The sequence below is a fragment of the Candidatus Sulfotelmatobacter sp. genome, assembly GCA_036500765.1.
Classification (GTDB): domain Bacteria; phylum Acidobacteriota; class Terriglobia; order Terriglobales; family Acidobacteriaceae; genus Sulfotelmatobacter.
Map to the genome: position 1 here is coordinate 229,263 of DASYBM010000017.1, position 57,671 is coordinate 286,933.

49 protein-coding genes and 1 riboswitch (2 of these 50 cut by a window edge) are annotated in these 57,671 nt (G+C 58.0%); of the genes, 21 read left to right on the forward strand and 28 right to left on the reverse strand.

All coding sequences use genetic code 11. The features are described 5' to 3' along the window. From def to rsmB, 3 genes are all read left to right on the forward strand, one after another. Positions 1–163, forward strand: the end of a protein-coding gene (gene def, locus VGM18_21405; GenBank protein HEY3975570.1) for a peptide deformylase. It extends 347 nt beyond the left edge of the window; only the last 163 of its 510 coding nucleotides appear in the window; its start codon lies beyond the left edge, outside the window; the stop codon is at positions 161–163. 179 nt (positions 164–342) lie between these two features. Then, positions 343–1,278 (forward strand): methionyl-tRNA formyltransferase, encoded by a 936-nt coding sequence (fmt, locus tag VGM18_21410; GenBank protein HEY3975571.1) that lies wholly within the window; start codon positions 343–345, stop codon positions 1,276–1,278. A gap of 188 nt (positions 1,279–1,466) precedes the next feature. Continuing rightward, positions 1,467–2,807: a 16S rRNA (cytosine(967)-C(5))-methyltransferase RsmB gene (rsmB, locus tag VGM18_21415; protein HEY3975572.1), complete on the forward strand. Its 1,341-nt coding sequence runs from the start codon at positions 1,467–1,469 to the stop codon at positions 2,805–2,807. On the opposite strand, the gene VGM18_21420 is transcribed toward rsmB, so the two are convergent. Together VGM18_21420 and VGM18_21425 are read right to left on the reverse strand one after the other, a co-directional pair. Beyond that, entirely contained in the window at positions 2,808–3,578 is a 771-nt protein-coding gene (locus VGM18_21420; GenBank protein ID HEY3975573.1) for a PASTA domain-containing protein, read from the reverse strand. A 157-nt stretch (positions 3,579–3,735) separates the two neighbouring features. After that, entirely contained in the window at positions 3,736–5,859 is a 2,124-nt protein-coding gene (locus VGM18_21425) for a S9 family peptidase (protein ID HEY3975574.1), read from the reverse strand. Between the two features lie 334 nt (positions 5,860–6,193). Between VGM18_21425 and VGM18_21430 the strand changes: the two genes are divergently transcribed. Beyond that, positions 6,194–7,654 (forward strand): hypothetical protein, encoded by a 1,461-nt coding sequence (locus tag VGM18_21430; GenBank protein ID HEY3975575.1) that lies wholly within the window; start codon positions 6,194–6,196, stop codon positions 7,652–7,654. A gap of 588 nt (positions 7,655–8,242) precedes the next feature. Here the strand turns inward: VGM18_21430 and VGM18_21435 are convergent. From VGM18_21435 to rsmG, 4 genes are all read right to left on the reverse strand, one after another. Then, entirely contained in the window at positions 8,243–9,532 is a 1,290-nt protein-coding gene (locus VGM18_21435; protein ID HEY3975576.1) for a ParB/RepB/Spo0J family partition protein, read from the reverse strand. 55 nt (positions 9,533–9,587) lie between these two features. After that, positions 9,588–12,632 carry a P-loop NTPase fold protein gene (locus VGM18_21440; GenBank protein HEY3975577.1) on the reverse strand — a complete coding sequence of 1,015 codons (3,045 nt, stop codon included), beginning with the start codon at positions 12,630–12,632 and terminating at the stop codon, positions 9,588–9,590. 694 nt (positions 12,633–13,326) lie between these two features. Further along, on the reverse strand, positions 13,327–14,193 hold the full coding sequence (locus tag VGM18_21445; protein ID HEY3975578.1) for a ParA family protein: 867 nt from the start codon (positions 14,191–14,193) through the stop codon (positions 13,327–13,329). Between the two features lie 724 nt (positions 14,194–14,917). After that, a complete protein-coding gene (rsmG, locus tag VGM18_21450; protein ID HEY3975579.1) occupies positions 14,918–15,622 on the reverse strand; it encodes a 16S rRNA (guanine(527)-N(7))-methyltransferase RsmG in 705 nt (234 codons plus the stop codon). 171 nt (positions 15,623–15,793) lie between these two features. Here rsmG and VGM18_21455 point away from each other — a divergent pair, with 171 nt between their 5' ends. Beyond that, positions 15,794–15,994 (forward strand): hypothetical protein, encoded by a 201-nt coding sequence (locus tag VGM18_21455; protein ID HEY3975580.1) that lies wholly within the window; start codon positions 15,794–15,796, stop codon positions 15,992–15,994. Between the two features lie 91 nt (positions 15,995–16,085). Here the strand turns inward: VGM18_21455 and VGM18_21460 are convergent, their stop codons facing one another. Further along, a complete protein-coding gene (locus VGM18_21460; GenBank protein HEY3975581.1) occupies positions 16,086–16,646 on the reverse strand; it encodes a carbonic anhydrase in 561 nt (186 codons plus the stop codon). A gap of 96 nt (positions 16,647–16,742) precedes the next feature. After that, entirely contained in the window at positions 16,743–17,699 is a 957-nt protein-coding gene (locus VGM18_21465; protein HEY3975582.1) for a GlxA family transcriptional regulator, read from the reverse strand. 344 nt (positions 17,700–18,043) lie between these two features. Here VGM18_21465 and VGM18_21470 point away from each other — a divergent pair, with 344 nt between their 5' ends. The 6 genes from VGM18_21470 to VGM18_21495 all read left to right on the forward strand — a co-directional run bounded on the left by VGM18_21470 (position 18,044) and on the right by VGM18_21495 (position 24,265). Then, the gene (locus VGM18_21470; GenBank protein HEY3975583.1) at positions 18,044–20,038 is read left to right on the forward strand and encodes a peptidase M61; all 1,995 of its coding nucleotides are present in this window, start codon (positions 18,044–18,046) and stop codon (positions 20,036–20,038) included. A 239-nt stretch (positions 20,039–20,277) separates the two neighbouring features. Further along, complete coding sequence (locus VGM18_21475; protein HEY3975584.1) at positions 20,278–20,970, forward strand: tyrosine-protein phosphatase; 693 nt, start codon at positions 20,278–20,280, stop codon at positions 20,968–20,970. A gap of 167 nt (positions 20,971–21,137) precedes the next feature. Further along, a complete protein-coding gene (locus VGM18_21480) occupies positions 21,138–21,683 on the forward strand; it encodes a transposase (GenBank protein ID HEY3975585.1) in 546 nt (181 codons plus the stop codon). A 398-nt stretch (positions 21,684–22,081) separates the two neighbouring features. Next, the gene (locus tag VGM18_21485; protein ID HEY3975586.1) at positions 22,082–22,549 is read left to right on the forward strand and encodes a group I intron-associated PD-(D/E)XK endonuclease; all 468 of its coding nucleotides are present in this window, start codon (positions 22,082–22,084) and stop codon (positions 22,547–22,549) included. Positions 22,550–22,834: 285 nt separating this feature from the next. Beyond that, complete coding sequence (locus VGM18_21490) at positions 22,835–23,779, forward strand: hypothetical protein (GenBank protein HEY3975587.1); 945 nt, start codon at positions 22,835–22,837, stop codon at positions 23,777–23,779. A gap of 9 nt (positions 23,780–23,788) precedes the next feature. Continuing rightward, positions 23,789–24,265 (forward strand): type II toxin-antitoxin system VapC family toxin, encoded by a 477-nt coding sequence (locus VGM18_21495; GenBank protein HEY3975588.1) that lies wholly within the window; start codon positions 23,789–23,791, stop codon positions 24,263–24,265. 11 nt (positions 24,266–24,276) lie between these two features. Here the strand turns inward: VGM18_21495 and gyrA are convergent, their stop codons facing one another. Continuing rightward, positions 24,277–26,973 carry a DNA gyrase subunit A gene (gyrA, locus tag VGM18_21500; GenBank protein ID HEY3975589.1) on the reverse strand — a complete coding sequence of 899 codons (2,697 nt, stop codon included), beginning with the start codon at positions 26,971–26,973 and terminating at the stop codon, positions 24,277–24,279. Between the two features lie 198 nt (positions 26,974–27,171). On the opposite strand from gyrA, the gene VGM18_21505 reads away from it, so the two are divergent. Continuing rightward, positions 27,172–28,125 carry a hypothetical protein gene (locus VGM18_21505; protein HEY3975590.1) on the forward strand — a complete coding sequence of 318 codons (954 nt, stop codon included), beginning with the start codon at positions 27,172–27,174 and terminating at the stop codon, positions 28,123–28,125. A gap of 103 nt (positions 28,126–28,228) precedes the next feature. Here the strand turns inward: VGM18_21505 and VGM18_21510 are convergent, their stop codons facing one another. From VGM18_21510 to VGM18_21525, 4 genes are all read right to left on the reverse strand, one after another. Then, positions 28,229–28,939 (reverse strand): hypothetical protein, encoded by a 711-nt coding sequence (locus VGM18_21510; protein ID HEY3975591.1) that lies wholly within the window; start codon positions 28,937–28,939, stop codon positions 28,229–28,231. 216 nt (positions 28,940–29,155) lie between these two features. Beyond that, complete coding sequence (locus VGM18_21515) at positions 29,156–29,569, reverse strand: hypothetical protein (protein ID HEY3975592.1); 414 nt, start codon at positions 29,567–29,569, stop codon at positions 29,156–29,158. Positions 29,570–29,861: 292 nt separating this feature from the next. Further along, entirely contained in the window at positions 29,862–30,221 is a 360-nt protein-coding gene (locus VGM18_21520; protein ID HEY3975593.1) for an STAS domain-containing protein, read from the reverse strand. Between the two features lie 186 nt (positions 30,222–30,407). After that, positions 30,408–30,806: a hypothetical protein gene (locus tag VGM18_21525; GenBank protein ID HEY3975594.1), complete on the reverse strand. Its 399-nt coding sequence runs from the start codon at positions 30,804–30,806 to the stop codon at positions 30,408–30,410. A 344-nt stretch (positions 30,807–31,150) separates the two neighbouring features. On the opposite strand from VGM18_21525, the gene hpnH reads away from it, so the two are divergent. Continuing rightward, complete coding sequence (gene hpnH, locus VGM18_21530; GenBank protein ID HEY3975595.1) at positions 31,151–32,272, forward strand: adenosyl-hopene transferase HpnH; 1,122 nt, start codon at positions 31,151–31,153, stop codon at positions 32,270–32,272. Between the two features lie 105 nt (positions 32,273–32,377). Then, positions 32,378–32,890: a hypothetical protein gene (locus tag VGM18_21535; GenBank protein HEY3975596.1), complete on the forward strand. Its 513-nt coding sequence runs from the start codon at positions 32,378–32,380 to the stop codon at positions 32,888–32,890. Positions 32,891–33,015: 125 nt separating this feature from the next. Here the strand turns inward: VGM18_21535 and VGM18_21540 are convergent, their stop codons facing one another. From VGM18_21540 to VGM18_21565, 6 genes are all read right to left on the reverse strand, one after another. Further along, positions 33,016–33,702, reverse strand: coding sequence for a hypothetical protein (locus VGM18_21540; GenBank protein ID HEY3975597.1), 687 nt, complete (start codon positions 33,700–33,702; stop codon positions 33,016–33,018). 174 nt (positions 33,703–33,876) lie between these two features. After that, complete coding sequence (gene mscL, locus VGM18_21545; GenBank protein HEY3975598.1) at positions 33,877–34,296, reverse strand: large conductance mechanosensitive channel protein MscL; 420 nt, start codon at positions 34,294–34,296, stop codon at positions 33,877–33,879. A 172-nt stretch (positions 34,297–34,468) separates the two neighbouring features. Continuing rightward, entirely contained in the window at positions 34,469–35,629 is a 1,161-nt protein-coding gene (dnaN, locus tag VGM18_21550; GenBank protein HEY3975599.1) for a DNA polymerase III subunit beta, read from the reverse strand. A 429-nt stretch (positions 35,630–36,058) separates the two neighbouring features. Further along, positions 36,059–37,432, reverse strand: a complete 1,374-nt coding sequence (gene dnaA / locus VGM18_21555) for a chromosomal replication initiator protein DnaA (GenBank protein ID HEY3975600.1) — start codon at positions 37,430–37,432, stop codon at positions 36,059–36,061. Between the two features lie 535 nt (positions 37,433–37,967). Continuing rightward, positions 37,968–39,563 (reverse strand): pyrrolo-quinoline quinone, encoded by a 1,596-nt coding sequence (locus tag VGM18_21560; protein HEY3975601.1) that lies wholly within the window; start codon positions 39,561–39,563, stop codon positions 37,968–37,970. Positions 39,564–39,853: 290 nt separating this feature from the next. After that, complete coding sequence (locus VGM18_21565) at positions 39,854–41,428, reverse strand: pyrrolo-quinoline quinone (protein ID HEY3975602.1); 1,575 nt, start codon at positions 41,426–41,428, stop codon at positions 39,854–39,856. A gap of 110 nt (positions 41,429–41,538) precedes the next feature. Between VGM18_21565 and VGM18_21570 the strand changes: the two genes are divergently transcribed. After that, positions 41,539–41,751 (forward strand): DUF2905 domain-containing protein, encoded by a 213-nt coding sequence (locus VGM18_21570; GenBank protein ID HEY3975603.1) that lies wholly within the window; start codon positions 41,539–41,541, stop codon positions 41,749–41,751. Positions 41,752–42,003: 252 nt separating this feature from the next. Continuing rightward, positions 42,004–42,202, forward strand: a riboswitch (cobalamin riboswitch). A gap of 24 nt (positions 42,203–42,226) precedes the next feature. Next, entirely contained in the window at positions 42,227–44,491 is a 2,265-nt protein-coding gene (locus VGM18_21575; protein ID HEY3975604.1) for a TonB-dependent receptor, read from the forward strand. 140 nt (positions 44,492–44,631) lie between these two features. Here the strand turns inward: VGM18_21575 and VGM18_21580 are convergent, their stop codons facing one another. Further along, on the reverse strand, positions 44,632–45,177 hold the full coding sequence (locus tag VGM18_21580) for a hypothetical protein (protein ID HEY3975605.1): 546 nt from the start codon (positions 45,175–45,177) through the stop codon (positions 44,632–44,634). A gap of 149 nt (positions 45,178–45,326) precedes the next feature. Continuing rightward, positions 45,327–46,019: a class II aldolase/adducin family protein gene (locus VGM18_21585; GenBank protein ID HEY3975606.1), complete on the reverse strand. Its 693-nt coding sequence runs from the start codon at positions 46,017–46,019 to the stop codon at positions 45,327–45,329. Between the two features lie 266 nt (positions 46,020–46,285). On the opposite strand from VGM18_21585, the gene queA reads away from it, so the two are divergent. After that, a complete protein-coding gene (queA, locus tag VGM18_21590) occupies positions 46,286–47,455 on the forward strand; it encodes a tRNA preQ1(34) S-adenosylmethionine ribosyltransferase-isomerase QueA (protein ID HEY3975607.1) in 1,170 nt (389 codons plus the stop codon). A 175-nt stretch (positions 47,456–47,630) separates the two neighbouring features. Beyond that, positions 47,631–48,656: a carboxypeptidase-like regulatory domain-containing protein gene (locus VGM18_21595; GenBank protein ID HEY3975608.1), complete on the forward strand. Its 1,026-nt coding sequence runs from the start codon at positions 47,631–47,633 to the stop codon at positions 48,654–48,656. A 30-nt stretch (positions 48,657–48,686) separates the two neighbouring features. On the opposite strand, the gene VGM18_21600 is transcribed toward VGM18_21595, so the two are convergent. The 4 genes from VGM18_21600 to VGM18_21615 all read right to left on the reverse strand — a co-directional run bounded on the left by VGM18_21600 (position 48,687) and on the right by VGM18_21615 (position 51,514). After that, positions 48,687–49,067, reverse strand: a complete 381-nt coding sequence (locus tag VGM18_21600; GenBank protein HEY3975609.1) for a transcriptional regulator — start codon at positions 49,065–49,067, stop codon at positions 48,687–48,689. Next, complete coding sequence (locus VGM18_21605) at positions 49,060–49,785, reverse strand: hypothetical protein (GenBank protein ID HEY3975610.1); 726 nt, start codon at positions 49,783–49,785, stop codon at positions 49,060–49,062. The genes VGM18_21600 and VGM18_21605 overlap by 8 nt, the downstream gene beginning before the upstream one ends. A 179-nt stretch (positions 49,786–49,964) precedes the next feature. Then, a complete protein-coding gene (locus tag VGM18_21610; protein ID HEY3975611.1) occupies positions 49,965–50,714 on the reverse strand; it encodes an NAD(P)-binding protein in 750 nt (249 codons plus the stop codon). A gap of 263 nt (positions 50,715–50,977) precedes the next feature. Continuing rightward, the gene (locus VGM18_21615; GenBank protein HEY3975612.1) at positions 50,978–51,514 is read right to left on the reverse strand and encodes a polymer-forming cytoskeletal protein; all 537 of its coding nucleotides are present in this window, start codon (positions 51,512–51,514) and stop codon (positions 50,978–50,980) included. A 363-nt stretch (positions 51,515–51,877) separates the two neighbouring features. Here VGM18_21615 and VGM18_21620 point away from each other — a divergent pair, with 363 nt between their 5' ends. Both VGM18_21620 and VGM18_21625 read left to right on the forward strand, forming a co-directional pair. Further along, positions 51,878–52,426, forward strand: coding sequence for a DinB family protein (locus VGM18_21620; protein HEY3975613.1), 549 nt, complete (start codon positions 51,878–51,880; stop codon positions 52,424–52,426). A 202-nt stretch (positions 52,427–52,628) separates the two neighbouring features. Continuing rightward, positions 52,629–55,220: a VacB/RNase II family 3'-5' exoribonuclease gene (locus tag VGM18_21625; GenBank protein HEY3975614.1), complete on the forward strand. Its 2,592-nt coding sequence runs from the start codon at positions 52,629–52,631 to the stop codon at positions 55,218–55,220. Between the two features lie 36 nt (positions 55,221–55,256). On the opposite strand, the gene VGM18_21630 is transcribed toward VGM18_21625, so the two are convergent. Together VGM18_21630 and glmM are read right to left on the reverse strand one after the other, a co-directional pair. Further along, positions 55,257–55,847: a hypothetical protein gene (locus tag VGM18_21630; GenBank protein ID HEY3975615.1), complete on the reverse strand. Its 591-nt coding sequence runs from the start codon at positions 55,845–55,847 to the stop codon at positions 55,257–55,259. A 9-nt stretch (positions 55,848–55,856) separates the two neighbouring features. Then, positions 55,857–57,230 carry a phosphoglucosamine mutase gene (gene glmM, locus VGM18_21635; GenBank protein ID HEY3975616.1) on the reverse strand — a complete coding sequence of 458 codons (1,374 nt, stop codon included), beginning with the start codon at positions 57,228–57,230 and terminating at the stop codon, positions 55,857–55,859. Between the two features lie 34 nt (positions 57,231–57,264). Here glmM and VGM18_21640 point away from each other — a divergent pair, with 34 nt between their 5' ends. After that, positions 57,265–57,420, forward strand: coding sequence for a hypothetical protein (locus VGM18_21640; GenBank protein HEY3975617.1), 156 nt, complete (start codon positions 57,265–57,267; stop codon positions 57,418–57,420). Here the strand turns inward: VGM18_21640 and VGM18_21645 are convergent. Continuing rightward, positions 57,417–57,671, reverse strand: the final stretch of a protein-coding gene (locus tag VGM18_21645; protein HEY3975618.1) for a CdaR family protein. 420 nt of this gene lie beyond the right edge of the window; the window shows 255 of its 675 coding nt (coding positions 421–675); its start codon lies off the right edge, out of view — the gene reads right to left on this strand; the stop codon is at positions 57,417–57,419. The genes VGM18_21640 and VGM18_21645 overlap by 4 nt on opposite strands.

Below are 57,671 nucleotides of genomic sequence, written 5' to 3' on the forward strand. Positions count from 1 at the left end.
GGGCAAGCTCTACGAAAAAACCGGCGAAGACCTGCTGGCCCGCGCCTTCCTCCACGAAACCGATCACCTCAACGGCAAGCTCTACATCAGCCACATCAGCGCCCTGAAACGCGATCTGATGAAACGCAAAATCCGCAAACTCATGAAAGCTGGAGAATGGTAAAGAATTGTGTAATTTGATAATTGGGTAATTTAGTAAATTAAAATCCAGGCCATGCTGGTTTGCGTCAGCCGCAGTCTTGGCTTGATTTTCTTAGCGTCCTTCGCGGCTTTTCCTTAGCGACCTTTGCATTTCAAGCTTTTGACCTTGGCTTTTAAATTACAAAATTACCCAATTACAAAATGCCTCTAGATCTTGTTTTCTGCGGCACTCCGAGCTTCGCAGTACCCACGCTCGAGAAGGTGGTCGAAGCCGCCCACCGTGTCCAACTCGTCGTGACCCAGCCCGATCGCCCCAAAGGCCGCGGCCTCGACGTCGTCGCTTCACCCGTCAAGCAGTCCGCCCTGAAATTAAATCTCCCCATCGCTCAGCCCGACCGCATCAAAACCAACGACGCATTCCGCGCCCAACTCACCGCCCTCCATCCCGACGCCATCATCGTCGTCGGCTACGGCTGCATCGTTCCTCAGTGGATGCTCGATCTCCCACCCTTCGGCAACATCAACGTCCACGCCTCGCTGCTCCCAAAGTACCGCGGCGCCGCGCCAATTCAGTGGGCCATCGCCAACGGCGAAACCGTCACCGGAGTCACCACCATGCGCATCGACGCCGGCCTCGACACCGGCGACATCCTCCTCCAGCAAGAACTTCCCATCTCACCCGAAGACACCACCGAAACCATCGCTCCCCAACTCGCAGTGATCGGCGCCGACCTGCTCGTCGAAACTCTACGGCAATTGCAAGCCCAACGGATTCACCCCCGGCCGCAAGACAATTCGCAAGCAACGCTCGCCCCGATTCTGAAAAAAGAAGATGGCCATGTCGACTTCTCCCGCTCCGCCGCAGAAATTTTCAACCGCATCCGCGGCTTCCAACCCTGGCCGGGCGCATACACAAAATTCCGCGGCAAGAACCTGCAAATCATAAAAGCACGCCCAGCCACCGAATCCTTGCCACCTGCGGAAATCCACGCAGAAGACGACCGACTCCTGGCCGGATGCGGCTACAACACATCGTTGGAACTATTGGAGCTTCAGCTAGAAGGGAAGAAACGTACCTACACCCCAGATTTCATCCGCGGCTATCGACCGAAGCCCGCCGAAAAGTTAGGCGTTTAGGGCAGTATAGTTGGTGGAACAAAAGAGCGATGTCATCCTGAGCGAAGCCGTTTTTCAGGCGGAGCGAAGGATCTCAGTCTTATCTGCTCTCGCGCGGAAGCCAACAGACTATCGCTGAACATTCCTCAGTGCCCTCTGTGGTGAAGGGTTAGCTTTCCCCAACCCACGAAAGCCTACAATCGAAACGAATGCCGATCTCCCCCGCCCGCGCCGCCGCCTTTGACATCCTCCTCCGCGTCGAACGCGATTACTCCTACGCCTCCGAACTCCTGCACTCCTCTGCCCATGCCAATCTCTCCACACCCGATCACGCCCTCGCCACTGAACTTGTCATGGGCGTTCTCCGCTGGCGTTCCTGCCTCGACGCCGAAATCGCTACAGCTTCCTCGCAGCCTCTCTCGAAACTCGACCTCGAGATTCTCATTTCCCTGCGCCTCGCCGTCTATCAATTCCTCTGGCTCGATCGCATACCGAAGCGCGCGGCTCTCCACGAAAGCGTCGAGTTGGTAAAGCGCGCTCGCAAACGCTCCGCCGCTCCATTCGTGAACGCGGTTCTACGCAAGCTCTCCCAATCGACACGTAGCGAAATTCTCGCGGGCGAGCCTTCCTCGCCAGAAATCTTGGCCCAAACTCTTGCCCATCCGCAGTGGCTCGTAGAACGCTGGGCCCGCGAATACGGACTTCCCGCCACGCAGCAAATCTGCCAATTCGATCAGTCCATTCCAGCGACAGCAGTCCGCCTTCGCACCCCAACCATCGAAGCACAACTCCAGGAAGAAGGAGTCACTCTCGCGCCCGGAGCCCTTCTCGCCTCCGCCTGCCGCGTCCAAACCGGAGATATCACGAAAACTCGAGCCTTCCGCGAAGGTCAAATCGTTATCCAGGACGAAGCCTCGCAACTCGTCGCCGCCCTCCTGGGCCAGGGACTGAGCATCCTCGACTGCTGCGCCGCCCCCGGCGGCAAGACACTAGCCATCGCAGACCGTAACCCCGCCGGTTCGATCATCGCCGTCGAACTCCATCCCCACCGCGCCCGCCTTCTTCGAAAGCTCTTGCGCCCCCACGCAGCGCGAATCCGGATCGTGACCGCCGACGCGCAACATCTCCCCATCACTGCCCAATTCGATCGCGTCCTCGCCGACGTCCCCTGCTCCGGCACCGGCACGCTCGCCCGCAATCCTGAAATCAAATGGCGTCTCGCACCGGCCGATCTCGGCGATCTCGCTCAACGCCAGCTCGCAATTCTCCGCTCCGCCCTCGCGCAAGTCGCTCCGGCAGGACGGCTCATCTACTCAACTTGTTCTCTGGAGAAAGAAGAAAACGAAGCCCTCGTCGAGCAAGCTCTGTCGGAAAACAAATCCTTCCGTCTTGTGGATTGCAGCCCAGAACTCAACCGCATGAAAAACACAGGCGACCTAACCTGGTCCGACCCACAATCTCTCGCGCGCGGTCCCTACCTCCGCACGCTGCCCGGCATCCACCCCTGCGACGGTTTCTTCGCCGCCATCTTCGAAAGATCTAGAGATTGATCACCGCACCTCAAAATTAATACTTGCCCCCCCAAACACCTTCTGCCCCGCCCCTGGCGTCTGCGACACAATAATGCTCGCCGGCGAAGGCTGCGCCGGTGGCGCCACAGGCGCGATTGGAGCAGCCGGATTCGCCGCATCGGTCACTGCCGGCGCCGCCGCTGCAACGCTCACACTCCCCAACTTGAATCCCGAATCCTGAAGCGTCTGGCTCGCACTGCCCAACGGCTGGCCCACAAAGCTCGGCATCACAAATGCCTGCGCTTCCACCACCGCCGTCACCAGCAAGCTGATCTTCGGCGCCGTCACCTGCGTCGCGTTTGCCGTCGGGTTCTGCGCCAAAACCTGATCCGCAGGAATCCCCGGCTCTTCAACCCCGGCAATCGACGCCACATCCAGCCCGCGCCGCCGGATATTCAATTCCGCCGCATGCTCACTCTGCCCCGTCACATCCGGAATCTTCACCCGCGTCGGTCCCAAACTCTGCGCCACCCGCACCTGCCATCCGCGCCGCACTTTCGTCCCCGGCAACGGCAACTGCGACATGATTCTCCCCTCAGCAATCGTCGGACTGTAATACTGCCGCTCGATAGAAATCTGCAATCCCGGTCCCGCCACCGCCCGCTCCGCTTCTCCCGGCGTCAGCCCCACTAGCGCCGGCACCGCGACCTCCTGCCCATGAATCGCAAACCGCATCGCCGTCAGCGCCGACACCATCGCCACAATCAAAAGCACCAGCGCCAGCATCGCAAATCGAATCGCCGATCTCATCGTTCTCTCTGCCTGCTCAGGAATTGTAGCCGTCGGTCGCTCGTCGTCGGTCGTCGGTCGTTCCCAATCGATCTACTGGGTGCCCCATTTCTCGCGCGTCCTTTGCGCGAGAAAGCCTGCCCTGAGCTTGTCGAAGGGCGGGGCATTTTTCCTCACTCTAGTTCCGTATCCCCATCTCCCCCAGTAAATAAGCATAATCAAACGCTGCCTCATGCAGCCGGTCATACCGTCCCGACGCCCCGCCATGCCCCGCTGGACTCAAATTCGTTTTCAAAATCAAAATATTATGATCCGTCCGCATGGCCCGCATCTTCGCCGTATATTTCGCCGGCTCCCAATACATCACCTGGCTGTCATTGAACGAGGTCTTCACCAGCATGTCCGGATAATTCTTCGCCTCAATGTTGTCGTACGGAGAATACGTAATCATGTAATCGAACGCCGCTTTCTCCTTCGGATTCCCCCACTCCTCAAACTCGCCCACCGTCAGCGGCAAAGTTTCATCGAGCATCGTGTTCATCACATCGACAAACGGCACGCCCACAATCGCCGCATGAAACAAATCCGGACGCATGTTCAACACCGCTCCCATCAGCAATCCGCCCGCGCTGCGCCCTTCAATCGCCAGCCGGTCCTTCGATCCATATCCGCGCTTCACCAGATCTTCCGCGCACGAAATAAAGTCGGTGAACGTCGTCCTCTTGTTCATCATGCGCCCCGCATCGTGCCAGGCCTTGCCCATCTCCCCGCCGCCGCGAATGTGCGCCACCGCCGTCACCACACCGCGATCGACCATGCTGAAAATATTCGAATTGAAAAACATGTCGATCGATATTCCATACGACCCATAACCATACAAATAAAGCGCTCCCTTCCCATCGAGCTTCGCGCCCTTCAAATGCAGCACCGAAATCGGAATCTTCACTCCATCCGCCGCTGTCGCGTAAATCTGCTCCACCTGATATTTCGTGCGGTCGTATCCCCCCGGCACCTCTTTCTGCTTCAAAAGCACCGACGTCCCTTTCTCCATGTCATACGCATACACCGACGGCGGCGTGATCGGCGACTGATACCCATACCGAAACTCCGTCGTGTCATACACCCGGTTTACATACGAATACGCCGCATACGCCGGCTCCGGAAACGCAATTCGCTTCGACTCCCCGCTTCGCAAATTCGATACGCGAATCTGTGGCAACCCGTTCGCTCGCTCGTAGAACACGCAAAAATCCTTAAAGAAATCCACATCGTCCAGCATGATGTCGGGATTATGCGCCACCACCTCATGCCAGTTCGTACTTCCCGGGTCCGTCACTGGAGTCCGCACCAGCCGGAAATTTCGCCCCGTGTCGTTCACCCGAATATAAAAATACCCAGCATTGTGGTCGGGATAATATTCCACGCCCTGTTTCCGCGGCTCCATCACCTTCCACTCCATCGTCGGATCGTTCGCCGAGATGTACCGCGCTTCCGTCGTCGTATGACTCGCCGAAACCAGAAAGATGTATTGCTGGCTGCGCGTCTTTCCCGCTTCTACCTCGAAGCGCTCATCTTTCTCCTCATACACAATCGGATCCTCTCCCGCCGATCCCGCCGTATGCTTGTACAGCCGGTACTGCCGCTTCGCCACCGCATCTTCCTGCGTATAAAAAATTGTCTGATTATCGTTCGCCCAAACCACCGAGCCCACACGCTCGGCGTGATCCACCAAAGTTTTTCCTGTCCTTAGATCCTTCACCGCCAGCGTGTACTGCCGGAAGCCAGTGTTGTCATACGAATAAGCCAGCAGATTCCCATCCGGACTCACCGCGAACGCGGCCACCGACATGAACACTTGTCCCTGCGCCAACTCGTTCTGATCCAGCACAATTTCCTCCGGCGCATCCATGCTGCCCTTGCGCCGGCATCGAATCGGATACTGCTTCCCTGCCTCGCTCCTCACATAATAAAAATAGTCGCCCTCGCGATACGGAACCTCGACATCGGTTTCCTTCACCCGCGACAGCATCTCGCCATACAACTTCGTCTGAAACGCTTCCGTCGGCTTCATCACCGCATCGGTATAAACGTTCTCCGCCTCCAGATAAGCCCGCACCTCCGGATTCGGCTTATCCCGCAGCCAGAAATAGTTGTCCACCATCTTGTGCCCGTTCACTTCGGTCACATGCGGAACCACCTTCGCCACCGGCGGCGTCGGCAGCGTTGCAGTCTGCGCCGCCACCCCCATCAGCGTCCCCAACACCACTCCGCCAACCAAAAACTGTCGCCGCGAACAATTCATGATTCCCCCTAAATGAAATTTAGAAGCGACTTCGCGCCCGGGTGCCCCATTTCTCGCGCGCTCTTTGCGCGAGAAGTGGGGAAGTCCTCGGCCAAGCGCACGATACTCCGCCTCCACCGACAATTGCAACGTAGCATGAAACTTATGTGCGCCCGCCGCTGTCCCGCCGAGCCAAGCTCGACAGCTTCTTGCCCGGACCCCGAGAGTGCGCTCAATACGATCCCTCACCCACATTCTCACTTGACTTCCTTCCATGACTCGGCGGAAAATCGCCCCCACCTCCCGCATTCGGCCCCGTAATCTGCTCCTTGGCAAGAATTTTTGAGGATACAACTTGGCTTCAAAACCAGCGATTCCCGATGATTCGCGCGAAAGCACCAATCGCTCTGTCTGGCGCTGGAACTTCGGCATCGGCATCGTGTTCGTGGGCGCCGCTTTGATGTACGCCATCCATTTTCAGGATTGGAAAATGGCTCAGATGGCGTCCATATTCGGTGTCGCCCTGGTCATTGCAGGCATCGTCCTTCTCACCACGAACATCACCAGCAGCCTGCGTGGTGAAAACGGTCCGGACAATGCCCCGCCCGATGAAAAGCGTCAAGACAACGCCCAGCCCAACGATAAAGGTCAGGAGAACACCCAATGGCTGACCCGTCTGGTTTGGGTGGCCGCTTTCGGGATGGGCATCGTCGTTCTCTATGCCGTCCAATTTCAGGACTGGGTAATGGCTCGCGTCGCCTCCACCGCCGCCGTTGGCCTTATGGCGGCTGGCGCCGCCTGGCTTGTTGGCGCTCTTTTCGGATTCATCTTCGGCCTTCCGCACTCCCGAGAAGTCACTGTCATTCAGCCCCAAAACTCCCTTCCCCACGACTCTGATTCGTCGGTTTCTCAAAGTTACGTCCCCGACCGTTACCAGCGCAGCACCAGCCTGGAGCAGGTCTCCGACTGGCTCACCAAAATGATTGTCGGTGTCGGGCTCACCCAGCTCGACAAAATTCCCCAGAAACTCAATCAGCTCGCCGGCTACATTTCTCAGGGATTTCTCTCCGGCAACACTCCCGAGAAAATCAGCGATCACGTTCTCGCCGTCAACTCCGCCTTCGCCCTCGCCATCTGCATCTACTTTGCGGTTGACGGCTTCCTCTTCGGCTTTCTCTGGGCCTGCCTGGATCTGTTCGAACTTTTCCGCAGCCTCGATAACAAGAACCTTCAGCGCCGCCTGCAAAAAACCGAAGCCCGCTCCGAAAACGCCGAATACAAAGCCGCCGTGGCGCCCGACGTCACTTACGATGTCCTTAAGGCCCGTGACGAGGTCGCCGCAATCGAACAGAAAAAAAGAACCAACCAGCCCCTCGACACGAATCGCGCCCAGGAGTTTATCAAGAAGCTTACTGAATACTCCTCTACGTTCCCCACCAATCGCCCACTCCACATCGTTCTTGCCAATCTCTATCTCGTGACCGATCAATTTGACATGGCGGTCGACACCTTGCGCCATTTCATCGCGGTCAAAGAAAAAGCCGGCCAGATGGACGACGACCTCGCCGCCGCTTGGTATAACCTGGCTTGTTATTATTCGATACAGAGCGAAAAACTGCAGGATGGCCCCGCGAAGCAGAACCTTCTAAAGCAGGCGGAGTCCGCCCTCACGGTTTGTTTCGAAACCGCGCAGAAAAGCGGTCCAACCACCCTGGCAATACACTTGGATGCTTCGGAAAAAGACAAAAACAAAGACCTGAGCGGTCTCAGTCAAGCGGGCCTTCTCGAACCGACCTTGAAACGCTTTCGAAGCTAGTCAGGCCATTTCATAACTAAAGCCTACCCTTCTCACACCCCCCCTGTCAAGCCCACCCCCCCCGATTACTTCCAGGTGTAAGAACAACCCATTGGGCAGAAGGGACTTGCCGTTCCGCCAGCGAGTAAACCACAGCCGGCGCCCTCGACAACATAGATTTATCGCCCCGATAGCCTTCCTCCCAACCGAATCCGAGCCCCGACCGACATCTGACCTGCGATAACGGCGTCTGTGCCTCCGGCGGCCTGGACCAACCGTGCTGTTTTACCGGTAATCAGTGTGGCTCGAACCTGGTCTCCTCGAACCTGGTCTCCTCGAACCCGGCCTGCTCGAACTTGGTCTGTGTAGCTGGCGGTAGGTCCTGCGCCGCCTGCACCCACAACGAACAGGCCTGCAACCAGCGCTGTGACCCGAATGACGCCTATTGCCAATGCCTATGCCACAACTCCAAATGCGGCTGTCAAAACGCCAACGGCTGTGGTCCCTGCTCCTTCGAGAGCTGCCATCCCTGGCAAGAAGGCTGGCCATCAGGCCGCGCCGAAGAATCTAGAACTAGAAGCTAGAAAGCTAGAAGCTAGAAGCCAGGAGCTAGGAGCTTCCTTTCCCCCTCAACATCTCCACTACCCGCTGATAGTCATCCACCGTGTGATACTCAATCACAATCTTGCCCTTGCCCTTCCGGTCCCGGATTCGCACCCGCACCCCCAGCATCCGCTCCAAGTCCGTCTGCGCCGACCTCACATTCGGATCCACCCACCGCGCCCCGCTCTTCTTCCTCTCCTGGCCAGGTAACTGATCTCCCGGCAGCGGCGCCAGCAACCCCGTCATCCGCATCACCATCGCCTCGACTTGCTCAAACTTCATCTGCTCTTTCACCACCCGCTGCCCCGCTTGCAGGATAATGTCCACGTCCTCCAGCTTCAACAGCTCCCTCGCCTCGCTGAAGCTGAGCCTCCCCGCAATCAAGTGTTCCATCATCTCCTGCGGCAGCTTCAACAGCCGCATGTAGTTCGACACCGATTCGCGCGACATTCCCACCCGCTGCCCGATCTGCGCCTGCGTCAGGCTAAACTCCTTGCTCAGCACCCGGAACGCCTCCGCCTGCTCAATGCAATTCAAATCCTCGCGTTGCAGGTTTTCAATGATTGTCATCTCGGCCGCCTGTTGCTCCGAGACCCGCTTCACAATCGCCGGCACCATCGTCTTGCCCGCCATCCGCGACGCCCGGCACCGTCGCTCCCCCACGATCAGAATGTAGCGCCCTTCTTCCTCCGCCGGACGCACCACCACCGGCTGCACCACCCCCTGCGCCCGAATCGACTCCATCAACTCTTCCAGCTTCTCTTCGTCGAACTCATACCGTGTCTGGTAAGGATTCTTGTCAATCGCAGCCAGCTCAATGTTGACCACCAGATTCCCCGGCATCCGCGATTCCGCCTGCGCAAATATCGTGATGCCGGGCTCAGGAACTCCCACCGGATCGGATGGAAACCCGGGTGCCCCATTTCTCGCGTCCTTTGCGAGAAGTGGGGATTGGGGCAGACTGTCCGCAGAATGCTGCGGCCCGGCTTCATTGACAGCATCCTCCGCCACCGCTTGAATCACGCCGTCGAACCGTACTCCCGCCGTTGCTTCGTTCGAGGCGGTTGCGCCATCAGAGAGAGTTTTGTCAGGGAGAGTTTTGTCATTCCGAACGAAGTGAGGAACCTGCTGTTGGCCGGCAGCGCCACCACTCTGCCCAGGAGCCGTCCCGCCCGCAGCAGGGTTGACCCCCCGCGCCCCCGGCAACAACGATTCCAACCCCCGTCCCAAAGCGCGCCGCTTCTCCATCTTCTCCCCCGCCACTTTCTCCGTCGTAGCCATCATCTGATCCCTCATTTTCCCTTGTCATCCTGAGGCGCTTTCTTCTGCGCCGAAGGATCTATGAATTCCCTCACCACAACCCATGCCCCCCGCTCTTTCCCAACGACTCACCCTTCGCCAAAAACGCCCGAAACGCCCGCGCCTCCGCCCACGCTCCTAACTTCATTCCATCCGTGCCGACGATCTTGTTCCACGCTTCATCTCCAGCCGCATCCCCATTGATCTCCGCGCTCTTCATTTCCAGAAATTCCAGCCTCGAAACCGCTCCGCCGTCTGCGCCCACGCAATTCTTGACGCGCAAACAATCCACCGCGTGCGGCCATTGAATGCTCAACGCCAGAAACTTCGCCAACAATTTATCCGTCGGCAACTCCGCCTCCGCCACTGTTCCATCCACTCGCAAGCTGTGCCGCAACGTACTGTAGAACCGAAACACATTTACGTAGCGCTTAATCTGCCGCGGATTCCCATCCACCAACTCCGCCACTTCCTTCACAAATTCCGCCATCGCAGGATCGCGTTCGCTGAACGTCTGCGCATATATTCTCTTACTCGCCTCCGCTACTGCGCGCCGCATCTCCACCGGAGCTTCGGCCATAACCTTCGCGCTCTTCTCCTCTACCTCGCCGAGGCTACGGCCTTTCAGTTCGCCCATGTACTTCGCGACTTCTTCTTCCTTCAACGGCTCTTGCGCCAAAGCGCGAGCCTTCACTTCATCCCCCAGAATCTTGGCCAGACCAGAGTCCGCCGGCATCTGCAAATCCAGCGCTCCCGCCAGATTGGCGGGCGATGGCGGCGGCGCGGCGGACGCTGCATTCACAATCTCCGTCATCTTGGTGTTCCATTCGTGCACCCCGGTCAGTGCCTCCACATATGATTTCCTCCCGCCCAGCGTCGGCGGCGGAATCGAAATCGGCAGCTGCACAATCTTCTCCATGAACCGCCATCCCACCGGCGCCGTCCGGTCTGCCACTCCCATCTCCAGCGCTTTCTCAATTACTTCCTTATTCGCCACCTCCAGAGCCGCCGCTACCATCCCCGGCTCCATCGCCAATACAAAAATGCAATTCGGATAGTCGCCACACAAAAATAAATTGATCGCCTCCACCACCTCCGCCACTTTATTCGGCGCACACCGGTCCAAGTCATCCACAAACACCACCAGCGGATCGCCGTTCGGCTTCTCCTTCGTCACCGATGCTTCCGTCGCAAGCTGAAGCACCTCGCGAATGTCCGACTCCACCAAATGCAAGTAACCCATCTTGCCTTCGTAGTCGGGTTCGCGAATTAACTCGCGCACCGTGTCGGCCGCTTTTTCACTAAGCTTATTTCCCCACTCTTTCGTCAAGCGGTACGCGCCCCACACGACCGATGCTCCGCGAATCAGGTAACGCCACGGCACACCTAAAGGAGTCGCAGCCGCTACCCAAAATGCTATTGCGCAAACCGCAATGACCAGCAGCGCCATCGGCAGTAGCTTTCGCAGGATCGCTCCGTACGCCCGCTTCCGCACTTCTTCCGCGTTGATACGTCGCCCGTGCAGCCGCAGCCAGAATAGCTCGCGGTCCTTTACTGCCATCCGCGCCGTCACCTGGCTGATAATGCAGTGCGCCATCCCCGCCCATATCTGCTCGCTGGTTTGATACTTCCACGCGTTGAACCAAACCGTAATGCGCGGAGAAAGTTGATACGACTTTCCCTCCTTGCTTTGCACCAGCGATGGTCCCGGCGGTTTCGTACTGGCCTTCAGCTCGCGCAGTAAATCTCGCAGGGTCACCTGCGAGGGTTGCAGCTCCTGCAAAATTCCCGTCCGGCTCGCTTCACTCAGTTCCGCGTACCCATCCAGCAGATGTTGCACTCGCTTCATCAGCGAAGTCTTCCCCGCACCCCACGGCGCCTTGATCCCAATCGTCAGCGGCGCCACCGTCTCCTTGTGCGTAATCAGCGAAGCAATCGTCCGCGCATAAGCCTCATACCCCAGCCGATCCACCTCACACCACAAATCCGAATCTACTTTCGGCGTCGGACTCGCCGTCAGCGGAGGCAGATCTGTGTACCCAGGAAACGTCTGAGGCATCGAGTTGACTAACGGCGGCATTGGTGGAAATGAAGTATCCTCAAGTGCGGCGGAACTTTGCGATGCCGCCTCACTTGGTGCCGAGGGTCTGTCCGGGTCCGGCCCATCAGCCGAGCGAATGTCCTCCTTCCGCACGCCGCGCTCAAACAGTGCTCTCACCGTCTGTGATTTGTGTACGGAGAGCGCTCCATAAAGAAGATGCCTGCTTCCGATTTCCCGCGCTCCGCGTTCGTCGGCATACTCCGCCGCACGCAAGAGCGCCTCGCGAACGTTCCCATGAAGAGGTGGCATGCTGCTCAGGCTAGGCACGTAATAGTCGCGAGGAAAGTCCACGGCGAACTCTTGCTGGATGATCGCGCTAAAATCGTCTTCGGTAACCCCAGCTCGCGCAAAGAAACTGCTCCAACTCGAAAAGAGCACGGCAATCAGGTATTCCGTATGCAGATGCTTCCGTTCCAGCGCCTGCCGAATCCCGTCCGCCTTTGCTAACACAACCCGACTCGACGGACTCAGCCGCGCCCACAACTCCTCATCGCCGAGCAAACCGCCCTCGCGGGCCTGTGTGGGAAGAGCCGCAACCGACTGTTCCGTCGCGGAAACATTCGCGAGCCGGTTCCGATCCTGCTCGCTTTGACGGGCACGCAGAAACTCGGTTACCTTTCGTACCTCATCCGCTTCGAGCCCGCTGGTGTGCGTCTTCTTCTCGTACACCCCAATGCTCGGAAGAGAATCAAGAATCAACCGGCTGCGAACTCCCAGTTCCGTCGCGAGATCGTTGATTCGCCGCCTCGATCCCGGCCGCAACTCAGACAGCGGCGACGTCTGCTGTACCCCTGACAGTGCACCCACCGCTTCGCTAATAGGCGGTTCCGCCCCTCCCAGAGTAGGCGTCCCGTCCTTCGCACTCTGCGCGGCTGGTGGGCTAGAAATTGGCGTCGCAAGTTGCCCCGTAATCGATCGCCCATCGGCAGATTCGGATTCCTCTTCAATCCACGGGAGCAGATTCCGCACAACAGAGGTAGTCCGACTTCGTGCCATCGCATCGATCCTGAGCACATCCACCATGTTTTCGATAAGCCCGTCTTTACGACGAGTCGACGCACCCGCTACGATTCCTATAAGTCGACCGCTTGCGAACACCGGAGCCGACGGTAGGGCAGTTCCCCAAGGTTCATCGGGCAACCCTCCCCCCATCTCCACGACAACGAAATTGCCATGTGTGCCCACCACCCGAGCAGCGACACGCAGAAAGTTTGTCCAAGAAGGATCCGAGTATAAAATTTCGCACCGCGCCGGGACCGTCGGAGCTTCGCCAGTACCCAACAGGATTGTCGGAAGCGGTCTGGGAAGACTCCCCGAGAAGCGGACGATTGCAAAGCCCAGTTCGGAGTCGATGGCTTCGATCCACCCTGAGAGCGCATTTGGATCAGGAGAATTCCGAAATTCAGGAAAGACTAGATCAAATCTTTCAAACGTGGCGCCAGCCTTTGCGCTTGCGTAAGCCGCCACTTCACTTGTCGTCACAGCAATGTCCGGGGCCAGGACGGTCGCCTGCCCGAACACATCGCCATCGGCCGCTCTCAACACGGCCAACAACGGTAGGCGGGCACTGTCGGCCGCAACTGGGATAGGTTTGATGTGATCGGTTTCGGCCATACCTTTCCCTCAGATCTGCGCGTCCTCTCTATATATCGACATTCATCAATCTAGTATATCGACGCCAATCAATATACTAAGCCGTCTTATCCATCTCTTCCGTAGCGACGGCCGCATCCCCGAGCTCCCCAGTGCTCTCTGTGGTTAAGGTTTCAGCTGAAAGCTGAGAGCTGAGAGCTGATGGCTGCCTTTCAATAATCTCCTTCGCCAGCCGTATATAACTCTCCGCTCCCTTCGACCGCGGATCGTACACCAGCGCCGCCTTCCCATGGCTCGGCGCCTCTGCCAGCCGTATGTTCCTCGGGATCGTCGTGCGGCACAGCTTGTCCCCAAAATAATTCTTCAGTTCACTCATCACCTGCTGCGCCAGGTTGGTGCGCTCGTCAAACATGGTGAGCACCACGCCCTCGATCCCCAACTCAGGGTTCAACGCCGCGCGGATGCGCTCGATCGTGTCGAGCAGCTCGCTCACACCTTCCAGAGCAAAATATTCTCCCTGCATAGGAATCAGCACCGCGTCGGCCGCGACGAGTGAGTTCAGCGTGAGCAGATCGAGCGCCGGCGGGCAGTCCAGCACGATGAACTGAAAGCGCTCACGCAGCGGCGCAAGCGCCTGGCGCATCCGCAGCGCGCGATCCTCTGCGTCAACCAGTTCGATGTTGGCACCGATAAGATTCTTGTGCGCTGGAATCAACCACAACTGTTCCAGTTCAGTCGTGAGCAGCGCCTCTTCCGCTGAAGCCGCTCCCATCAGCAGGTGATAGGAGCTGACGCGCTCAGGATCCTTCGCGAACCCGAGGCCACTCGTGGCGTTTGACTGCGGATCGCAATCGACCAGCAGCGTGTTCACTTCGGCAGCCGCAAAGGACGCGGCTAGATTGATGGCAGTCGTGGTCTTACCCACGCCGCCCTTCTGATTGGCAACAGCGATAACGCGTCCCATTGGATTGTCAGGAGAAAGCAGAGCTAAGGGCAGAATAATCCGCGCAGCATTTCAAAAGCAATGAAGAAACGCTGTGCGTTTCAGTGAATTGTGTGCAAAACGCGTCTTGTGTTCCATAAGGAACCCTTAGCGCACATCGCAACACAAGAAACGTAAGCCAAGTTTGAAAAATGAAGAAGTGTTCCGGCGGGAACATCTAGCGCGATTGGCGGCGAGAGCATCCGAGTTTTAGTCTTGGTGTCTTCTAAACTCTACGAGTCATGTGGAATAGTGTTCCGGCAGGAACACTTAGCTGGTTAGGTGTGGGGACGGAAGCAGGCAAAATTGGAGAAGTGTTCCCGCGGGAACACTGTGGAAAACTCGCCGACAACATCGCAATCCAAGCGTAATGATTGACACCGGATTGTATAAAGGTTCCCACTTATCGCCATCATCGTGCCTCGGCTGGAAATTACAGCCTTCATACGAGGGGTACTATTGGCTCTCATTTACCACTTGTTACTAACTTGATCCGTAGCGTCTGGGCCCCGTAGCCTTGAATTCTTCGGTTCGCATGATCCTCCCAATGGTTTATGTTGGATGGGGTCCAATTATTGACGTTTATAGCGATAGCTTCCCACTTCTGCCCTAAGAACGAGTGCGTATGGCGCTGTGTGAATCGATATTATGGGTCCAGACTCGATGGATTGGACCACTTGTTACACTGTTGGTACGCTGGGTTGCGCTAGGGCAGGTTGCCTACCAGCAAGATTCTCGAGTTCGAACGTGGGATTGGGACTGGTTCGGACCAAATCACCCCAGGGACGATCGACTGGGCTGGGCGGCGTTGGGTGGCGCCGATCAGGAGGGCCAGGCGGCCTGACGGGCAGACAAGCTGGGCGGCGATAGGGAGGATCGACTCGAAGCGTTCGACAGCGCGGAGGGTGACGACGCTATGGGAACTTGCCGGCAGCGATTCGGCGCGGGCATTTTGTATATTGACGTCGGTCAATGTAAGGGCGCGCGCGACTTCGCGCAGGAAGGCTGCTTTTTTCTGGTTGGACTCGATCAGGGTCAGGGAGATTTGCGGCGCCCACAGTTTTATGGGTAGGCCGGGGAATCCGGCGCCGGAGCCGACGTCGGCGACTGAAACGCGGTCGTTGGTCGTCGGTCGGTGCTCTTTGGCATTGCTGGGCATTGGCGAATGAGCATTGCGCGGGAACAGATGACGGGCGGTGAAAAGGGATTCGCCGAAGTGGCGGGTCACGATATCGTCTGCGCCGCGGATGGCGGTCAGATTGACGCGGGCATTCCAGCGAAGCAGCATATCGATGTATGTCGATATATGTTCGAGTTGTGCGGGAGACAGAACGGCCTGCTCGCGGCCTGGCGCGTCAAGCGGATTTCGGAGAAAGGGGTCGAGCAGTTCGGCGAGGCGCGCGACGGTCATCGGAGTATGACATCTGGGAGTATGACATCTGATTGTAGAGTCAGATCGAACAGTTGGAACAGAGCGCGAAATACTAAAGCGGCTGGGGTCTTACGACCGCTGAGGTTCCAAAAGGGAACTCGCCGAGAAAACGGGGAGTCGCTGGCCTCGGATTATGCATCTAAGTCATGAATGCCGACTAATGGCGCTATTTTCGACGAGAAGTACCGGGTGGTCTCGGTCGATAGCCAATGCCTGACGATTCGTGGAGTTGACAGTGGGCAGGTGCTGACGATTGTGAACCCCGACCCGGAAACTCCGTTAACGCTGTCGGAATATCCGCCGGGGAGGTTGATTGCGTTGAGCGATCCTTCGGAGTCTCCGCTGAATTAAGAGCATTCGTGATTGTGCCCTCTGCCCGTCCTCCTACGTCCAACTCAAGCCGACCACTGACATCCAGATAACGAAAATTATTGCTATTTATTTACGCCGTACGAATTCGCGCCGGCGGTACGACGATCTCAACGAGCCCGGTGGCCACGTCGTAGACAAGGCCTGAGACGAGCCATTCTCCGGGCAATGCGGGAATCGCCCGGAGCAAAGCAACGTCGACGGCAACCGCCGCGCGGGCGTCGGTAATCGCTTTTGCCGCAAGTTCCGCTTCCTTTATTTGAAAATAATGGGCCAGCGGAGCAGGGTCGGCGGCAAGGCGAGTGATGCCGCAGTCGGTATGGTGAAGTACGACGATGTGAAATTCCGCGCCGCCGCCAGGAATCTCTCCGGCAACCTCGCCGATTCGGCCGAGCAAACCCAACTGCTCCAACAAGCCTGGGGTGATTCGACCGCCGATGTTACGCATCACGACGGCCTCGCCTGGTTTAATTCCAAGTATGTGGGCCGGGTCTACACGCATATCAGCGCAACCGATGATGATTGCCTTTACGTTCGGCAGCGCCCGCGGAAGCGAGGGCATAAGCGTGCCCGCAACAGACTGTTGAGCGGCAAAGTCTTTGTTACGTTCCAGCATGGAGTCGAGATTGCTCATGTTGATGTCCTCGAATCTGAAGCGATTTTAGGACTCACGAATCGTTGCCGGAAAGAGCGTTGGCGGACAACCAACCAACGATTACTGCCACTCGATTCAGCGATGTAGTCGCGTTGGCCCAAAGGAGCCTCGATATTGACCAGGCGTGGTTTGCAGGCGCCGCCGGAACATACGGCGGAGGATTTCGGCACTGGCTAAACCGCATGCATCCGCGATTTCTTCCAGGCTGAGTGAGGTCGATTCCAACTGACGCCGCGCCGATTCCAGGCGGAGATCCTCGACGTGCTTGCCGGGCGTTTTGCCGACCTCCTGCCTGAATAATCGTGCGAAGTTGCGGGGACTCATGGCGGCGCGGCGGGAGAGCGATTCGACGGAGAGGTCGCGCCGAAGGTGGTCAGGAAGCCAGGCAAGCAGATCGCCAAGGGGCCGGCTCTCGCGGGTTTGTGCTTCAAGGGTTGCGCTGAACTGCGATTGTCCCCCCGGACGCCGAAGAAATACCACCATCATCTGCGCGATTCGAAGAGCCAGAGGTCTGCCAAGATCCTGTTCCACCAACGCGAGGCAAAGATCGATGCCAGCGGTTACTCCTGCTGACGTATAACAACTGCCGTCGCGGACATAGATGGGATCGGGATCGACGGCGACGCGCGGGTGGTCATGCGCAAGTTCGCTTGCCCAATTCCAATGAGTGGTTGCGCGACGCCCGTCGAGCAGGCCGGCTTTTGCCAGCACAAATGCGCCAGTACAGATTGATCCGAACCGCCGAGCCCGAGTGCTCTGCAATCTAAGCCAGTCCAAGAATCCAGGTTCGTAACGCAGTTCGCGCGGTCCCATGCCCCCGGCGACCAGCAGTGTATCGATCGCCCCGCGATATTCCCGGAACGTGCGATCCGTTTGTACGGGCGTGCCGAGATGGTTCGAAACCATGCGGTCGGCGCAGGCTGAAATGATATTGACTTTGTATGCCGGATCTCCGCCGCGCAGCCAATTGGCATCACCGAATACCTCGGCCGGCCCGAATACGTCGAGGGTCCGCATGGGCGGGACAGCCACAATCAGGACTCGTAGGGCGCTTCGGTGGGGTGAACGATCATCCGCGTGATTGCGCCTTGTCTTTATCTTTTGCCGGGCGGGCTGGTGTGCGAGCATAGCCGAAACCAAGGAAACCACCCCTTATTTTAAACTGTGATCTAGAGGATTAGCGGTCGCACGCACAGTCAGCGCAATCCTCTTCTTTGTTCTTTGTTTGTTTTTTGACGATTGCGGATATGAAAGTATCTCGTGCATGGATTGACTTGCTGCATTTCGCGGAAGTAAGATTCGCGGACGTGATCGGCTATAGCGGGCTTGACCAATAAATCGGGCAAAAGAACACACACCGCCGTTTGAGGATACGCATGACAAATCCATTGTTCCGTTCTTCATCTTTTCTTCCGAGAGGAGCGGCAGCAGCGTTGGCGGTTGTATGCATTGCACTCACCTCAACTCTGGTTGCGCAGAAATCTGCTGGCCCCCAGCCGGCGCCGATGACTCCGCCTATCGTTGCGCCGGCGGACACGCCCTATCCCGGAACTATTTCACTTTCCGTCGATGTCACCAACATTCGGGATCGCGTGCTACAGGTGCGCGAGACGATCCCGGTCAAAGGCCGCGAAATTACGCTGCTCTATCCGGAGTGGCTTCCGGGGACGCATTCGCCGTCGAACCCAGTGGCGGCACTTGCCGGTCTGGTCATCACCGCGAATGGGAAACGCATTCCGTGGGAGCGCGACCGCGTCAACATGTATGCGTTTCACATCGACGTCCCGCAGGATGTGAGCTCGCTCGACGTGAACTTTCAGTACGTCGGGCCGATTGATCCGAAGCGGGGACGGATCTCGTCGACGTTCGCCGACGTCACCTGGAACAGCGTGCTGCTCTATCCGGCGGGATATTTCTCGCGCGGCATCAAGTTCGAAACTACGATTCACTTACCGGAGGGATGGAAGTTCGCCAGCGCGCTGGAGGTAAAATCGCAGAACGGCGATACCGTTCAGTTCAAAGAGACTACGCTGAACACGCTGATCGACGCTCCACTTTATGCGGGCGCGAATTTCAAGCGCGTGGACCTTTCTACCGGGCCGGATAATCCGGTGTACCTCGATGTGTTCGCCGACAAACCGGCAGACCTCGAGATCACGCCCGAAGAGCTGCAATATCACAAGAATCTGGTGAGCGAGGCGCAAAAGCTTTTTCAGTCGCGGCACTATGACCACTACGATTTTCTGTTTTCGGTGAGCGACATTGTCAGCGGCAAAGGGCTGGAGCATCATCAATCGAGCGAGGACGGCTCTCGCGCCAACTACTTTAGGAACTGGGATGCAGGAGTGGGAGGGCGCGCTCTGCTGCCGCACGAATACACGCATTCGTGGAACGGCAAATTTCGGCGTCCGGCGGATTTGTGGACTCCGAATTTTAATGTTCCCATGCGCAACGACCTGCTCTGGGTGTATGAAGGCTTGACCGACTATTACGGCAACGTGCTCACCGCGCGCTCGGGCATGCGCACGCCGGAGCAGGCTCGGGATGTGTTTGCGCAAATCGCCGCGGCTTTCGAAATGAGCCCCGGACGCACATGGCGCTCGCTGGACGACACCACGAATCAGCCGATTATTTCGTCGCACGGCGCGCAGCCGGAGGTGTGGCAGAACTGGCAGCGCGGGTACGATTACTATCCTGAGTCGGATTTGGTGTGGCTGGACGCCGATACGAAAATACGCGAGTTGAGCGGCGGCAAGAAATCGCTGGACGATTTCGCGAGACTCTTTTTCGGGATGGACAACGGCAGTTATATCACCGTCGGTTACACGCTGGAAGATGTTGTGAAGGCGATGAACACGGTGCAGCCTTTCGACTGGGCGGGATTTTTTCGCGCGCGCGTATACGACGTGAGCCCGAGCGTGCCGGAGAATGGTTTCAGCCAGGGCGGTTATCGACTGATGTACAACGACGTCGAGCCGGAGTGGATTAAGAAAGCGGCTGATCCGACGCGCCCGACGAGTTTCGCAATGTCGCTGGGCATCACGGTCAAGGCGGATGGCGCCGTGGAAAGCGTGTGGTGGGATAGCCCTGCGTTCAAAGCCGGCCTGACGGCGGACATGCAACTGCAAGCCGTCAACGATCAGAAATATACGCCGGCAGGTTTGAAAGAAGCGATCATCGCCGCAAAGCAATCTGCCACGGGGCAATCTCCTGCACAGCAATCTAAGGAGCCGATCCGGCTGCTGGTGAAGTATGGCGACGAGTTTATGACGGTGTCGATCGACTATCACGGCGGAATGCGCTATCCGCACCTGGAGAGAGTCGAGGCGACTCCCGATCGGTTGGATGCGATCCTCGCGCCGGCGCGATAGCCTGGCTCACTGGCCACCTGCTTCCCCTGAACGCCGCTCTGAACGCCGCTCTGAACTCTGCGGAACGATCCGCTGGCGTCGCCGCTGTTTATCGTTTGGTCGTGTCTGAAACTCCTCGCGTCTGAAATCTCTGCATGGCGTTAAATCATCGGCAAACTAATGAACCCTGCGCACATCGAAGAGCTGTTGGTCGGTTCAATAAAACGCGCATATCGGGATGACCATCGACTGCACTCACTATGAAAATAAGACGATCGCTCGGCGTTAAATTTCGCCATCTGCAAGCCTGTGCTCAACAGTATGTCGTCCTGTCCGCAGCTGTCGTTGCGTTCACATTCGCAGTCGGAATTCCCCACGCAGCGGGTCAGGCGATTCAAGTGGTTGACCCCAAGCACGATCATCCTGCTCCGGGCACCAAGATGACGCGGTTTCAAAAGATCGACGAAGGCGTTTACAAAGGATCGGAGCCCAGGAATGACGCGGACTACCGCTTTCTGCAATCGCAACACGTCAAGTACATCGTTGACCTGAAGTTCCTGCCGCTGATGAGTCGATTCGAAGTGCATAAAGCGCGGGAATACGGGATCGTTGTGATTCCGGTTACGATCAATGCGTCGATCTTCGCCCCCTCGGAGAAAAATGTTCGCAAGGTTTTGTGTCTGCTGTCGGACCGGCGCCTGCGTCCGGTCTATTTTCATTGCACCATCGGGCGCGACCGCACGGCGCTGATTGCCACGCTCTATGAAATTTATTTTCGCGGTCTTCCGCCCGAACAAGCGCACGCAGAAATGAAACATTTCGGATTCAACTTCGGCTGGACTCTCTCCGGCCTGACTCACTATCTGCAAAACCACGCCAGCTCGCCGTGGGACAACAGCCCGGACGCCTGCCAGCATTTCGCGTTGCCTGCGTCCGACAAGGAAACGAAGTAGGAAAGCTGTGTCCCGAAATGGAATAGGTGGCCCACTCAAGCCCCCTTTTGGCTTGAGTGGGGCAGTCGCAGCCGCTTACCCTTTCCTGATGCCATGGGGACTGAAGCGGCTTCCAAGACACCGGACAAAGCCACTTCGTAACGTTCTGCTGCTATCACCGACAGCCGTTGTTCGCAGCTCAAACCACTCGACAAGTTTTCGAATCAGCCCTGGAGCGCGTGCGGCGAAGCTTTCGCCTGCGTGTCTACGGCTATGTCGTCATGCCAGAGCACGTCCATCTGCTCATAAGCGAGCCAGAGCGCGGAGTGCTCGCCGATGCTTTGAAGTCGCTGAAGCAAGGCGTATCCAGAAGATTGATTGGCGATGCCGAGCATTTCTGGCAGAAACGCTACTACGATTTCAACGTTCGCGATCACGCGCAGTTCGTGGAAAAGCTTCGCTATATCCATCGCAATCCGGTCAAGGCCGGATTGTGCGAGCGCCCGGAGGACTGGGAATGGAGCAGCTTCCGTCACTACGCCACGGGCGACGAGGGATGCGTGGAGATCGAATCGGAATGGACGGCAAGAAAACGGGAACGGCTCGAGGGGAAGCTGTCCCCAGCCATAGAACTGCCCCACTCAAGCCAAAGAGGGCTTGAATGGGCCACCCAGGAATTGAGGAAACAAGAGACGGTGGCCCATACTAAACGTCGCGCCTTCTGCGACGTTTAGTGTGGGGATTTTGATAGTGTGGGATTTTTTGACGGACTCCGACGAATGAAGCATCCGGCGAACCCTCTGACCAGGAACCAAGTGAAAATCTTGTCAATAGGTAGAAACTACACGATCGGGGTTAAACTCAACGAACGGCGGCAAATATAAAGTTAGAAAATTTTTCCGGTTTACCCCTCTCAACTTGCTATCCTGAATGTATAGAGAAAATTTCAAAGGCGCGGCCTCCAGGTCGCGCCTTTTCTTTTGCCCGGAATTCTGTTCGGGCCGTCACCCAAGGATTGTCATCCCGAGCGGAGTCGTTTTACAGACGAAGCGAGGGATCTCGGACGGAACGGACCTCGCGCGTAAGCCCGATGGCAGCGGATCGAGCAAGAGCACCAGACCAAAGGGGATCAATGAAATACTGGGAACGATTCACCAGCTACAAACAGCGCGGCGAATGGGTCGAGCTGCAATTCATGGCACAAGCCGCCAAGCGCCTCTTCGACGTCAGCAAGCCCTGGGGAGACACTCGCGCCTACGACGTCGGCATCGAACACGCCCAGAACTTTCTCCGCGTGCAGGTCAAGTCCACCACCTACCGCGTCGGCGCCGGATACCTCTGCCAATTCAAGCCCAACTACCTGAAAGAAACCGATTACTCCCTCAAGCAGATCGACCTCTTCGCCGCCTACGTGATCCCCATGGACGCCTGGTATCTCATCCCCGCCGTCCTGCTCCTCGGCAAACGCAGACTCACCATGGCCATGCTCTGCCCCATAGTCCCACCCGCCAAAAAAGCCTGCTACCGCTACGAATGCTACCGCGAAGCCTGGAACCTGCTGAAAAAAAGCAGAAGCGAATTGGCGAAGTACGAACGCTAGCTGGCACGACGGCCGCGGACGGCCAAGTGGAAGAGCGCGCTTAAGCGCTGACTAAGCACTCTGAAAGGGCGCTGCTTTAAGCCGCGCCGTTCCGGGCTCCTTCAATTTCACCCTTAGGCGCTGAACGAGACCAAGAGCCTGGGCCACCCGGACTTCCGTCGATGCGATCCCTAGGCTGCCGTAGTTCCTCGAAATGCGGACGTTCTCTCCTCCGCAACTGAGCTATAATCCAGTCGCTCTTACAGTGCATCTACATAGGTGCATAGGCGGTGATCTGCGGTCAACATGGCAAAACGTAGAATACCTCTGCTCAAGCTGAGGATCGACGGGCCGGGCGTTCGGCGCGGGGCTATCTCTGTCCCAGATCTGATTCGGATCTGCCAAGCAGCCCAGGATGCGGTCAATCGACAGGCGGAAGCCATGCGGGGGGGGCAATCGCTTCGACCCGGCCGCAAGTCGGCGGTCGTGTATCAGGAATGCACGCTGGAATTGACAGGGATCCAAAAGGGCAGCACTATCCTGCCATTTAGCCTGGCAAAGCCACAGCAGTCGCTCCCGCTTCCCGACCTGACCACGTTCGGGCGAGACGTTGTTTTGGAAGTCGCTCATGCGGTGAAGGAAATTGGGAGCGATGGCCGAAGACGCCGGAATCCCCACTTCGAGGCTGGACTCCTTTACAGTTTGCGGGAGATGGGTGAAGTTCTGGATAAAGATGTAACGAGCATTGAATGGATCGTTCCGGGCAACGGTCATCGAGCTGTGAAAGCGGTTTTCGATAAAAGGGTGCGGGACAGAGTGATCGAGCGTATTCAGCTGCCTTCGACGCGACCTGAAGAGATTGAAGGTGTGTTGGAGATGGCGGACTTTAAGGAACAAGATCACAAGTGCAGAATCCATCCGCTTCTGGGCCAGCCCATCGTCTGCACATTCAAGCCCGAGCAGGAAGAAGATGTTTATGCCGCACTGCGAAAGCCAGTGAAAGTTTTCGGAACAGCGACAATCAATCCTAACAGTGGAAAAGTTGAGTCAATTGCCATCGAGAAGATCGGAGTCGTCGAGCAGTTGTTGATCGGGGCAAGAGACTTCCACGCCGGACGTTCGATGGAACAGCTTGCAGAAGCACAGGGGGTGCAGCCGCTCGACAATCCAAAGGTCCTCGCCGGCGGATGGCCTGACAATGAAGATTTGGACCAGTTTTTGGAGGACATCTATTCAAGTCGATTAAGCTAACCCCTCAAGATGGATGCCGTTCTTTTAGATACCGACGTTTTCTCGTACTTGATGAAGTCAAACGACACTCGGGCGGAGGCCTATCGACCACACGTGAGGGGGAAAACTGTGGCGATCTCTTTCATCACGGTCGGTGAGCTTTATTACGGAGCAGAAAAGAAGAAATGGTCGGGCAAGACATTGCGGAACTTGCAGGAAAGAATGAAAGCCGTAGTTACCGTTCCCTATGATGCCGAACTATGTCGTACCTTCGGAAGAGTCAAAGCGTCTCTGCCAAAGGGGCTAGTTGTGGCGACGAACGATCTCTGGATCGCTTCCAGTGCGATCCGGCACGGAATTCCGCTCATTTCAAATAACCGGAAACATTTCGAGAAGATCCCGGCGCTGATTTTGATTAGCGAGACCCCTACGAAAACAACTCCCGTGCCTACAACAGGTAATCTATTCAAACCATTAGACAGCGGGACCCCGCCAGCAACAAAATGATTTTCCGTTTATTACTGAATCAGCGTCCCCCCGCCGTTACCCCCGTTCGGCTCTGCATCCGGGGCCAGCACAACCGCCGCCGCTACCCGGTCCCCCGGCTCCATATTCAGCAGCCGCACGCCTTGGGCGTTGCGGCCGGATTCGCGGATTGTGGTTGAGTCCATGCGGATGATTTTGCCGTAGTGGCTGATCAGCATGACTTCGGCGGTTTCGTCGACTTGGGCGATGGCGACGACTTTGCCGACGCGCTCGGTGGTCTTGAGGTTGATCACGCCTTTGCCGCCGCGGTTGGTGAGGCGGTATTCGTCGGCGGGGGTGCGCTTGCCGAATCCGTTTTCGGTGACGGAGAGGATCAGAGAACCTTTCGCGGTTACGTCGATCACTTCCGGCGCGCCGTCGCCTTCCACTTTCGCGGTCGCCAGCTCGATCGCGGCCGCAGCCGTGGGAGCCTCGGGGGCCACCGGAGCTGCACCGGGCTTGGTTGTCGTGGCCATGCCTACTACATAGTCTTTGTCTTCCAGGTCGATGCCCCAGACGCCGTAGGCGCCGCGGCCCATGGGGCGGACGTGGCTTTCGTCGAAGCGCACGGCCATGCCTTCATGGGATGCGAGGAAGATGATCTGGTTGCCGTTGGTGATGCGGGCGGCGACCAGTTCGTCCCCGTCTTCGATGCCGATGGCGTTGATGCCGTTGGAGCGCACGTGCATAAACTCGCGCAGCTCGGATTTTTTTACCAGACCTTTGCGCGTGGCGAAGAAAACATATTTGTTTTCCTCTTCGAGATTGCGCACGGCGAGCATGGTCTTGACGGTCTCGCCGGGTTGCAGTCCGATCAGGTTGCCGACGTGCTTGCCTTTGCCGGCGGCGCTGACGTCGGGAATTTCGTAGACCTTCAGCCAATACACGCGGCCCTTGTTGGTGAAGATGAGAATGTAGGCGTGCGTCGAAGCGATGAAAAGATGCTCGACGAAATCTTCGTCGCGCGTCTTCATGCCGGTGCGGCCCGTGCCTCCGCGGCGCTGCATGCGGTAGGTGGAGATGGGCGTGCGCTTCATGTAGCCGGAATGGCTGACGGTGACGGCGACCTGCTCGTCGGCGATGAGATCTTCGAGCACGATCTCGGCGGCTTCGTCTTCGATCTGCGTGCGGCGGGCATCGCCGTATAACTTCTTAACCTCTTCGAGCTCTTTGATGATGACTTTGCGCAGCCGGGTCTCGGAGCCGAGGATGGATTCGTATTCGGCGATGTTGCCGCGAACATCTTTCAACTCGTTGGCGATTTCGTCGATGGAAAGTTTGGTCAGGCGATGCAATTGCAGTTCGAGGATGGCGTCGGCCTGGCGCGCGGTGAACGGCTTTTCGGCGTCGAGCTTGGGCGCGCGGCCGGTGGTATTGATGTCGATCTTCTTGCCGCCGAAATAAAGAATTAAATTTTCGCGGGCGTCGGCGCGGTTGGCGCTGCCGCGAATGATGGTGATGACGTTGTCGAGATGATCGAGCGCCGTGAGATAGCCTTCGAGAATGTGCTCGCGGTCTTTGGCCTTTTGCAGCAGGTAGGCGGTGCGGCGGCGCACGACGTCAACGCGGTGCTCGATGAAATATTTGATGGTCGGGATAATCCCCATTTCGCGGGGCTGTCCGTTCACAACCGCCAGCAGGATCATGGAGAAGCCGTCCTGCATCTGCGTGTGCTTGAAGAGTTGGTTCAAAACAATTTGCGGTTCTGCTCCGCGCTTGAGTTCAATGACGATGCGCATGCCGTCGCGATCGCTCTCGTCGCGCACGTCGGAGATGTCTTCGATCTCTTTGTCGTTGACCAGGGCCGCGATGCGCTTGATCAGAACGGCCTTGTTCACCTGATAGGGAATTTCGGTGACAATGATGGCTTCGCGGTCCTTGCTGAAAGTTTCGATCTTCGCTTTAGCGCGCATCATGAAGCGGCCGCGGCCGGTGCGGTAGGCTTCGAAAATTCCTGAGCGTCCGTGGATGATTCCGGCGGTGGGGAAATCGGGGCCCTGCACGAATTTCAGAATCTCGGCGAGCTGTGCGTTGGGATTGTTCACCAGCGTGATCGTGGCGTCGACGATCTCGGTGAGATTGTGCGGCGGAATTTTCGTGGCCATGCCTACGGCGATACCGTCGGAGCCGTTGATCAGAAGATTGGGAATGCGCGCGGGCAGAACGTCGGGCTCAACTTCGCTGCCGTCATAGTTGTCGTGAAAGTCGACCGTCTCTTTGTCGAGGTCTTCGAGCAGCGCGGTAGAGACTTGCGCAAGTTTGGCTTCAGTGTAACGATCGGCCGCTGGCGGATCGCCATCGACCGAACCAAAATTTCCCTGGCCAAAAATCAGCGGATAACGCATGCTCCAGGGCTGCGCCAGCCGGACGAGCGCGTCATAGACCGCGAGATTTCCATGCGGATGATACTTGCCCATGACTTCGCCGACGATACGCGCGCACTTGCGCGTAGCCCGATTCGGCTGCAACCCCATCTGGGCCATGGTGAATAAAATTCTGCGGTGGACGGGTTTCAGGCCGTCGCGGACGTCGGGGAGGGCGCGGCCGATGATGACCGACATGGAGTAGTCGAGATACGACCGCTTCATCTCATCTTCAATGTTGACGGGTTGAATATTCGCCGCGCCGGGGCCGTCGCCGCCGTTGGGCGGAGGAGTCAAGGGGAGTTCGGGGTTTTGATCGTCTGCCATGGGGGCTTCTAGCTTCTAGCTGCAAGCTTCTGGCTAACAGCTTTGTATTTGAAAACGGACAGTCTTCGGACTTGTCTTGAATCTCGTAACTGCTTGTATTTATAGGGCGTTATGTGCACCGGGAGCCACATTGATTATACCACGACTAATGGTGGGCCATAGCTTGGCTGGTGTGATACCCTTCATTCCCGTGGAAGCATGATGGAGCTTCTCAAAATCCTTGCCTCCCTGCTCGGCGGCGGCCTGGCAGGTGCGTTCTTTAACGAGTGGCTTCGCCGACGAAGCAGCAGGCTGCAATCGATTCCACTGATCGAGCGCGTGAACCGACGTGTTGATCCCAAGCTAGAAGGTTTTACTCTTGCAAGAGTGGGCGGCAGCGATGGGAGGGACTTGGAGGAGGTCAAAAACGTCCGCGAGTACCAGTTCACTCTCCGCAACTCGTCGACGATCCATCTTCAGGACGTAGAAATTCAGTTCGAGTTTCCGACCGAAGACATCGACGGCTGGGCGTCACGACCGGCATTAAGCAAAACGGCCCCGCTGCCAGTCGAATCTTCATTGGCGAGTCCCTGGAAAAAAGGTTTCCGATGGCGCATTCCTCACCTACCTTCCTCGGACTCGATTGAATTCAGCTTCAAAGCTGTTAATCCTCCAACTGCGAACTATGAGGTTGCGCTGTTCAACGCCGACCGCGTCGTAATCGAAAGGTCCGAGCGTGAGCCCACGGCGAGGCGATCTGAGCACCTTATTCCGCTGACGCGCAGTCTGCTCCTCCTTCTCGCCATTATCGCATTCATGGTTCCGATTACCGATCTCCTCCTCCCCGGGCGCGCTAGCGAACTGACACCAGTAGACGGGGCTGATTGCGCCTTGACTGTGGTATCGTCCTATGAAAAGTTCGTGCCGTCTTCGTGGCCATTTGGGGGTCCGTGGCGAATCACTGACGAAGTTACGAACATCGGCGATCAGGTTTGCCCGATCCAGTCAGATCGGTTGGCGCAGACGGTAGTGTTGCTTGCCCCAAAGGCGGCCCAGAGGAAAACAACGTATTCCACTTTCAGGCCTAAGTTGGTTGCCCATGCCTTCCGGTCCGGGACGGAGCAGGGAGGGGCCACGATTGCGGTGCGACTCTATGATCCCGTAGGAAAGTGATTCACGTAGGTTCCTCCTCGCCCGCGCCCCGCGCTCTAGATCCCCTTCTTGTCCAAGCTCGGGAAATCCGCAGGAAAATTTGCGAAGAGAGGGTGGCGCATGGTTAGTTGGCTTGCTGGGATGGGATTTGGAAGGTGAGGCCGCGGTCGTCGTTTTGCTGGCGGGTGGCTTCGAGATTGAGGTCGGTGAGGGCTACGCGGCGAGAGTGTCCGGGGGTCAGGTCAAAAAGAGTTGGGCCGACGATAGCATAATTGTCGATTTCGAGCTGGTGACCATCTTTGAAGACGAGAACGGTGGGTTGCGCCGGCGTAAGGTCTTCCTGGTTGCCTGGATCGGTATTTTCAGCGGGGTGCGCCTTCGGAACATCTCTGACGGGCGGGATGTAGGAAGCGGCGCCGGAGCCGCGGCGGTCGAAGATGGTGGGGCCGCCCTGGTACTCGGGATCGTAGTCAGGATCATTCTCGGGACTATCGGCGCTGGTATCGTTGCCGTTGACTTGATCCCCAGCGCCGAGGTCGACGGCATAGGGGACGGGGTAGGCGTACACGCGGGGAGGCGCAGATTCCGAATCTGATTTGTGGCGGCGGTGAGAATGACCGTCGCCGGGGACAGTGGAATGCGGAGTGTTCGGGGAGTAGCCGCGGGGACCGAGCGAGGTAACGCTGGGCGGAGCGCCGTTGATGGGGCGTCCGCCGAATCCGGGAGAGGTCACGGAGGCGGGAGCGCCGTTGATTTGCGCGCGGACGGCAGGGGTAGGAATCAGCGACAGGCAAAGCAGGCTGAACGCGAACGTAAGCGGAATCGAATGCCGCATACAAGTATGATACTCCGAAACGGCGATGACGTGGCGCACCTGGCGTGGCGCACCTCGCGTGGCGCATCTCGAAGATAGAACGGTTGACGCGGGTAGTCGTTAGTCGTTGGTCGTTGGTCGTTGGTCGTTGGCAAAACTGGTTTCTCCTCACGCGATACTGGGGGCCAGGGAGGTGGAATTAGTGGGCGCGGACAGGAGTGTCCAGCGGACATGCTCTTAGATCAGGCCGGCGCGGACGCGGCGCAGGAAGTCTTCGGCGTCGGCTTTGGCGAGAGCTAGGACTTTGGGCTGGTTGCGGTATTCGAGGGCGATATCCTGGAGGAAGAGTTCGACGGCATCTTTCGGCTTGAAGCCTTGCTTGACTAGTTTGCGGATGCGCGGCGTGAAGCTGTCGGCGTCGTCGGCAGAGCCGAGGCGGGCCATATGCTCGGGACATTTGTGGTCGCGAAATTTCGACGCCGCCAGGCGGTCGTAGGCGGTTTTGGCTTCGGCGTCGGTCAGTAGTGTGGGGAGCGGGTAATTCCATTCGCACTGGGAGCAGGTCCATCCATGGAAGCCATGGGTGGAGGTCCAGATGAGTTGTCTGGCGGTTTTCTGTTCTAAGAAGCTGCGATCGGTGGTACTGGCCATCAGTTGCGCTACTCCGCACGAGCAACTTGCGAGGCCCACAATTCTGTACTCGATCGTACCGCGAAGTGGGGAGAGTCGTCAGGTATCGAGAGCGGTTCGGGGGATGGCGAGGGGCAAGAGCAACGTCAAAGGCAGCGGGCAGGAGTGCCCGCTCCACACAAGCCATTGCACAAGCGAAAGCAGGTTCCTCGCTTTGCTCGGAATGGCAAACCTAATTTTTATTTTTGCAAACTTGATCTTTGATCTTTGGATCTTTGATCTTTGCAATCTTTGCAAATCACTTCTGTGCGAATTATTTTGCGAAGAAGTAGTCGAAGGATCTTACGGCGGTGAATTCGTCGTCTTTGATGTCGAAGACGGTGTAGAGCTTGGTGACGTGGAGAACGTCCTGAACTTTTTGGGTGAGGTTGAGGAGTTTGAGTTCGCCGCCGGCGTTGCGGACGGTGGTGAAGCTGCCGACGAGTTCTCCGACGCCGGAGCTATCGATGTAGTCGACGCCGACGAGGTTGAGGATGATTTTCTTTTTGCCGGCGGCGACCAAGCCGCGGACGGCGTCGCGGAGTTGGCCGATTTCGTCCCCGAGGACAATGCGGCCATGGATGTCGAGAATGGTGACGTGGGCGACTTCGCGAGTTTCGATCTTCAGGGACATGATTCGTGATCGAGCGTAAGGCTGATGGCGGGAATGGTAGTGGGTGCGGAGGGGAGTGTCAATGGGGCGTTGCGAGTAGCGCGTGCCGACCGGAGCGGTGCCGCTGTCGGCGAGAAGCAGGTTCCTCACTTCGTTCGGAACGACAAACCTTGGGGGAATTCGGAATGACAAAACTTTCAGGACGGATCAGGAGTGGGCGCCGTGGGAGCAGGCGTCGAGTTCGAGCGGGGGCAGGGGGACGCAGTCGCGGATTTCCTGGATGGGCGAGGTGATGATGGGGGTGGAGTATTCGGGGTGGCGGAATTCGAGGTGCATGCCGCGGCCGACGTATTGCAGCTTGAGCATGGAGCCTCCCCAGGTGGAACCGGCGATGGCGACCTGCACGGGCTTGGGGCAGAACTCGGGATGACCGGAGAGCAGGGCCTCGCTGCCGCCGAGCAGAACAGCGGTGTAGCAGTGGTGCATGGTCTGAATCTGAAGAACGGTGGAGGGGGGAAGATCTCCGAGGAAAACGCCACCCTCGATTTCCGACTGGATGATGCTGCGATTTACTTCGTCGGCCAGGTTGGGGTGAGGACTGAACATACTCGGGCGATATATACCGGGACTAGACATATTGAGCCCATACGTACTGGAGACCGGGAATTAGAGTATCGGGTTTCCGGAGGATCGACAAGAGTCCTTTGGGGCCGAAATGGGTCCGGGGGAGCATGACCCTTAGAGGATCGGGAGGGGGGCGGGGTTGCAGAGAATTGTTTTGGGGGCGGAGTTTGAGGAGGGGCTGCCGAGCTTTGTTCGGCCGGACAGCCGAGGGCGGCTGTCCCCACATAAGCCCTAGCATCAGAATCCAAAGCAGGGCTCAGACAATCCAACCCTTACACGCTTGCGATGCTGATAAAATATAGAGACAAAGGGGTTTCTTAAATTTCATGCCAGTTCCTGTGTCACAGATGTGGACGGTAGCGAGCTATGTGCTGGGGCAGAAGCTCGCGGGGCGGAAGCAGTATCCGCTGGTGCTGATGCTGGAGCCGCTGTTCCGGTGCAATTTGGCTTGCGCGGGGTGCGGAAAGATTCAGTATCCGGCGCATATTTTGAAGAAGGATCTGTCGCCGGAGGACTGTTTCCGGGCGGTCGAGGAGTGCGGGGCGCCGATGGTGTCGATTCCGGGCGGAGAGCCGCTGATGCATCCGCGGATTGGGGAGATCATCGAGGGGCTGGTGGCGCGGAAGAAATATATCTATCTGTGCACGAACGCGCTGCTGCTGAAGGAAAAGATTGATCTGTTCAAGCCGAGCAAGTATTTGACTTTTAGCGTGCATTTGGACGGGCAGCGGGAAGAGCATGATTTGGCGGTGTGCCGTGAGGGTGGATACGACATTGCAGTGGATGCGGTGAAAGAGGCACTGCGGCGCGGGTTTCGAGTGACGACGAATACGACGCTGTTCGATGGGGCGAATCCGAAGTCGGTGCGGGCGTTCTTTGACGAGATGATGGAGTTGGGCGTGGAGGGCATGATGCTCTCGCCTGGCTACTCGTATGACAAGGCTCCCGACCAGAAACATTTTCTGGGGCGGGCGAAGACGCGGCGGATGTTCCGGGCGATTCTGTCGAATCGGAAATCGAGCTGGCGGTTTAATTTGTCGCCGCTGTTTCTGGAATTCCTGATGGGGAAGAAGACTTATCCGTGCACGCCGTGGGGCATGCCGACTTATAACGTGTTTGGCTGGCAGAAGCCTTGTTATCTGTTGCAGGACGGGTATGCCGACACTTTTGCCGAGATGCTGGCGACCACCGAGTGGAGCAATTACGGGACGGAGTCGGGGAATCCGGCGTGCGCGAATTGCATGGTACATAGCGGGTATGAGGCTTCGGCGGTGAATGCTACGTTTTCTTCTCTAAGTGGATTCCTTGCTACGGTGAAGGGGACTTTGTTTTCGAGTTATCCCGATAAGGAAGCGCTGCGGTTGCTGGAGGAGCCGGTGGCGGCGGTACATCCGCTGGTGCAGATTGAGGGCGCGGAGAGTCGTTCGCTTCAGGAGACGGGCGCGTAGTCTGAGCGTGTTGGAAATTCCTTCATAGGCCGTGGGCTGCGCCGGCTGGCATGGGGTCCTTCGACTACGCGTGAGCGCCTTTCAGGCGATCACGCTTCGCTCAGGATGACAGTTCTTTTTGATACCAACGGAACGACTTCAGAAAACAAAATCATGACAGGTAAAGAAGACGGGCATATCGATCACGCGTCTCCGCAGGCTACGCCGCCGCATGCGAATGTGAATCCCGATGCTTTGGAAATTGCGCCGGGGACGGCGCATGAGCGGCTGGAGGGATGGATTCCGGAGCTGGCCAGCGATGACGAGCTGCGGGGGGCGCTGGAGAAGGCGTTCGATTATCGCGGGGATGTGAGCATCACGCGCAAGGATGGGACGAAGGTTGAAGGTTATGTATTTGACCGGCGGGCCGCGGCTTCGTTGAAAGATTCTGTCGTGCGGCTCTATCCCAAGAATTCGAATGAGAAGGTTGCGGTGTCATATGCGGAGATTGCGGCGCTGGCGTTTTCCGGGCGCGATACCGCGGCGGGAAAAAGTTGGGAAGCCTGGATGAAGAAATATGCGGAGAAGAAGGCGGCGGGGGAGAAGGATTTGAGTTTGCATCCGGAGCCGCTGGAGTAAGTTGCGGTTGCGCCGGCCTTGCAGGGCAGCCGAGCCGCGCTCGGCCTGGACGGGCGAATGCGCCCGTCCCCACACGATCAAAACCGACTGCAAAACCAATAGCTCACCCGCGCCTCATTCGAAATCTATTTTGCGGGTGCGGTGAAGGTTAGTCCGTCGATCAGTTCTTCTACTTCATCTTCGGTACCGGCGATGAGAGTGATCGAGATGGCGTAACCATGGGAGAGCATGGCCAGCGTTGACTGGTGCATGACGCGGGAGCCGACGTCTTTGTGGAAGTCGACGCGGACCAGCGTTTTGGCGCCTAGGGCAATCTCGTAGGGGTCTTCATCTTGAGTGAAGCCCCGGGCTTGGGCGACTTCGGTGAGTGGGCCGAAGTATTGAGCGGCCTCTTTCAGGCCGGGATAGGCTGAAGCGTTTTCGGCGGCGATGAGGATAGAGGAGTTGATGTCTTCTCCCTTGGCGTCGGGAGGGCGCGAGAAGGCGGCCAGCAGAACTTTGGCGCCGGCGCTGGAGGCGGGCTGCTGAGCGTCTTCTGGATTCTTTTCTTTTTCTTTGCTTTCTTCTTCTCTTTCATCCTCGCGCGCGTTCATCTCGTCGGTGCGCAGGACCCAGGCTTCGGGAATCTTGCAGGTGAGGGCGAGGGATTTGTTGTGATAGACGCCGTTGATTACTGCGCCATCGTCGAGAATGGAGTCGGCGGTCTCCCGCTTGACTGGCTTTCCGGCTTTCGAGGACGATGACGGACTTTGCGCGGCGGCGATCGGCGCGAGCAATAGGGCCGCCGCTAGTATCAGCCCGCGATCAGACATTCTGCACGACAACAGCATACTGCAATCTTACCGGATCGAAAGCTGACAAAAAGCCGCACTTCTCGCAAAAGACGCGAGAAATGGGGCACCCTGGTCCGGTCCGGTTCAGGAATAAGCAACACCAAAAGCGGCGGGCAAGAGCGCCCGCCCCACACGATCAATTCAAGTCGAGTGTCAGGCGGCTTTGCCCATGACTGGCTGAGTGCAGTGGGCGCAGCGGCGGGCTTCGATGGGGATTTCGCTGAGGCATTCGGGACATTTCTTGGTGGTGGGATCGGGTGGTTTTTCGCCGCGGTGCATGCGGGCGACCAGAGCATTGATCGGCAGGACGACGAAAAAATAAACCGCCGCTGAGATCAGGATGAACGAGATGCAAGCATTGATGAAGTTATCCAGTGGAAACGCGACGCCGCGTATTGTGAACTGCAGGGTCGAGAACTTTTCTCCGCCGCCGGTAGCCAGCTTGATCAGCGGATTCAGGAAAGCCGAGGTGAGGCCGCCAACCACGCCGGCAAAAGCGGCGCCGATGACGACGCCGACGGCCATGTCCACAACGTTGCCGCGCAGGATGAATTTCTTGAAGCCGTCTAACATGTTCGTCCTCCCAAGTCTCGATTCTGGCCAATGTATTTCACAGCGGGCAGATGGTCAAGGGCGAGCAGTTTGGCTCACGCGATGGGCCGGTTGAGGCTGAGATCCCTCTCTTCGCCTGAAATGCGGCTCGGCTCGGGATGACAACCGCTTTAGGTGCGGATACGCTAACGGTTCAGATTCTCATCGGCATGACGATGTAGCGGTATTTGTAGTCGTCGCCTTCGGCGGGGCGGAATTGGCCGGCGGACTGGGCATCTTTGAGTTCGAGGCGGACTTCGCTGGTGCCGGCGGCTTTCAGGAAATCGATTAGATATTGTGCATTGAAGCCGATGGTAAGCGGGTCGCCGGTGTAGGGGGCTTCGATCGAGTCTTCGGACTCGCCGGTTTCGGTGGAGGAGGCGGAGAGCTTGAGTTCGCCTTTTTCCAGTTTTAGGCGGACGGCGCGCGAACGCTCGTCGGCGAACTGCGCCACGCGGAGGATCGCGGCGTTCAGTTCGTCGGAGTTCAGCGGGACGACTTTGCTGTTGTCTTTCGGCAGGACGGCTTCGAAGTTGGGGAACTGTCCCGTGAGTTGGCGCGAGGTGAGCAGGCGCGAACCGATGCGGAAGAAGAGCGTCGAGTCGTCTTTGGCGAACTCGATGGTCTCGGCGTCGGTGGAATCGAGCAGGGATTTCAGTTCGTCCATCGCTTTTTTCGGGACCAGAGTTTTCAGTTCGCCGGAGACGCCTTCGAATTTTTCACCGGGGCGTTCACAGTGGGCGAGGCGATGTCCATCGGTGGCGACCATGGTGATGGACTCAGGCTTGATCAGCATTAGTGCGCCGTTGAGGGTGTAGCGCGATTCTTCGTTGGAGATGGCGAAGCCGGTGCGGGCGATCAGGCCGCGCAGAACCTGGGCGGGAATCGTGATGACACCTGCGGTCGGAAATGCCGGAAGGCTGGGGAAGTTCGACTTCGCCATGCCGACCATCTTCGTGTTGGACCGGCCGCAGCGAATGCTGACCCAGTGATTGTCGAGCAATTTAATGGTGATGTCGGCGTCGGGCAGGAGTTTCACGTAGTCGTGAAGTTTGCGGGCGGGGATGGTACAGGAGCCCTCTTTCTTGACTTTGGCGTTGCATGAGGTACGCAGGCTGAGATCGAGGTCGGTAGCAGTGAGCGACAGGCGGTCACCCGCGGCCTCGAACAAATAATTCGACAGAATGGGAATCGTGGTCTTGCGCTCGACCACACCTTGGGTGGCGGTTAGTTCGTGCAACAGTTCGAACTTGCTGACCGTAATCTCCATGGTTCCTGCGGCGGTTCCTGCGGCAACGGCGGCCTCGAGCGGCATAAATCCGTCTCCCCTTCAAAGGAAGCGAGCCTTGCGCGCGATTCTTGCGTCGCACAAAACACGACGCATTGCGCGGCTCACCCCAGATCCCTCGTCAGGCAAAATGCGCCCTCCTTGGGATGACAAATTTTGTGCTACTTCTCGTGCTCTACTTCTTTTACTAAGCTTATATCAAATACAAAACCTAATAAACCAGCAGTAGCAGTAGGGGCCTCGCAGAAGTGGAAAACCGGGGCAACTCGCCTGTTGTCACCGGGTTTGCGCCTAACCCTTGATGTTAGAAATCGGTCCCGAACTCTTCGGAGTTGCCAGCGTAACCTGGCCTGGGTTCCGATTTCCTGCCTGCCTTGCACAACTTCCACATCGCATTCACAGCCGCCGCGAAGGAAGACTGGATTGGTTCGTGGAAAACGTTGGCGAACCTGCGAATCATCCGCCTAATTGCTCGGTCAATTTATTGATCAGCCTGTTCAAATCTTTGTCGTTCTTACGAAGTTCTTCGATCTTCTCGACGGAATGCAGCACCGTGGTGTGATGCTTGCCACCGAACTGGCGGCCGATTTCCGGCAGCGATGCTTCGGTGAGATGTTTGGCCAGGTACATCGCAACCTGGCGTGGGTACACGATGGCGCGGGAATTGTTCTTGGCCTTGATTTCGACGAGCCGCAGTCCGAATTGTTCGGCAACCATTTTCTGAATGGACTCAATGGTGACCTTGCGGGCTTGGGAGTCGATGAAATTTTTCAGGACCAGTTGCGCGTAGGGCAGCGTGATCTCGGCGCCGATGAGCGACGAGTGGGCGACCAGGCGGATCAGCGCGCCTTCGAGCTCGCGGACGTTGGAGCGAATGTTCGAGGCGACGTAGAGCGCGACGTCGGTGGGCAGGGTGACTTTTTCCTGCTCCGCTTTTTTCTGCAAGATCGCGACTTTGGTTTCGAGATCGGGCGGCTGGATGTCGGCGATCAATCCCCACTCGAAGCGGCTGCGCAGACGGTCTTCGATTTCGGCGAGTTCCTTGGGTGAGCGATCGCTGGCGATGACGATCTGCTTCATCGACTCGTGCAGGGCATTGAAGGTGTGAAAGAACTCTTCCTGGGTGCGTTCTTTGCCGGTGAGGAATTGAATGTCGTCGATGAGCAGGACGTCGACGTTGCGGAATTTGTCGCGGAAGGTGGTCATCTTGTCGTAGCGCAGCGAGTTGATCATGTCGTTGGTGAACTTCTCGCTGGATACATAACAGATGGCGGCATGGGGCATGCGGCGCTTGATCTCGTGGCCGATGGCCTGCATCAGGTGGGTCTTGCCCATGCCGACTCCGCCGTAAAGGAAGAGAGGGTTGTAGGCTTTGGACGGGCGCTCGGCGACGGCCTGGCAGGCGGCATGGGCAAACTGATTGCCGCTGCCGATGACGAAGGCGTCGAAGGTGTAGCGCGGGTTGAGTTGGGCTGCGCCGTCCCAGTCGAAGCGGGATTGGGACGGACCCGCAGTGGTGGAGGCGGAAGAGAGGCCGCCGTCGTGGCGGACGGGAGTGGAAGCGGGATCGTCTTCAGGAGTGACGAACTTGACGTCATTGAAACCGAGGCCGAGGTTGTCGATGGCTTCCTGAATCAGGTCGGCATATTTGTCGCCGGCGTGGCGGAACTCGACGGTGGGAACGCGAACGAAGAGAATGCCTCCGCTGGCGTGGCTATAGCGGGTGGGCTTAAGCCAGGTGTCGTAGGAATGGCGGTTGATTTTCTTTTCCAGCGCATCGAGGATGCGCGCCCACGGATTGGGGGAGAGAGTTGTACTGGGAACTGACATATATGAAATGTTCACCGGGGCGCTCCGGCGGCTGGTGGAGAGCGCCTGTTAAAACTGCCGTTTCACGAAAGTCGCTGGATCATCAATGCTACTGCGGAAAGCGCCTGATTTACAGTGCGCCATTGGTCAAAATAAAAAGACATTTTCGAAAAGCAGGATCAGACGGCGATACTAGCACAAATTTTTTTGTTGTGTGGAAAACTTCGGCTGGAATTTTTCCGCGAACCCCTATTCAGAACCGGAAGGCGCGGTGCTGTCAAGTGCCGCGGAGGTAACTGCCGCAGAGACAGTGCAGGGCGGATGGTCCGTTGCGCGGCCAAACGGCGAATGGAAGGCTATTCGTAGGAATCTCGACCTCAGTGTAGCTTCCCGGTGCCGCTGCATTTACCGCGGTCAGAATGCGATCAAGATGTAACCGAACGCGAGACCACTTCGTAACGCCTGTCGAAACGACAAGCGCGATCTTTCGGCCTGAAGGATTTTGCCGATGACGAATTCGTCGATTTCTGCGAGATCCACTTCTGCCTAACTTTACTTATTTCGCGGGAGCGGATAGCAGGCCGAAGACGCCGACTCCGGTGGTGGTGCCGACGTAAACTTTGCCGTTGGCGATCATGGGGGTGATGTATTTGTTGCCGGCGCCGAATTGGTCGCGGCCACCGGAAGCCTGGTTGGTGTTGTAAAGCTCGACTAAAGTCTTGGCGTTGTAGGCGTGGAGGACGGCGGGGTTGACGTTTTCGGCGGCCCAGAGGATGGCGTTCTGGTTTCCGTTGGAAGTGATGGCGGGAGTTGCGCCGGGGTAGACGAAGGTGTTGGCGGTCTTGGCGACGGCGGCGGATTTCAATTTTGCATTGCTGAACTGGAAGGCCTGGATGGCTTCATTTTTCGGGCCGTAGTAGATCAGGTTGTTGAAGGCTGCCGGGGCGGACCAGACTCCTTCGCGGAGGGCGCTCTTGAGTTCCTGATAGATATGGTTGCTGGACGAGTTGAATTTGCCCATGTTGGTGCGATCGACGACATAGAGATTGCTGTCTTTGCCGGCCCCGACGGCGAGTTGCCAGATTTTTCCGGTGGAATCTTTTTGGCTGGTGAGCAGAGCTCCGCCGGAGCCAAGGTCGGTGTCGGTGCTGTTTTCGGAGGACTGGTTGTACATCTCGAAATAGTCGGCGACGGCGAGTCCACCGGTGGTGGTGAGGCGAAGAAAGGCATTGCCGTAGTCGCCCTGGTCAGGAAAGCCGGAAGAAGTCAGGGTGGTGTCGAAGACCCCGTTGGCGTCGAGCAGGATGATGTTGCCGGAGTTGTCGGCGGCCATGCCTGCGCCGGAGTTCCAGAGCGCGCCCTGGGAACCGTTGGGGGTGAGATTGAGGATGGTGGTTTGGGCGAGCGTGGTGGCGTTGTAGCCCATGATCCATCCGGTATAGGGGCGGAAGTCGCAGTGCGAGGCCCAGGCGAGATAGACGGTGTTGCCGACCATGAGCAGGGCGGCGCGCTCTTTGTATTGGGCGGGATCGAAGATGACGTATCCGCCGGAGCTGTTGTCGCCGGTACCGGGATACTGGCCGGAAATGTCGATGGGGCCGTTGAAACGTTCGGCGCCGGTGGCGGCATCGAGGGCGTGCAGGCGCTGGTGATAGTTGGCGGAGCTGTCCTTCGACATGGCGACGACGTAGATCACAGGGTCCCCGGTTTTCGGCCGGGCGATGACGGGGGTGGAGGTAATGCCAATTTCGGGTTCGACCTGGGGACAGTGGCGTTGGTCGGAAGTGGTCTCGCCGGACTTGAGAGTGGTGACCTGCCAGAGGTTCGCTCCGGTGTCGGCGTCATAGGCGTAGACGGAATCGTGCTCGGTGGCGACGATGAGGAGATTGTGAATTACGCCGGAGATCGAAACGTTGGAGAGGTAGAGCGGCTGGGCGTCGACGAGGCCGTCGGCGGGGACGACGAAAAGTTTGCCGAAGGTGGTGGAGTTCACGTTGGCGAGGGTCAGGATGGTCTCTTTGCTGTCGAAACCGGTGCGGGCGTTGTTGTTGTGCCAGGTGAGGAAGTCCTGGGCGTGGAGCGGGAGGGTGAGGACGCAAAGAATCGCAATTGACGATAGAATACGAGATACGGACGGCGCGGTGAACGGCATACGGTGGCCTCCTGCGGTGACGGGTGGGAGTAGTACGGGGGAACGAACGGATTCAGGATACCTGTTTCTGAGGGGAGTTTCCAGGGGATTTGTGGAGGGCGGCACGGATCTAAGGGTTCCGGGCGTCCGCATTCGTATATCCCACCCTAACCGCAAAGAACGCGGTTAGGATGGGCCACCCACGGGTTATTTTTCGGGCGGATTCCAAGTCAAAGTCCCCACTTCTCGTGCACAGAACGCGCGAGAAATGGGGCACCCGCTTCTTGGGAGTCAAACAAGTCCCGAGGTTTTTACTTCGCGGAGAGGAGGCCGAAGACGCCGACCCCATTTGTTGTTCCTACGTAGACTTTGCCGTTGGCGATCATGGGGGTGATGTATTTATTGCCGGCGCCGAAGTGGTCGCGGCTACCGGAAGCCTGATTGCTGTTGTAGAGCTCAACGAGAGTCTTGGCATTGTAGGCGTGGAGGACGGCTGGGTTCGTGTTCTCGGAGGCCCAGACGATAGCGTTGGCACCGGCGTTGGCGGAGATGCTGGGAGTGGCTCCGGGATAGCCGAAGGAGTTGGAGGTTTTCGCTACGGCGGCGGTGAGCAGTCTGGCATTCTTGAACTGAAATTTCAGGATGGGAGAGCCGACCGGGCCGTAATAGAGATTGTTGTCGTAGGCGGCGGGCATGGACCAGATTCCGCCGGGCAGTGCGCCGGCGAGTTCCTGATAAATGTTGTTGCTGGTGGAGCTGAATTTGCCCATGTTGGCGCGGTTGACGACATAGAGATTGCTGTCTTTGCCGGCGCCGACGGCCAGATCCCAAACCGTGCCGCTGGTGTCTTTTTGATTGGTCAAGAGAGTTCCGCCGGAGCCGAGGTCGGTGTCGCTGTTACTCTCCGAAACGCCGTTATCCATTTCGAAGTAGTCGGCGACGGCGAGTCCGCCTTTGGTGGTGAGGTGGATGAAGGCGTTGCCGAAGTCGCCTTCGTCGGGGAAACCGGAGGAAGTGAGAGTAGTGTCGAAGACTCCGTTGGCGTCGAGAAGGATGATGTTGCCAGAGCTGTCGGCGGCCATGCCGGCGCCGGAATTCCAGATCGCGCCTTCGTTGCCGTTGGGAGTCACGTTGAGGACTGTGGTCTGGGCGAGCGTGGTGCCGTTGTAGCCCATGATCCATCCGGTGTAGGGGCGGAAGTCGCAGTGCGAAGCCCAGGCGAGATAGATGGTGTTGCCGATGGCAAGAAGTCCGGCGCGCTCTTTATATTGCGCGGGATCGAAAATGACGAAGCCGCCGGAGCTGTTGTCGCCGGTGCCAGGATATTGAGCGGCGATGTCGACGGGGCCCTTGTGAAGCTCGGCGCCGGTGGTGGCGTCGAGGGCGTGGAGGCGCTGGTGGTAGTTGCCGGAAGTGTCTTTCGACATGGCGACGACGTAGATGACCGGGTTGCCGGTTTTCGGGCGAAGGATGACGGGAGTGGAGGTGATGCCGATTTCGGGGGAGACCTGGGAGCATCCGCGATTGTCGGAGGTGGTTTCGCCGGATTTGAGAGTGGTGATTTGCCAGAGGCTGGCGCCGGTATCGGCATCATAGGCGTAGACGGAGTCGTGTTCGGAGGCGACGATGAGGAGATTGTGGGTGACGCCGGCGATGGAGACGTTCGAGAGGTAAAGCGGCTCGGCATCGACGAGGCCGTCGGCGGCGGCGATGAAGAGTTTGCCGAAGGTGGCGGAGTTGACATTGGTCGGCGTGAGGATGGTCTCTTTGTTGTTGAGGCCGTTGCGGAGGTTATTGTCGTGGTAGGTGAGGACGTCTTGCGAAAGTGCGGGAAGGGTGAGGGCGCAGACGATGACGGAAAGTGGAAGAATGCGGGGGAGCGGCATGGAAACCTCCTGGGGATCGTGTGGATGGGAAACGGCTCGGTTAGATACCGGTTGGCGGAAAATAGTTTTCCAGAATTTTGTGGGGGATTCAAACTCGGAGGTACACGGAGATGACGGAACTGGGTAAAGGATTGATCGTGATGGGAGTGGTGTTGGTCGTGGCGGGGATTTTGCTGACGGTGCGGTCGCCGTTGGGGAGATTGCCGGGGGACATTGTGTATCGGGGGAAGAATACGACATTTTATTTTCCGTTGATGACGTCGGTAGTGGTGAGTGTGGTGTTGACGATTTTGTTGTGGGTGGTGGGGAGATGGAGGAGGTAGTGGGTCGAGGAAAAGATCTTGTCGCAAAGGACGCGAAGGAATTCGCGAAGGTCGCTAAGAAGATCTGGACTGCATCCGACTTTGGCTTCGGTGGGCACTCTCATTCGTGGGACTACGCGCTTCAAAACCACAACTCATCCGTCGACCGCACACTTCAGAGTCACAACTCATCCGTGGGACCGCACGATTCGAAACCACAATTTGACTTCGGGGCGGGCAGCCTTTAGATTTTTTCGGTGTCTTGTTCTTTGTAATTCTGTTCGGAACGCGCGTCTTTGCCGCTCGGTGAAGACAGGGAAGCGGGTGAGAATCCCGCGCTGCCGCGCAACTGTAAGCGAGGAAAGTGCCGTCGCCCACTGGAAGTGATTCCGGGAAGGGCGAGGGCGTCAGTGGGTGCAGAGGCATCCTTACTCGCGAAGCCAGGAGACCGGCGCGATCCGTTTACTCAACCCCTTTCGCGAGTGAAGGAGGAAGTATGCGCGTGTCTGCTGGCGTTTTTCTGGTGGTTCTTTCTTTCTGGTTGGCTTTTTCTTTGGGTTTCCCCTACGCTGCGGCTGCGGCCGATTCCAATGCCGATGTGAAGGTGAAGGTTGTGGATCCGCGGGGGGCGGCGGTGGCAGGGGCTCAGGTGTCGCTGCTGGGTGGAGGGCGAGTTCTGAAGACGCAGACTACAGGGGGAGAAGGGATCGCGTCGTTCGGCGCGGCGTTTGGCCAACGGTATGAGGTGCAGGTGCTGGCACCGGGGTTTGCGGCGGAGACGGTCGAGATTGGTTCTGCGGCGGACATTACGGTGACGCTGCGACTGGCGACGGCTGCGGAGACGGTGGTGGTGAGTGCGACGCGGAATCCGGTGGCGGGCGAAGCGGCTGGGGCGGACGTTGCGACGCTGAATGGCGCACAGTTAACGACGATGCAGCCGCTGGCGGCGAACGATGCGCTGCGCTTTCTGCCGGGGGCAGTGGTGAATACGGCGGGGCAGCGCGGAGGATTGTCGTCGTTGTTCGTGCGCGGCGGCGAGTCGAATTACAACAAGGTAATTGTCGATGGCGTCACGGTGAATGAGCCGGGAGGGACGTTTGATTTTGGAACGCTGTCGCTGGCGCAGGGCGATCGGATGGAATTCGTACGGGGGGCGCAGAGTACGTTATACGGATCGGATGCGATGACCAGCGTTGTGCAGGTGTGGACGCGGGCGGGGAGCACGCGGGTTCCGGAATTTCGGTTGGGCGCAGATGGCGGAAATTTAAGCAGCTCGCATGGATATGCATCGTTGGCGGGGGCGCGCGGGCCCTTCGACTACAACTTTTTCGGGGATCAGTTTAATACCGGGGGATCGGGCGTGAATGACGCATATTCCGATTCGCTGGAGGGCGCGAATGTGGGCGTGGCGCTGGGGGACAAGGCGGCACTGCGGGTGAGGGTGCGGCACTCGAATACGCATACGGGGCTGCCGGGGGAGTGGAGCTTTAATGGGTATGATCCGCTGGTGCCGGCGAACGGGCCGACTGCGCCCCTGGTGCCGTTGCAGCCGAATCCGAGCGACTGGTCGCAGCTGAATAATTTGCTGGGCAGTGTGGAACTGACGGTGGCTGCGCCGAGTGGATGGCAACACCGGTTCACTGGCTTCGATTATGTGTATCGCTATTACGAATTGAATCCGGGCGATGCGGCGCGGGTGGATCCGTACGGGGATCCGATTGATTTTGCGGCGCAGACGATTGATCACATCAACCGCGGCGGATTTGAGTATCAGGGGGATTACTCGGAGCGGACGTGGGCGCATATGACGTTTGGATATCGCGTCGAAAATGAGAATGGGTTTGTGGGAGATGTGATCTACGGGCCGCAAAATCATGGGCAGCGCCTGAATAACGACGTGTACGCGCAACAGCAGTTAACGCTGGGGCGATTGACGGTGATTGCGGGCGGGCGGCTGGCGCATAGCAGCGCATTTGGCAATACGGGATTGCCGCGCGTTGCGCTCATGTGGCAGGCGCTGCGCGGGGGAGACATTTTTTCCGGGACGCGATTGCGATTTTCTTATGCGACCGGATTCAAAGAGCCGCGGCTTGAAGAGACGTTTAATGGAATTCCGCCCGATCCTTATGACATTCCGAATACGGGACTGAAGCCGGAGCGGTCGCGGTCGTTTGAAGCGGGCATTCAGCAGAATTTTTACCAAGGGAAATTTGTTTTGAATGGAACGTATTTTAATAATTTGTTTCACGACCAGATCAATTATGTGGAGATCGATCCGCATAATTTTGTGGGGCAGTATGTGAATGTGAATGAGTCGTTCGCGCAGGGAGCGGAGGCGGAGGTGCAGGCGAAGCTGCGGTCGCGGCTGCTGCTGAGCGGAGCGTATACGTATACGTCGACGCAGATTTTGGATAATCCTGCGCCGATTAATTCTTTGTATGACGTAGGCATGCCGCTGCTGCGGCGGCCGAAGCACTCGGCGACTTTGCTGCTGTCGTATTTGGGATCGCGGTGGGGCGGGAATGTGGGCGGGAGTTTTGTGGGGCGGCGTCCGGACTCGGATTTTTATGGGTTTGGGATCGATCATGCGGCGGGGTATGTGCGGGCGGATCTGGGTGGATGGTACGCGCTCTGGCCGCGGGTGACAGTGTATGCGAATGTCGAGAACGCGCTGGACCGACGGTATAACGAGGTGGTCGGGTATCCGGCGCTACCGGTGAATTTTCGGGCGGGAGTGCGGTTTAGGGTCGGAGGGGAATAGGCAGCGACAGCTGGACAGTTAATCGGAGCTAGAAATCCCCACTTCTCGCGCAAAGAGTGCGCGAGAAATGGGGCACCCGGATGCGTTCATCGAACATGTCGGCGACGCCGCATTCATTGATTCCATACTGAATCTTTAACCTACTGGTTCATGCCGGCGTGACGGGATGCGTCTTGCATCATCTCTAGTCTTCGTTTTTGTTGATCGAGCATTTCGCGCATCATTCCTAGACGCTCCGACTGAACTGCCTGATAGCGATTCACCGGTGTTTCGTACTGGGCGGTGCCGACCGAGGCGCGAGTAGAGGAGTTCACGCGGTCGATGCGCGCCTGGAGGTCGGCGATCCGATTTTCCTGGTCGTGAATGCGCTCTCTCCATTGCTGACCTGCGCGCTGGTCGATCGGAAATCGGTTGCTGGGGCGCTGCTCGGGATCATGGTTCGTGCGATTCACTCCGGACACGGTGGTCATGGGATCTGAAGCGTTGGATTGGGGGATTCCAGGCGTAGGCGCGGGCAGGTCCTGATTGCTAATCACCCTGGGCCTGGTCCCGGACGCTTCCTGAGCCTGTTGTTTGGCCTGGTTCGCGCGCGCGGCGTCGGCCAGCGACTGTCCTGAGGACTGCGCAAAAGCGACGGCGCTCAGCAGTACAGCGATGATGATGCTTTCCGGCAACATTCGATGCATAAGCCCTCCTGCGGTTGCATTCCGGTCTCTATAAGGAGAACTCAGGGGGAGGCACTCTGTCGTGTCTCAAAGGTGCAATTCACGGCAAGCCAAAGGCATCACCGCGAGGTGACCAAAGGGACACCTGCGCATGCGAATTTCCCGATGGTTCAGCCGACTTTTTGCGGGGAGCGGGGAAACGGCATGGCGGCGGCTATTTTGGCGCCGAAGTATTTGGTGCGGGCGAGGAGGAGTTTTTCGATGTCGACTTCTTTTAATGGCTGCTGGCGGCCGAGCAGGTGCGTCACCAGGGCGATCTGGGCGAAGTGCTCGACGGTTTCCATCTTCATGTAGGCGTGTTCGAGAGTGTCGCCATAGGAGACTACGCCGTGGTTCGACATGAGGATGGCGTCATAGCTGGGGACGTAGGGCTCGAGGGTGTCGGCGAGTTCGGAGGTGCCGGGGGTGCCGTAGCGAGCGAGAGGGATGCATCCCAGGCCCATGACGACTTCGCAGACTAACGGCTCGGTGAGCGGGACGCCGGCGGCGGCGAAGCCGGTGGCGGTGGGCGGATGAGCGTGGCAGATGGCCTTTACATCTGGGCGCATGCGATAGATGAGCAGATGCATGCCGATTTCGCTGGTGACACTGCGACGTCCGGCGACCTTGCGGCCATCGAGATTAACAATGACCATGTCGGAGGCGGCCATGGCGCCCTTGCTGACGCCGGTGGGAGTGACCAGGATGCGATCCTGGTCGAGGCGGATGGAGAGGTTGCCGTCGCAGGCAGCTACGAATCCCCGGTCGTGCAACATGCGTCCGTAATGGACGATTTCTTCCCTGTGCGTGCGTTCCGTCGCCATGGTTACCCTTAGGGGAGATGATAAATGCAGACCGCGATCTGGCACTGGCATAGTACCAGCAGGTCGCAAAGGAGACAAACCAAAATTTAGTTAAAAAATGTGCACACTCAGCGGTCGTAAGCCCTTTCACCACAGAGAACACGGAGTTGCGCAGGGTAAATCCGAAAAGCCTGCGCCTGAAGGCGAAATCACTGGCGGCACGAATGGCACGCATGAATGCGTGCCCTGATACGAGTCGTCGTGGGACGCTGCGGTAAGCTAGACGCGTGCTGGTTTCGGATTTCGATTACAAACTGCCGGAAGAGTTGATTGCGCAGGAACCGCTGACGGACCGGGCGGGGGCGCGGTTGTTGCATGTGACGGCGGAGCGAGCGGGCGTTTTTGGCGATCGAAAGTTTCGTGAATTTCCGGAGTTGCTGCGGGCCAGCGATCTGGTTGTGTTTAACAACACGCGGGTGTTTCCGGCGCGGCTCTATGGACGCCGGGGCGGGATTCGGGCGCAGGCGGTGAGCCCGCGGAATCCCGCGGCGCTGGAATTCTTGCGGGGGCGGATTGAAGTTCTGCTGACAAAACAAGTGCAGCGGCAACCCAACGAATGGGAGTGTTTGGTGCGTCCAGGGCGGAAGATTGGGGTGGGCGAGCGGCTTTTTTTTGGCGAGCAGGATGAGTTGCGGGGAGAGGTGATTGGGCGGGGGGAGTTTGGGGAGAGGAGGATTCGGTTTGCGGTGGTGCCGGGCGACGGACGAATGCGTTTGTCGTCACGTGAGCATTCTGGAGATCCGGCACACGATCCCACGGATGATTTTTTTCGAATCGTGGAGAGGATTGGGCATGTGCCTTTGCCGCCTTATATTGCGCGGGAGGAGTCGGCGGGAGATCGCGAGAGATATCAGACGGTGTATGCGCGGGAGCGGGGATCGGTGGCGGCACCGACGGCGGGACTGCATTTTACGCCGGAGATTTTGGGGCGCATAGGGGAGCGGGGGATTGAGACTGCGGAGGTTACGCTGCACGTTGGCTTGGGGACGTTTCAGCCGGTAAGGACCGAGCGAGTGGAGGAACATCGATTGCACGCGGAGAATTATTCGATTTCCGCGGAAGCGGCGGCGCGCATCAATCGGGCGCGGAGAGAAGGTCGGCGGGTGGTGGCGGTAGGGACAACGACGGTGCGGACGCTGGAATTTGCCGCGACATTTCCTGCACAGCATACAGGCGAGGTGCGGCCGGGGACGGGTGAGGCGAATTTATTTATTTATCCGGGGTATTCCTTTCGGGTGGTGGGGGCGCTGCTGACGAATTTTCATTTACCGCAGTCGACGCTGCTCATGCTAGTGTGCGGGCTCGGTGGGAAAGAGAATGTGATGGGCGCGTACGAGCATGCGGTGGCGCAACGGTATCGATTTTATTCGTATGGGGATTGCATGTTGGTGGAATAGGATAACCGGCTGCCTCGGGCGAGCATCAGAGTTTCTGGGGAGCGTTTCGAAAGTGCAATGAAGACAACCACCGGATGCGCCGCAAAATTCCCATGTCTCGCAAAAGACGCGAGAAATGGGGCACCCAACTATGTGGGCACCCACCTTACATGGGAGAGGATCAGTTAAGTCATTCATGGCGGTCCGGCTCAAGTCCAGGGAGATCATCTTATTCGTGTTCGCGTTCGTCGCTCTGAAGACGTTCTGCTTCGGACAGGCAGCGTCGCTGGGTGCCGCGCCGGCCACGGCAGGCAGCATCCACGGGACGATTGTGGACCAGAGTGGGGCGGTGGTGAGCGGGGCGCGGGTGGCGCTGACGCGCGAAGATCAAACTGCACGGCGAGAGGTGATATCGGACGCGGGTGGGGGATTTAGCTTTGCCGGCGTTGTGCCTGGAGCTTTTCTGCTGACGATTCGCGCCCCGGGCTTTGCGACGCAAACATATTCAGGAGAGCTGCCTGCCGGCGAAACGCAAACAGTTCCGCTGCTGGCGCTGGCGGTGGCCGAGAATATTACTGAGGTGCAGGTTGGAATTCCGCGCGTAGAAATTGCGGAAGAGCAACTCAAGGTGGAAGAGCATCAGCGAATTTTCGGCGCGATTCCTAATTTTTATGTCAGCTACGCGCCGGACACGGTTGCGCTCACTTCCCAACAAAAATTCAAGCTCGCGTGGAAAACGGTGATCGATCCGGTGACGCTCCTGATGGTGGGCGGCGCGGCGGGAGTGCAGCAGGCGCAAGACCACTTCGAAGGTTATGGGCAGGGCGCGGAGGGTTATGGGAAGCGGTTCGGCGCGAACTACGCCGATGCGGTCGCCGGAACATTTGTAGGAGGAGCGATACTGCCGTCGCTGCTGAAGCAGGATCCGCGGTATTTCTATAAGGGAACAGGCAGCAAAAGCTCGCGATTTCTGTATGCGCTTGCGAGTGCGTTTGTTTGCAAGGGCGACAACGGGCGCTGGCAGCCGAATTATTCGAATGTGCTGGGAAGCCTGGCGGCGGGCGGGATTTCGAATATCTACTATCCGGCGCAGGATCGCGACGGCTTGGGACTCACTTTTGAAAACGCCGGGCTCGCACTGGGCTCGGGCGCGGTTACTAATCTGATGCAGGAATTTGTGATTCGGAAGTTGACGCCGAAGCGGGATTTGAACAAGCCGTGATGGGCGAACGGTCCTTCTGCATTCTAAATTCTAATTTGTCGAAACGGGAGAGAACCTTGCAGGAAGTGGCAGGGCGGGCCTTCTGCGCGGCCGCCGATGTTCTTCCGCTCCGGCCATACGGGCGCGAATTGCGTCCATCGTTTTCCAGTATTCGTCGATTTCGGACCGGCCAAGTTTGGAGAGGCTGACGGTGGTGCGCATCTTTTTGTCGATGATTTCTTTGGTGATGATGACCAGACCGGCTTCTTCGAGGTTGGTGAGTTGGACGGATAGATTTCCCTTGCTCAGGCCGGTGGCGTTTTGCAGGAAGACGAAATCGGCGGAGGAGCAAGACGAGAGGATTGTGAGGATCGCCAGGCGGGCGGGTTCGTGGACCAGGCGGTTGGGGAGGGAGAGTGGGTCGTCAGTCATGGGCGGATTCCATCGGAAATTCATTCTCTTCCTGCGCTCTCTTGGGCATTAGATGCACGAGAGTCAGGTGGTCGAGCAGGCCCCTGGCTATTAGAGTAATGCCGAACCAGCCGGCATTCAGAAACTTCCAGACCATGAGTTGCATGATCTCGCGGTGATGGAGCGGATAGAAGCAGACAACGGCGCTGGCGAGGGCAACGACGAAGGAGAAGGATATCTGGCTTCGAGCCACCAACCTGCCTCGCAGGCTGCGCTCTATGTCTACAAACAACAAGAAGCACCAGAACGCAGTTGGCCAAAAGTTAACACGGTGATCTGGGTCAGAGATGATGGCATGCAATTGGTTATTGAGATTTGCAAGGACTGGATCACCGTAGTTTGCGATCTGGCGGCCGAAGATAAAAAGGGCTAGCCAGATGCAGACACATATCATGACTCCCGTATTGCTCATTTTGGCTGATCCAGGTTTTATCCAGCCAAATCGGTGCTCATAGTATTTGGGGATGAAACGAATTGAGGCGGCGTAGGCCAGAATCACAACAATCGACAGCCAGCGATAATGTGTGTTCCTAGCGAAGAGACTTGCAGTTTCAATCCGAAGCACGAGTATGCCAAGCGCAACAGAGGTTAGGCCCTGCAGCGCGTGGAAGTTCTCGGTGACGTAGCGTAGCCGTTGGGGATCGAGTTTCGCGTCTCCGGCTTCACCTAGCGCATCCATAGACTGGTCTATAGCATAAACTATACCGTAAGCGCGAGCTCTTATTCGACCGTTTGAGATTGGCGACTTCAATCGATGCACGGACAGGCCGGAGGAGATGGAGATCCTTCACTTCGCCTGAAGGGCGGCTCCGTTCAGGATGACAATGTCCGTAAGCTCACTTTCTCAAGTTTGAAAACTCATTTGATGGCGAGCGGGATCGGGTAGAACTTTTGGATCATGCGGCCGGTCATCAGGCCGCCTTCGTATTCGGGGATGATGACTTCGTCGGCGCCGGAGCTGCGGATGGCGTTGGCGTAGCGCTGCTGGCCGGCGCGGGTGATGATTTTGATTTTGGGATTGAGGGAGCGGGCGGTGACGGTGATGTAGAGATTGTCGGCGTCGTTATCGATGACGATGCAGATGCCGCGGGCGCGGTTGAGTCCGGCCTGGAGCAGGACGTCGTGTCGTTTGGCGTCGCCCTGAATGACGGGGATGCGGTCGTTGAGGAGTTCGCGGTAGAGGCCTTCGTTGGTCTCGATCAGGACGAAGGGGATTTCGAGGCGCTGGAGTTGGTCGACGACGGTGCGGCCGACCTGGCCGTAGCCGCAGATGATGAAGTGGTCTTGCAGCCGGTCGATGTTAACTTCGTTGATCATGGTTCTCCAGGCCTCCACGCCATGACGGCTGAAAATGGTGAGCAGGACGCGCTCGGCGATCCAGATCTGGAGCGCGAAAACGCCGGCATAGACGAATAAAGAGAAAATCTTGGTGGCGCGGTGGACGGCTCGGAACTCGATGGCATGGGGATGAATAACCCAGAAGAGGGCATCGAGCGGGCGCAGGCCTTCGACGCGGACGTAGAAGACGACACACACGCCGAGGAAGGCGGCCAGGACCAGGAGTGGCAGCCAAAGGCGCTTGGCGAAGATGAGGAGGACGCGGAGCATGTCAGCTCGTCAAACCGACCGGTCGGTCGGGAGAGCTAGTATATCCAATTGTCTGGGAGATTATGCATGAAAAATTCAAGTTTAGCGGCGGCAGGAAACGAGTGGCGCACTGCGGGCATCCTGGCTCGGATGCCCGTTCAGCGGCTGAATCCGATAATCATGTAAGGCGCGTGCGCGGCCCTAAAGGGCCGCTCTTCCACAGTACCCTTTCCACGGCACCCCGTGAGGGCCGAAAACCGGCCACCCTTGCGGCCTCCGAAGCTTTACGCGCGGGCGCCGACCGCCGCGGACTCGGGGGCTGGGATTGACTTGTCCTCGCCGTTGGGCTTGGGCTGACCGGGCTGTCCGCCTTTGCGGATGTCGATGCCGCCCTTAAAAAATGCGCCGTCTTCGATGGAAATTCTGGCGGCGATGACGTCGCCGGTGAGGGAGCCGTCGCTGCGAATATCGACGCGATCGCTGGCGGTGAGATTGCCGCGGACTTTGCCCAACACAACGATTTCGCGGGCGTTGATGTTGGCGGCGACGACGCCATTGCGTCCGACGGTGACGCGGTTGCCTGCCAGGTTAATGGAACCCTCCACGCGACCGTCAATGTAAAGCGACTCGGAGCCGGTGACTTCGCCTTTGATGACGAGGGACTTGCCGATGGTGGCTTGGTCGGCAGTGGTAGTGGTGACCGGCCGGGGCTGCACGGGATCAGCGGCGGCCATAACGGGCGCGCTGGGGGTAGACGAAACGGGGCGCTCCGGCTCGGCGGGGCGAGCAGGAGTCTGGGGCTGATTGGTCGGCTTCCACATGGGGTAAAAGTTCCTTTCCTAGTTGGGATTAGGGGTCACTGGCCGCACTTTGGTGACCAAAAGCGATTGTACTCCCCTGTCTCAAAGTGGGCGCTGTGGAAAAGCCTTTATTTGCACTCTTTAGTTCCTCGGATGGTACCTCGTTTAATACTTATTCGGGGCAGGGGCGATGGGATTCGGCAGCATCATTTCTGCTCGTTGCAATGTAAGGAATCCGGAAATAGCTTTTGACCGTACCCTTTTCGTGGGGATGGGCGTTATGCTGTCAGAGTCGAAGAATTATCGAAGACGTGAGGGGCGCGTCTAAATTGTAATTGTGAAGACGTGGGGTCCGGGAAATTTCGATCGATACTGGAGCCAATTATGTCAGAGCCAACTGTGGTGAGTGGATTGACGATCGCGCGGCCGGAGCCGGGCGAGTATGCGCCATATTATGACCGCTACATTTCGCTGGTAGCGGGAAGCGACATACTGAGTACGCTGGACGCGCAGAGGCGGCAGATGATGTTGCTGCTATCGGGGCGCAACGAGAATGACGGAAATTTTCGTTATGCGGCGGAAAAGTGGAACGCCAAGGAAGTGCTGGGGCATGTGTGCGACACGGAGCGCATCTTTGCGTATCGGGCGCTGCGGATTGCGCGGGGGGACCAGACGCCGATGGAAGGGTTTGAGCAGGACGATTATGTGAAGAATGGTCCGTTTGCGCGGATATCGCTCGAGGAGATTGTGGAGGATTACATCGCGGTGCGGCGGGCAACGCTGACGCTGTTGCGGAATCTGGATGAGGCCGCGTGGATGCGGCGCGGCGTGGCGAACAAGAATGAAGTGACGGTACGGGCACTGGCGTACACGATCGCGGGGCATGAAGTGCATCATCTGAGGATCTTGGAGGAGAAGTATTTTCGGCGGTAATACTTCAGGCGTTCTCGCCAGGGATGTACACAGCTGGGTGTCATAGTCGTTAGTCGTTAGTCGTTGGTCGTTAGTCGTTGGTCAATGCAGTCGTGATAGGTGAGAGAATTGTCGCTAGTCGCGCGTTGGTCGCTCGGACGTTGAGATGGCTGGTGTCGTCGAAAGGCAAACGACCAACGACTAGCGACCAACGACTGCCTTTATGCTCTCCGAATCCATCATCCTCAAACATATTGCGCGACAGACTAAGCGGGCGGCGGGGTTTAAGCAACTCGTGCGCGAGTTGGGGTTGCATGGGGACGAGCGGCGGGAACTGGATCTGCTCCTGCGGAAGATGGTGACGCGCGGGACTTTGATTCAGGCTGAGTCGGATCGTTATGAATTGCCGCAGGCGGCGGCCGACAAGAATTTGGTAGCGGGACGACTGTCGATGCATCGCGACGGGTTTGGATTTGTGGTTCCGGATGCGAAGTCGTTGAACGCGTCGCTCAAGGCGCGGCTTACGGGCGACATATTTATTCCTCCACATTTGATTGGAAACGCAATGCACGGGGATCTGGTGCTGGTGGATGTTGCGAACGTGCGTCCGGATGGGCGGGCGGAGGGACGGATTGTGCGGCCGGTGAGGCGGGCGCATCCGACGGTGGTGGGGATTTTTCATTATGCGAGCCGCGGCGGATATGTGCGGCCGATCGACAGCAAGATTACGCAGGAGATTTTGATTCCGGCGGGGATGGAAAGACCGGAGGCGGCGCATGAGGATAGAGCAGACAAGACCGAGATCCCTCGCCCCGCTGGAAAAAACGCGGGGCTTTGGGATGACAACCAGAAAGAGGGTAGACTTGCGAAGGCTGCGAGAAAGAAATCTGTGGATCGGGTGTTGGGGGATGAGGTGGTGCGGCGGACTTCCTGGGACGACTTGGAGGGCGTGGTCGTCGATGTAGAGATTACGGATTGGCCTTCGCCTACCTCGAACCCGCGGGGGCGGGTGATTGAGATTCTGGGGCGGGAGGATGATTTCGGAGTCGATGTGGAGATCACGATCCGGAAATATCACCTGCCGCATCATTTTCCCGAGGCGGCGCTGCGCGAGGCACAGGATACGCTGGCGGTGATTCCAGCGGCGGAAGTGGCGCGGCGTCGGGATTTTCGCGGGCTGCCGATTGTGACGATCGATGGGGAAACGGCACGCGATTTTGATGATGCGGTGCATGTGCGCATGCTGCCGAATGGAAATTTTGAGTTGCACGTACACATTGCCGACGTGGCGCAGTATGTGACGGAGGGGTCGGCGCTGGATCAGGAAGCGCGGTTGCGCGGGACCAGCGTTTATTTTCCGGACCGCGCGGTTCCCATGCTTCCCTTGGAACTTTCTACTGACATTTGCAGTTTGCGGCCGCAGGTGGAGCGGCTAGTGCTGTCGTGCGTGATGGAGATGGATCATCGCGGGGAAATTGTGGGGTACGAGTTGTCGGAGGGCGTGATCCGGTCGGCGGAGCGGATGACGTACACGCTGGTGAATGCGGTGATCGAGGGCGATGCGGCGGCGCGCGAGCGCTATGCGCCGTTGGTTCCGACGTTTGAGTTAATGCGCGACCTGGCGCTGATTTTGAATCGCAAGCGGCAGCGGCGGGGGTCAATCGACTTTGATTTGCCGGAGCCGGTGATCGAGTTCGATGAGAACGGGCTGATGAAGAGCATCACGCGGTCGGAACGCAACATCGCTAATCGGTTGATCGAGGAATTTATGCTGTCGGCGAATGAGTGCGTGGCGCAACATTTGGAATCGCGGGGCGTGGGGTCGTTGTATCGCATTCACGAAAAGCCGGACGCGAAACGCGTATACGACTTCGAGGTGATTGCGGCGACGTTTGGATATTCGCTGGGCGTGGGGGCGCTGCCGATTCATCGGGTGCAGATGAAGGCGGATCGGCGCGCGGCTTATGGGACGGGCAAGCGGGTGCGGGAGATTGAGGTGCCGAAGGATGTGCACATCACGCCGCGCATGTATCAGAAGCTGACGGAGAAAATTGCAGGCAAGCCGGAGGAGCGGATCCTGAGTTATCTGATGCTGCGGTCGCTGAAGCAGGCGCGATATTCGGAGGAAAATCTGGGGCACTTTGCGCTGGCGGCGACTTCGTATACGCATTTTACGTCGCCGATTCGGAGGTATCCGGATTTGATTGTGCATCGGGTGTTGAAGAGCGTGTTACGTCAAAACCCCCACCCTTCGACAGGCTCAGGGCAGGTTTTCTCGCAAAGTACGCGAGAAATGGGGCACCCGGAGTCTCATGAGAAGGCTTCGCCTTGGTCGAAGCGGCGATTGGGCGGCGGTGACGGCATGCGGGCGGGAGTGCCCGTGCCACGCGAGTTGGGTGGGCCGATTGGGATTGAGGAGCTGCATGAGATTGCGGAGGAATCGAGCCGAAACGAGCGCCGGGCGGCGGATGCGGAGCGGGAGTTGATGGAGGGGAAGAAAGTTAAGTTCATGGCGGATCGCGTGGGCGAGGAGTTTGAGGGGCTTATCACGAGCGTGACCAAGTTTGGATTTTTTGTGGAGCTTACGGATTTGTTTGTCGAGGGGCTGGTGCCGTTGAATACTTTGAACGACGATCGATACACGTATCACGAGAATACGCGGGAGATTATCGGGCAGCGGTCGCGGAAAATTTACAGCTTGGGGCAGAGGATTCGGGTACTGGTCGACCGGATCGATCCGGTGGAGAAGAAGATTCAGTTTGCGGTGGTCGAGGAAGAGGTGGTGCGGAAGGGGAAGCGGCGAAGTCAGAAATAGCTCGAAGGCGGGGAACAATTTCCCGAGCGAAACGACTTATATGTCGGTTACTTGGCCTTGTGCATCTACTAACGCAATGTAAATGCCGGCATCATGGGCCCTTGCGGCCATCGCCGTCGCGAGCCGGAGGGTGGTTTTTGTATTAGGAACCACGGCCACCTGGCGGCCGCCTTTTGGCTTCTGCATTAGTTGGCCGATCGCTTCAAGGAGGCCCTTCCGCAGACGCGATGTCTGACCAGCATGTGACGTATTAACAATTCCGCCTTTGCATTCCGCCAGGACCGTAAGCGCCTCTGTGCTTGCTGTAACATCCCCCAGCCCTGGCCTAGGGTCTACGACTACCGTTTGTTGCCCGCGTACGTACGTTCCTCTGTAGAGCGTTATGCCAAGCTGTTCATCCCGACGAGAAAACCCATGGGTCAAAAGCCAGGCCGCAATTTCGAATTGTTTGCCGTGCACGCCGTCAGGGTGTATTTCAACGGTTGTCACGCCAGGTAGCGTTCTCAGGAGATGTTCGGCGTATGCGAGCATTACGGCGGCTTCGGGAAGGTATCTTTCCATCGCCGCATCACACTTGCTGTGTCGTTTGTCCGGTGGATCGCGCTCGATTATCAAGTCGTCAAACATAGTGTGCCTCTAAGCTCCCAGGGCTTTTTGAATTTCGGCGGCGATGTTGGCCGTGAGCGCGCGCATTTTTTCTTCGGATTCGGCTTCAACCATTACCCGTGCTAACGCTTCGGTGCCGGAGTAGCGTACTACTACGCGGCCGTTGCCGTTGAGGTCGCGCTCGGCGGCTTCGATGGCGGATTGGATGGCGGGGATTTGGGCGAAGGGGATTTTTTCGCGGACGCGGATGTTTTGAATTTTCTGGGGGAGGACTTTCAGGTCGGCGATCAGGTCGGCCAGCGATTTTCCGCTGCGGACGACGATGTCCATGAGGCGAAGAGCGGTTAACAGGCCGTCGCCGGTGGTGGAATCGGTGTCGCGGAAGATGATGTGGCCGGATTGTTCGCCGCCAAGAGTGGCGCCAGTCTTCAGCATTTCTTCGAGGACGTATTTGTCGCCGACGTTGGCGCGCAGCATGCGGATGCCCGATTTCTTCAGCGCGATCTCGAGGCCCATGTTCGACATCGTTGTGGAGACCACCGTGTCGGCCTTCAACTTTCCTTGCGCGTGCAAGTCGCGAGCGGCGGCCAGGAGTACGCCGTCGCCGTTGACCACGCGGCCGGAGGCGTCGCAGAACAGGGCGCGGTCGGCGTCGCCGTCGAAGGTTACGCCGAGATCGAATTTGCCGGGTGATTCCGCAACCATTTTCCCCAGCGTTTCCGGGTGCAGCGCGCCGCAGCCTTCATTGATGTTCTTGCCGTCGGGCGAGACGTGGATGAAGGTCGCCTGAATTTTCAGGTTGCGAAATAGTTCCGGAGCTTCGGCTGTGGCAGCGCCGTTGGCGCAATCGACGAGCACGCGCAATTTGCCGAGATCGGAGGAGACGCCGGCGGTGAGCGAGTGGACATAGGCATGACGCAACTCGGCTTCGCCGGGAAGAGATGGTTTGGGAATCTTGAGCGCGGTATCGTCGGCGGAGGATTTATTTTCGAGTTGGGCGAAGATTTCTTTTTCGATGGCAAGTTCGCGGGCGTCGGTGAGTTTGAAGCCGTCCCCGGAAAAAACTTTGATGCCATTATCGGTCCAGGGATTGTGCGAGGCGGAGATGACGACGCCCGCGGACATGCCTCGCGAGCGCGCGAGATAGGCGATGCCGGGAGTGGTGATGACGCCGGCGCTGTGGACTTCAACGCCGACGGCCGCGAGACCTTCGGCGACGCGGTCGGCGATCCAGCGGCTGGATTCGCGAGTATCCTGGCCGATGACGGCTTGGGCTTTCTGCGTGGTGCGCAGCAGGTCGTGGCCGAGGGCGCGGCCGATGAGGTAAGTGCTCTGTTTGGTGAGCGGGAATTCTCCCGCGATGGCGCGGATGCCGTCGGTGCCGAATAATTGCCGTTGGGTCATAAGAAGACTTTCAAATGAAGAATAACGATGATAAATGAGTGGGCGGCCCGCGGGGGCTGAAGCCCGCTCCGATCTCACGCCTCTACGCGGCCCTGAAGGGCCGCTCTTCCACGTGCGCCCGCTCTCCTACGTCATCGCCGTCAGTTCGGCGGAGTTACGGGTGGTCGGATCAGCGGATGAACGATTTTAGTGGGTAGGGGTGGTACCGGGTTTTTCGACGATGACGGTTACGCGGATGGAAGTTGTCTGGACGACCTGGACCAAGGGATCGGAGACGTAGACGTTGGTGGTGAAGATGGCGCTGCCGCGGGTTCCGGTGGCGTCGATGGGGTCGGTGGTGGCGGCGTCGATTTGTTCGACATGATGGCGGGGGCCGCTGATGGTGACTCGCGGCGGATCGGCGACGGTGTCGATGTGTTCGCCCTCGGTAAAAATTCCGGT

Bases quoted from the DNA above. Each gene is read 5' to 3' on its own strand.
- fmt (HEY3975571.1), top strand. From the start codon at position 343: ATGCCTCTAGATCTTGTTTTCTGCGGCACTCCGAGCTTCGCAGTACCC.
- rsmB (HEY3975572.1), top strand. From the start codon at position 1,467: ATGCCGATCTCCCCCGCCCGCGCCGCCGCCTTTGACATCCTCCTCCGC.
- VGM18_21420 (HEY3975573.1), bottom strand. From the start codon at position 3,578: ATGAGATCGGCGATTCGATTTGCGATGCTGGCGCTGGTGCTTTTGATT.
- VGM18_21425 (HEY3975574.1), bottom strand. From the start codon at position 5,859: ATGAATTGTTCGCGGCGACAGTTTTTGGTTGGCGGAGTGGTGTTGGGG.
- VGM18_21435 (HEY3975576.1), bottom strand. From the start codon at position 9,532: ATGAGGGATCAGATGATGGCTACGACGGAGAAAGTGGCGGGGGAGAAG.
- VGM18_21440 (HEY3975577.1), bottom strand. From the start codon at position 12,632: ATGGCACGAAGTCGGACTACCTCTGTTGTGCGGAATCTGCTCCCGTGG.
- VGM18_21445 (HEY3975578.1), bottom strand. From the start codon at position 14,193: ATGGGACGCGTTATCGCTGTTGCCAATCAGAAGGGCGGCGTGGGTAAG.
- rsmG (HEY3975579.1), bottom strand. From the start codon at position 15,622: ATGACCGTCGCGCGCCTCGCCGAACTGCTCGACCCCTTTCTCCGAAAT.
- VGM18_21455 (HEY3975580.1), top strand. From the start codon at position 15,794: ATGCCGACTAATGGCGCTATTTTCGACGAGAAGTACCGGGTGGTCTCG.
- VGM18_21460 (HEY3975581.1), bottom strand. From the start codon at position 16,646: ATGAGCAATCTCGACTCCATGCTGGAACGTAACAAAGACTTTGCCGCT.
- VGM18_21470 (HEY3975583.1), top strand. From the start codon at position 18,044: ATGACAAATCCATTGTTCCGTTCTTCATCTTTTCTTCCGAGAGGAGCG.
- VGM18_21475 (HEY3975584.1), top strand. From the start codon at position 20,278: ATGAAAATAAGACGATCGCTCGGCGTTAAATTTCGCCATCTGCAAGCC.
- VGM18_21485 (HEY3975586.1), top strand. From the start codon at position 22,082: ATGAAATACTGGGAACGATTCACCAGCTACAAACAGCGCGGCGAATGG.
- VGM18_21490 (HEY3975587.1), top strand. From the start codon at position 22,835: ATGGCAAAACGTAGAATACCTCTGCTCAAGCTGAGGATCGACGGGCCG.
- VGM18_21495 (HEY3975588.1), top strand. From the start codon at position 23,789: ATGGATGCCGTTCTTTTAGATACCGACGTTTTCTCGTACTTGATGAAG.
- gyrA (HEY3975589.1), bottom strand. From the start codon at position 26,973: ATGGCAGACGATCAAAACCCCGAACTCCCCTTGACTCCTCCGCCCAAC.
- VGM18_21505 (HEY3975590.1), top strand. From the start codon at position 27,172: ATGATGGAGCTTCTCAAAATCCTTGCCTCCCTGCTCGGCGGCGGCCTG.
- VGM18_21510 (HEY3975591.1), bottom strand. From the start codon at position 28,939: ATGCGGCATTCGATTCCGCTTACGTTCGCGTTCAGCCTGCTTTGCCTG.
- VGM18_21515 (HEY3975592.1), bottom strand. From the start codon at position 29,569: ATGGCCAGTACCACCGATCGCAGCTTCTTAGAACAGAAAACCGCCAGA.
- VGM18_21520 (HEY3975593.1), bottom strand. From the start codon at position 30,221: ATGTCCCTGAAGATCGAAACTCGCGAAGTCGCCCACGTCACCATTCTC.
- VGM18_21525 (HEY3975594.1), bottom strand. From the start codon at position 30,806: ATGTTCAGTCCTCACCCCAACCTGGCCGACGAAGTAAATCGCAGCATC.
- hpnH (HEY3975595.1), top strand. From the start codon at position 31,151: ATGCCAGTTCCTGTGTCACAGATGTGGACGGTAGCGAGCTATGTGCTG.
- VGM18_21535 (HEY3975596.1), top strand. From the start codon at position 32,378: ATGACAGTTCTTTTTGATACCAACGGAACGACTTCAGAAAACAAAATC.
- VGM18_21540 (HEY3975597.1), bottom strand. From the start codon at position 33,702: ATGTCTGATCGCGGGCTGATACTAGCGGCGGCCCTATTGCTCGCGCCG.
- mscL (HEY3975598.1), bottom strand. From the start codon at position 34,296: ATGTTAGACGGCTTCAAGAAATTCATCCTGCGCGGCAACGTTGTGGAC.
- dnaN (HEY3975599.1), bottom strand. From the start codon at position 35,629: ATGCCGCTCGAGGCCGCCGTTGCCGCAGGAACCGCCGCAGGAACCATG.
- dnaA (HEY3975600.1), bottom strand. From the start codon at position 37,432: ATGTCAGTTCCCAGTACAACTCTCTCCCCCAATCCGTGGGCGCGCATC.
- VGM18_21560 (HEY3975601.1), bottom strand. From the start codon at position 39,563: ATGCCGTTCACCGCGCCGTCCGTATCTCGTATTCTATCGTCAATTGCG.
- VGM18_21565 (HEY3975602.1), bottom strand. From the start codon at position 41,428: ATGCCGCTCCCCCGCATTCTTCCACTTTCCGTCATCGTCTGCGCCCTC.
- VGM18_21570 (HEY3975603.1), top strand. From the start codon at position 41,539: ATGACGGAACTGGGTAAAGGATTGATCGTGATGGGAGTGGTGTTGGTC.
- VGM18_21575 (HEY3975604.1), top strand. From the start codon at position 42,227: ATGCGCGTGTCTGCTGGCGTTTTTCTGGTGGTTCTTTCTTTCTGGTTG.
- VGM18_21580 (HEY3975605.1), bottom strand. From the start codon at position 45,177: ATGCATCGAATGTTGCCGGAAAGCATCATCATCGCTGTACTGCTGAGC.
- VGM18_21585 (HEY3975606.1), bottom strand. From the start codon at position 46,019: ATGGCGACGGAACGCACGCACAGGGAAGAAATCGTCCATTACGGACGC.
- VGM18_21595 (HEY3975608.1), top strand. From the start codon at position 47,631: ATGGCGGTCCGGCTCAAGTCCAGGGAGATCATCTTATTCGTGTTCGCG.
- VGM18_21600 (HEY3975609.1), bottom strand. From the start codon at position 49,067: ATGACTGACGACCCACTCTCCCTCCCCAACCGCCTGGTCCACGAACCC.
- VGM18_21605 (HEY3975610.1), bottom strand. From the start codon at position 49,785: ATGGATGCGCTAGGTGAAGCCGGAGACGCGAAACTCGATCCCCAACGG.
- VGM18_21610 (HEY3975611.1), bottom strand. From the start codon at position 50,714: ATGCTCCGCGTCCTCCTCATCTTCGCCAAGCGCCTTTGGCTGCCACTC.
- VGM18_21615 (HEY3975612.1), bottom strand. From the start codon at position 51,514: ATGTGGAAGCCGACCAATCAGCCCCAGACTCCTGCTCGCCCCGCCGAG.
- VGM18_21620 (HEY3975613.1), top strand. From the start codon at position 51,878: ATGTCAGAGCCAACTGTGGTGAGTGGATTGACGATCGCGCGGCCGGAG.
- VGM18_21625 (HEY3975614.1), top strand. From the start codon at position 52,629: ATGCTCTCCGAATCCATCATCCTCAAACATATTGCGCGACAGACTAAG.
- VGM18_21630 (HEY3975615.1), bottom strand. From the start codon at position 55,847: ATGTTTGACGACTTGATAATCGAGCGCGATCCACCGGACAAACGACAC.
- glmM (HEY3975616.1), bottom strand. From the start codon at position 57,230: ATGACCCAACGGCAATTATTCGGCACCGACGGCATCCGCGCCATCGCG.
- VGM18_21640 (HEY3975617.1), top strand. From the start codon at position 57,265: ATGAGTGGGCGGCCCGCGGGGGCTGAAGCCCGCTCCGATCTCACGCCT.